We start from the raw sequence: 57,671 nt of genomic DNA, 5'->3' as shown, positions 1-57,671 counted from the left end.
GATGGACCTGGCGTCCCAGTCGCAGCACGCCGAGCCCGACCCGGGCACGTCCGCCGAGGTCACGGCGTATGAGGGCGTGCTGTTCCAGCGTGGCGAGCAACCGGTACACGACGGTCCGGTTCACGCCCAGCCGGAGGGAGAGTTCGGTCACGGTCAGCCCGTGGTCCGTGTCGGCGAGCAGCTTGAGGACACGCAGTCCCCGGTCGAGCGTCTGGGAGGTCTCCGCGGTCACGACGCCCACTCCTTAGTGGTGAGGTCGGCGGCTCCCCGGTCGGCGAATGCGTCACCGAGTCCCGTGGGTGACGCGCTTCAGAGGCCGCCGATCGGTCGGCGGCCCGGCCTGTCCGGGCCGCGTCGCTTCACGGCTGCGCTCCGCGGCGGCGCTGCCACGGGGCGTGTGCGTAGCCGGACAGTAGCGAAGCAGGTTCGCTGAGCGGAAGTCTCCGTCCAGAATCCGGGCACGACCCGGGGCGTACTGCTTCCGTTTGCGGCGGTATGCACGCCCCCCAGGTTGTGGAGCCCCCGGCACGTCACTTCATGCGCGTGGCCCACTCCCGCACCTTGGCGATCCGCTGCCGCAACTGCCCCGCAGTCGCCTCCGCCGCCGGAGGCCCCCCGCACACGCGCCGCAGCTCCGTGTGGATCACCCCGTGCGGCTTGCCGCTCTGGTGGACGTACGCGCCGACCATCGTGTTGAGCTGGCGCCGCAGCTCCATCATCTCCTTGTGGGAGACCACGGGCCGCCGCTCGGCGGGCACCTCGAGCAGGTCGGCCTCCGCGTCCGGCTTCCTGCGGCTGTGCGAGATCTGTTTGGCCTGCCGCTTCTGGAGCAGCAGCTGCACCTGGTCGGGCTCCAGCAGGCCCGGGATGCCGAGGTAGTCCTGCTCCTCCTCGCTGCCCGGGTGGGCCTGCATGCCGAACTCGGCGCCGTTGTACATGACCCGGTCGAAGACGGCCTCGGACTCCAGCGCCTCGAAGGAGAACTGCTCCTGCTCGCCGGTGTCCTCGTCCTGCTCCCGGTTCGCCTCGTCCATCTCCTTCTCGGACTCGGCGTACGGGTCCTCCTCGCCCTCCTTCTTGGGCTTGTCGAGGACGTGGTCGCGCTCGCGCTCCATCTCGTTGGCGAAGGAGAGCAGGTCGGGCACGGTCGGCAGGAACACGGAGGCGGTCTCGCCGCGCCGCCGGGACCGTACGAAACGCCCGACGGCCTGGGCGAAGAACAGCGGTGTCGAGATGGTGGTGGCGTACACCCCGACCGCGAGCCGCGGTACGTCGACGCCCTCGGACACCATCCGCACCGCGACCATCCACCGGTCGTTGTTCGCGCTGAACTCGTCGATCCGCTCGGAGGCACCGGAGTCGTCGGACAGGACGAGGGTCGCACCGGTGCCGGTGATCTCGCGGATGAGCTTGGCGTACGCGCGCGCCGAGTCCTGGTCGGAGGCGATGACGAGCGCGCCCGCGTCCGGGATGGCCTTCCTGACCTCGGTCAGCCGCTGGTCCGCGGCGCGCAGCACCGACGGCATCCACTCACCGCGCGGGTCGAGGGCGGTCCGCCAGGCCTGGCTGATGGCGTCCTTGGTCATGGGCTCGCCCAGCCGGGCGGCGATCTCGTCGCCGGCCTTGGTGCGCCAGCGCATGTTGCCGCTGTAGGAGAGGAAGATGACGGGCCGCACGACGTTGTCCGCGAGGGCGTTGCCGTAGCCGTAGGTGTAGTCGGCTGCGGAGCGCCGGATCCCGTCGTCGCCCTCCGCGTACGTCACGAAGGGGATGGGGTTGGTGTCGGACCGGAAGGGCGTACCGGTCAGGGCGAGTCGTCGCGTCGCGGGCTCGAAGGCCTCGAGGCAGGCCTCGCCCCAGGACTTGCTGTCACCGGCGTGGTGGATCTCGTCGAGGATGACGAGCGTCTTGCGCTGCTCCACGCGGTTGCGGTGGAGCATGGGCCGGACACCGACGCCGGCGTACGTCACGGCGACGCCGTGGTACTCCCGGCCGAGCGGCCCGGCGCTGTACTCCGGGTCGAGTTTGATACCGATGCGGGCCGCGGCCTCCGCCCACTGCTTCTTCAGGTGCTCGGTCGGGGCGACCACGGTCACCTGCTGCACCACGTGGTGGTGCAGCATCCAGGAGGCCAGCGTCAGCGCGAAGGTCGTCTTGCCGGCGCCGGGGGTGGCGACCGCCAGGAAGTCCCGCGGCTGCTCCTGGATGTACTTGTCCATCGCGCCCTGCTGCCAGGCGCGCAGCTTGCTGGCGGTACCCCAGGGGGCGCGCCCGGGGAACGCCGGGGACAGGTGGTGCGAGGCGGAACTGGTGCCGGCGGTGGTAGTCACGGTCTCCGTTGGGGGTCGGGCGGCTCGTGCGAGGGAGCCTGACGGCTCGGCTACGTATGACAACCGGGCCACCCTACCGGCGGCCCGGGCCGGTCAACGCGCGGACCGGGCCGGGTCACCTTCGGGTGGGACCGACGTCACAGCCGCCGCAGCCGTCCCGCGATCCTCCCGACCTCCGCTTCCGCCCCGGAGGCGACGTCGACGACCAGCGCGTAGGCCACGTCCTGGTCCACCGCGGCCAGGTCGACGCCGTTGAGGGCGAGGAAGGTGGCGGTGGCCAGCCAGGCGGTGCGCTTGTTCCCGTCGACGGGTGGTTGGCGGCGAGGGCGTGGAGCAGGGCGGCCGCCTGCTCGTACAAATCCTCGTAGGCGGTCGTACCGAACATGCGGGCGCGGGGGCGGTGCACGGCGGAGGCGAGCAGTCCGGGAGCGCGCGCCTCGGGCGGCCGCCCGCCGAAGGCGATCTCGGCAATGCCGGTGACCTCGTCGACGGTCAGGTACCGGGTCATTCGCCGAGCCTCCTCAGCAGGTCGGCGTGCTGCCGCGCGAGCCCCTCCCCGACGGCCCGCACGCGTCCGCCCTCCTGGCGCAGGTGTTCGCGAACGGCCAGCAGGGCCATCTCTTCGGGCGCGAGGCCCTGCGCGTCCGCGAGGTCGTCCAGGTCCGTCCGCAGGGCGGGGTCGAGGGGCAGCACGAGGTGGGACATGCGCAGAGGCTACGGCCGGGGGGTGGAGAGGGCGACCGTTTTACGGCCACCTCTACGGCCGTCGTTCCCGCAGCCGCGTCGACACCCAGGCCCCGGCCAGCGCCACCCCCGCCATCGGCAGGAACACCGCGGTGAAGGCGGCCGGGTGGGAGCCGGAGGCCAGGGTGGTCGTGTGGGAGAGCGCGCCGCCCCCGAGCGCGGCGAAGGCGGCGCCGCCGGCGGACAGCAGGACGACGTTGGAGAGGCCGTCGGAGATCTGCAGAGCGGCGGAGTTGGTGCCGGCCTCCTCGGGGGCGGAGAGCTTGAGCAGGAGGACGCTCGTGGAGGAGATCACCAGCCCCATCCCGAAGCACCCGAAGGCCCAGGCGACGGCGACGGTCCAGACGGGCACGGCATCGATCAGCACGCTCGGTGCCGTGGCGATGGCCGCCGCCACCAGCAGCATCCCGACGGTGGTCAGCCGCTCCCGGTACGGCTCCACCCGCGAGCGCGACTGCACCCATGAGCCCAGCGCCCACGTCCCGCCGCCCGCGGCGAGCGAGAACCCGGCCAGCGTCGGACTGAGTCCGCGCTGCGTCACCAGCATCAGCGGCACGAACGACTCGGCGGCGATGAAGGATCCGGCGGCGACTCCGCGCAACAGCACGACCGACGGCAGCCCGCGCACGGCCCGGTAGGTGCCGCGCGGGAGCAGCCCTAGCACGGCCGGCACGAGCAGCGCCACGCCCACGGCACCGGGCAGGAGCGAGAGCGGCCGCAGGTCCTGGGCGGCGTACTGGAGCAGTCCGGCGCCCAGGGAGATGGCCAGGGCGAGCCGGATGCGTCGGCGGTCGAAGGAGGCCGGCGCCTCCGCCCCGTCGGAAGTCCCCGCCGCGGCGGGCCGTGCGGCGGTGCGTTCAGCCGGGCCGGACGCCCGGCGCCGTATCTGCGGCAGCGCGAGCGCGAGCGGGAAGACGACGAGCACGGGTATCCCCACGAACACCCACCGCCACCCCAGTTGCTCGGTCACCGTGCCGGCGGCGAGCGGGCCGACGATCGACGGCAGTACCCAGCTCGCGGCGAACGCGGCCATGATGGCGGGCCGCAGCCGCTCCGGGTAGGCCCGCCCGACGACGACGTACAGCCCGACGATCACCAACCCGCCGCCGAGTCCCTGTACGGCCCGCCCCAGGATGAACACCCACATGGTCCCGGCGGTCCCGGACAGCAGCAGTCCGGCACCGAAGGAGGCGATGCCCGCCGTCAACGGTCCCAGCGGGCCGCGCCGGTCCGACCACTGACCGGAGAGCACCATCCCGAACAGACTGGTCGTGAAGTACCCGGAGAACGCGAAGGCGTACAGGGACACCCCGTCCAGTTCCCGGGCCGCGACAGGCATCGCCGTCCCGACAGCGGTCGCCTCGAAGGCGATGAGCAGCACGACGGAGACGATCCCGACACTCAACGCCCGGTATCCCGGCCCCAGCACACCCTCATCTCGGTGGCCGAGGGAGGACGGGACGGCAGCACCCACGACATCGGTGGCACGCGGCTCGGAGTCAGGCATGCCCGCCAGCGTAAGGCCCACGCGGGCTTTTGACCCCTGTCGCCAGTCGGGGCTCCTCTGGGACGTTGGTCGTACGCCCCACTTCTCGGCCGGCCGCCGTTCATGAACGGCGTATGGCAGTCACGTTGCATCCCGAGCGATGCCCTTGAGCCTCCCTCCCACCCCGGCCTACGGTCATTGCACACAGTACGAACACGGCCGTGTGCCCGAGTGGTTCAGGGACTCGCCTGCAAAGCGAGTTACGCGGGTTCGAATCCCGCCGCGGCTTCTGTCTGTCTGACAAGGCAGAGCGAAGGGCGGCACCCCGCGAGGTGCCGCCCTTTCGGTTGTCCGCCTTGGTGCCCCATCACATGCTTCGCGGCGTCAGCCGGCGTCCGGAAGTGCCGCCGGGTCGGTGTCCCCGTCGGCCTTCCGCCGTGCCCTGCGGGCGTTCTCCTCGCGTACGGCGTCCAGCCATCGCCAGATGCCCGCCTCCTCCGGGCTCAGACCGGGGCAGGCGATGCGATGCGGGACGCGGCACACCGCGCCGGGGGCGGGCTCGTCCTCGCGGCTGTTCCATGCCGTGGCGTTGGAGTCCACGTACCAGCGGTGCCATGCGGGCACCATGTGCGCGGGCACCGGCATGCCCGGTTCGAGGAGGACATGTGTGCCGTAGTACGTGATGTGCCGCTCACCGGTCAGCCCGCAGTGGGGGCACTCGTGTGGGGCGGGTGGCTCGGGGCCGGTGGCGCCTTCCGTCGCGGCCTGTGCCCGGTCGGTGTTCTCCCACGGGCGCGGCGCGTCAGGGGGCCGCTGCCGGTGTCCGTCGGGGTCGGGCAACGGGATGATGCTCGACGCTTCTGTGTCCCCCATGACCCGAGCATGTGCGGGAGTTCCGGCGCGGAGAAGGGCGCGTTCAGGGCGCAACGGGGCAATCCGGCGGGCGCCTCGGGTCGTTGTGACGTTCACCGCACGGCGCGCGGAGAGTCCCGCACAACCCCGAGTGCCTCTCAGGTGTCCAGGACATGACCGGTAGTCAATGCTCCGGTCCGTCCGTCCCCTGTTTCGACGAGGAGAAACACCGTGCACCTTCGCCCCTCGGCAGCCGGCCTGGCCGCCGTCGTGCTCGCCGTCGCCGGCCCCGCTGTCGCCGCACCCCTGGCGCACGCGGAGGGGGGCGAGCCCGAGCTGGTCGTGTCGGCCCTGCCGTCCGCGACTCCCAAGCCGGGTGAGGTCTACGACAAGTCCGTCACCCTCACCAACCAGGGCACGGCCGCCGTGGACGGGGTCACCTTCCGGGTGCGTCTGACCCGTGGGCTGGACTTCCCCGAGCAGGTGAAGGGCTGCACCTACTCGACCGTCAAGGACCAGGTCAGGCAGGCGGTTTGTGAACTCGACACGGTCATCGAGCCCGGTGCCTCCGTCACCACGCCCGTGCGGTTCAAGGCACGGGACAACGCCCTGATGGAGTCCGTCGAGTACGGCACGAGCGCGAGCGGCGACGCCCCGGGCGAGGGGTTCGGCGACAGCTACCGGCGGCTCACCCTGACCGCGGACAACTCCGCCGATCTGGTCGCGGTCGGTGAGGAGATGGAGGCCCTGGCAGGCGGGGAGCAGTCGGTCACGGCGACCCTGCGCAACGACGGCCCGGGCTGGGTGCAGAACCAGGAGAGCGACGACCTTCCGGGTCTGCTCGTACAGATCCCGCCGGGCACGGTCGCCGTGAAGGTGCCGAAGGACTGCGCGCCGTTCGGGATCGACGGACCGAGCGCACCGCAGGGCACCACCGGCAAGCCGAAGTACGTGTGCTGGCCGCAGGACGGGACCCTCGACGTCGGCCAGTCCCTGATGTACACCTTCACCTTGAAGATCAAGAAGTCCGCGCAGGACACCGAGGGCGAGATCAAGGCGTCGTCCGTCTACGACATCGTCCCCGCGTACGACAAGAACCGCGCCAACAACGTCGCCTCGATCGGCATCGACCTGCCGAGCGACTACGAGCCCGAGCCGAGTCCCTCGGACGGCGCCGACGGCGGTGCGGGCAACGGCGGGAACGGCAACGCCCCCGAGGGCCAGGCCGCCGGCGGCACGGGTGCCACGGCCTCCCCCTCGGCGTCCGCGACGGCTTCGCAGGGCACGACGACCGGCGGCTCCACCGGCACCACGACCGGCGGCGCCACCGGCGGCAACCTCGCCGCGACCGGCTCCGACGGCACCCCGCTCCTCGCCGGTGCAGCGGCTGCCGCCGCGGTGCTCGGCGGTGGCCTGGTCCTCGCTGTCCGCCGCCGCAACGCCGTCAAGTCCGTCTGACGCGGACGGATTCAGGCCCGCTCGACCCTTATTGCATCGGCCAGTCCAAAACAGCTAGGGTGCCGTCATGGCCCGACCGAGGATGTTCGACGAGGAGCGGGCCCTGGACGCGGCGATGCACACGTTCTGGAAGAAGGGCTACGAGGCCACTTCCACACAGGATCTGTGCGAGGCCACGGGACTGGGGCGCAGCAGCGTCTACAACACGTTCAAGAGCAAGCACGACCTCTTCGAGCGCGCGCTGAGCCGCTACATCGACACCATGACGACCGCACAGCTGGCCGTCCTGGAGGATTCGCGGCTCAACGGCGCCGACCGCATCCGCACGCTCTTCACCATGGTCATCGACGGCGACGCGGAACACCGGGCGGAGGGCCGCAGTATCGGTTGCCTGACCGTGAACACCACGGTCGAGCTGGCCGCACGCGACACCGGCGCGGCGCGCATGCTGGAGCGTGATACGGCCCGCCGGCTGACGGCCCTACGGGCGGTCGTCGAGGAGGGCCGGCGGGACGGCAGTATCACCTCCACCCGGGACACCGGCGCGCTGGCCCGGTTCCTCAACGCGGCGATCGCCGGCATGCGCATCTCGGGCCAGGGCGGCGCAGACCGTGCCGCGATGGAGTCGATCGCCGAGGTCGCCCTGGACGCCCTGACCCCCTGACCCCCATCAACCCTCCCCTCCCTCCCCCTTCCCCGACCACCGGCCCCCTGCCTCTCACCGCGCCCCCGGGCGCTCCTACGCATGCCCAAGTTTTGAACTGATCGATACATAACACCGGTCCACGTGATTGGCCCGGATCCCCGACTCCCCGAAGGAGACCGAAACCGTGCCACGTGCCGTATACGTCCTGGCGCTCGGCATCTTCGCCCTGGTGACCAGCGAGTTCGTGGTCGCCGGGCTGATGCCCCAGATGGCCGATGGGCTGGACGCGACCATTCCGCAGATCGGATACCTCATCACCGCGTTCGCGGTGGCCATGGCGGCAGGCGGGCCGTTCCTCACCGTGGCGCTCATGAAACTCCCGGCACGCACGGCACTGATGGTGCTGTTCGCGATCTTCCTGACGGGCAACGTGCTCGCCGCCACCGCGAACGGCTACGCCACGATGATGACCGCCCGGATCATCAGCGGCGTCGCCTCCCAGGCCTTCTTCGGCGTGGGAATCTCGCTGTGCGCCCGCATCACCCGCCCGGAGGTCCGCGGCCGCGCCATCGCGGTCGCGATGAACGGCCTCATGCTCGGCACCCTGCTCGGGCTGCCGTTGTCGACCCTGGTCGGGGAACGATTCGGCTGGCGTGCGGCGTTCTGGGTCATCACCCTGATCACGGTGATCGCCGCCCTGGCCACCCTCCTCGGCGTACCCCGCGTCGAGCGCACCGAGGGCGGCAGCGGACTGCGTGCGGAGCTCGGCGTCTTCAGGAATCCGCGGCTGTGGCTGGCGCTGTCCACCAGCACGCTCATCATCGGCGCCACCTTCTCGGCCTTCAGCTACCTCAACCCGATCCTCACCGACGTCACCGGCTTCTCCGCCGGCACCGTCCCCGGGCTGCTGATCGCCTACGGTGCCGCCACCGTCGTCGGCAACACCGTCGTCGGGCGCCTCGCCGACCGTCACACCGTGCCGGTGCTCGCCGTCGGCCTTGTCCTGAACGCTGTCTTCCTCGCCGGCTTCGCGCTCCTCGCCGGTCTGCCCGTGCCGGCCGTCATCTGCATGATGGGCGTCGGACTCGTCGGCGTCACCATGAACCCGGCGATGGTGACCCGCGTTCAGCGCACCGGCAATGCGGGGCCGCTGGTCAACACCGTGCACACATCGTTCATCACGCTCGGCGTCATCATCGGCTCCTCCATGGGCGCCGTCTTCATCGACAACTGGGGCCTGCGCGCCCCGCTCTGGCTGGGTGCGGTCATGGCGCTGGCGGGCCTGGCCACCGTCGTGCCCGACCTCGCCCGCCGCTCCACCGCTGTGAGCGACCCGGCGGGTGCCCGGGCCGCCGAGCGGGAACAGCCGCAGCGGGTCTGAGCAGGGCCCGAGGCCGTGTCCTCAGAGCACCCCGCCGGCCTCGTCCCGGAACGCGTCCGTCCAGTAGTGGCGTTCCGTTGTGCCAGCGGTGACGCCCGTGGGGTCCACCGTCGACAGGACCTGGAGCATCGTCATGGCCAGCTGGTCGTAGGTGTCGGTCGTCAGCTCGTGGGCCGACTGGGCGTCTATCGCGCGCTCGCGGTGCAGGAGCCAGAGGGTGAAGGCGAGGGTCGACACGTCCGTGTTGAGCGGGTACAGCGTCGCCTCGGGTTCGCTCCAGTTCAGGACGGCGCCCGTCGCGCCGTCGACGACCAGGCTGTTGTCCTCGACCAGGTGGCCGAGGCGGATCAGGCGGTGGGCCCCGGCGGGGAGTTCGGCCGGGGTGCCGGTGTCGGCGTAGTACTCGGCGAGGGTCGCCAGGGGGACGTCCGTGTCCAGGGAGAACACGTGGGCGTCCTCCGGCAGGCCCACCTCGCGCAGGAAGCGGCGGGTCGGCTCGTGCGTGAGGGTCGCGGGGAAGTCGACGTCCTCGAAGCGCGCCACCTTGCGGGGGCCGAACTCCTGGTCCAGGAGACGGTGCGGCAGATCCAGGGAGAGGCCGGACGCCCCGCCGCGGCCCGCCACCAGGGACAGGGGGCGGATCAGAGCAGCCATCTTCCAGAACGGGGCCGGTTCGCCGTCCGCGCCGTCCCGGAACACCGCGAGCAGGTGCTGCGAGGCCTCCGCCACCGCCTTGGGGCCGTAGCGGCCCGCGTAGGAGGCGAACTGGCCGCGCAGACCGGCCAGTTCGTCCGTGGCCTCAGCGAAGCGGACCAGCGTCCGCAGCGAGGGGGCCAGGGGGCGGCGGTCCATCAGGTCGGGGCGGTCGTGCAGGACGTACGTCGTCGAGATCTCGCCCGTCGCACCGTCCAGCAGGACCGATTCCCTCTCCAGTCCGACAGGGCCCAGCAGTCCGCCAATCACCAGCTGCTCACGCAGCTCGGCCGGGAGGCGGTCGTCCGGGTCGCCGGTCGAGTCGGCGACCGTGCGCAGGCCCTCGCGGCTCAGCTCCGCGAAGCTCAGCACGCCGCTGCCGACGGGGAGTCCGGGGCCGGTCAGCCAGTGCCGCGTGGACGCGTGCGTCACCCACGGGTCCAGCTCGGACTCGGTCAGGGTGATCACCGCGGAACCGGCGTCGGTCATACTCATGGGCTCCCCCGCATGTGCTTGCTCACCGTCCCCTGGCGGAGCACGGCAGACCGCCCGGACCAGCCCGGCAGCCGTTCCCCACTGCCCAGAACGGTACGCCCCACCACTGACAACGCCCCGGAACAGCGACGCGCGCCCAACAACCCCACGCGTCCACCTCACAAGACGCTCAGAGCACCCCCGCGCGTTCCCTCTCCGCAGAAATCGCTTCCTGTCTCCGGCGCGCGCGACGTCAGTTCCGAAGTGCCTCGGCCGAGACCCGGCGACCGGGTTCCGATGCCCCGGGCACGGCCGCCCCGGCCGGCGGCACGGACAGGCTCAGGCCCGTTCCGTGACCACCGCTGCCTGAGGGCGGATCGGGAGGCGGTTCACAGGGCGGCCCGTCGCGGCCCGGACGGCGGACGCGATGGCCGCCGGGGACGCCACCACCGGCACGGCGCTGACCGCCTTGGCGCCGAAGGGGGCGACCACGTCGCGTTCCTCGACCAGCCGGACGATGCGGATGTCGGGCGCGTCGAGGGCGGTCGGGAGGGCGTAGCCGGTCAGGTCGGGGTGGCGGACGATGCCGCGCGGCGTGCGGAGGTTCTCGGTGAGCGCGATGCCCACGCCCTGGGTCACGCCCGCCTCGATCCGGGCGGCGAGCTGGGCCGGGTTCAGGACGCGGCCCACGTCCTGGGCGACGGCGAGTTCCACGACCCGCACGGAGCCGATCTCGATGTCGACGTCCACCACCGCGCGGATCGCGCAGAAGGCCATGCCCACGAAGGCGTCGCCCTGGCCGGTCTCGTTCAGCGGCTCGGTCGGGTGCGGGCGGCACTGGGCGGTGGCCCACAGCTCCTTGCCGTCCAGCGCCTCGGTGACGGTCGTGGAGAGAACGCCGTCGTACGACGTGATCTTGCCGTCGGTGATCTGGAGCAGCTCGGTCGACATGCCGAACTTGTGGGCGAGCGGTTGGAGGAGCTGCGTGCGGACCATCTTCGCCGCGCGCTCGACCGCCCCGCCCGAGACCCAGGTGTGGCGGCCGCGGCAACCCGCGCCCGCGGGAGGCTGGTCGGTGTCGACCGGCGCCACGTGCACCTCGTCGATGCCGAGCGTCTCCTGGACGATCTGCCGGGCCAGCGTCGTGAAGCCCTGGCCGGTCTCGACGGCCGCGCACAGCACCGTCGCGACCCCGTCGTGGACCTTCACCGTGGCCGTGGAGACCTCGTCCGCGCCCTCCGCGCCGAGCATGTGCACCATGCCGATGCCGTAGCCCACGCCCCGGCGCACCGCGCCCGGCTCCCCCGCGCCCTCGGGTCCGCCGGGCAGCAGCCACTCGTCCTCGGGCGTGTCCTTGGGCAGCGGCGGCAGCTCGAAGTCCCGTACGGCCTGGAGGAGTTCGGCGACCGGGGCGGGGCAGGTCACGGTCTGGCCGGTCGGCAGCACGTCGCCGGTCGCCAGCACGTTGCGCAGCCGCACTTCCGCCGGATCGAGGCCGAGCTTCTTGGCGATCTTGTCCATCTGCGCCTCGTAGGCGGCGCACACCTGCATGGCGCCTTCGCCGCGTACATGGCCGGACGGGGGGTTGTTGGTGCGTACGGCCCAGCCCTCGATGAAGGCGTTCGGGATGACGTACGGGCCGCAGGCGAAGGCGACGGCGGCGGCCAGGGCCTCGGAGGAGGTGTCGGCGTAGGCGCCCGCGTCGAGCAGGATCTGCGCCTCGACCTTGACGAGTCTGCCCTCGGCGTCGGCGTGGTGGCGGTAGCGCAGCAGGGTGGGGTGGCGGTGGACGTGGCCGAGGAAGGACTCCTCGCGCGTGGCGGTGAGCTTCACCGGGCAGCCGGTGCGCAGCGCCAGCAGGCCGAGCGGCAGCTGGAAGCCCTGGTCCTCGCGGTCGGCCGTGGCGCCCGGGACGCCGGTGACGACGATCTTGACGCGCTCGGGTTCCAGTCCGAAGGCGGCGGCGGCCGCGTCGCGGTCGGCGTGCGGGTCGGTGGAGGCGAGGTACAGCTCCACCCCGCCGTCCGGACGCGGCACGGCCAGGCCCGCCTCGGCGCCGATGGGCGCGGGGTCCTGGCGGCCGATGCGGTACAGGCCCTCTACGACGATCTCGCCGGCCGCGTCCGGGTCGCCGTGGCTCAGCGGGATGTGCCGGATCAGGTTGCCGTCGGGGTGCAGCGGCTCGGCCTCGAAGGCCTGCTCCGGGTCGGTCACCGGGTCGAGCACCTCGTACTCGACGATGACGGCGGCCGCCGCCATGCGCGCGGTGTCCGGGTGGTCGGCGGCGACGGCGGCGATGGGCTCGCCGTGGTGGCGCACGACCTCGGAGGCGAAGACCGGGCGGTCGGCCGTGCCGCGGCCGTGGAACGGGCTGCCGGGGATGTCCTCGTGGGTGACGACGGCGCGGACGCCGGGCATCTCCCGCGCGTGGGTGGTGTCGATGGACAGGATGCGCGCGTGCGGGTGCGGTGAGCGCAGCACGGCCGCCCACAGCAGGCCCTCGGCCCACAGGTCGGCGGCGTAGGGGAAGGTGCCCTCCGTCTTGGCGCGGGCGTCGGCGGGCGGGAGCGAGGCGCCGATGCCGTGCGGGAGCGGTTCCGGGGCCGGGGCGGCCTCCGCGGCCTGTGCGGCCTGGGCGGTGGCTGCTTCGTTGCTCACGCGGGGCCTCCGTCCTGGCCGTAGGGCTGGTCGTGCGCTTCTGGGGAGTGCGGTCCGGGGGCGTGCGGTTCCGGGGGCGCCCCGAAGGCCGACGCGTTCACGCCACCGGCGCCCGGGCCCGCCTGGCGCGGGATGCGGGCCTCTCCGGTGTCACCGTCGCCGGGCGCGGAGTGGGCCTCGCGTTCGGCGACGACTTCCTTGACGGCGTCCACCACGCCCCGGTAGCCCGAGCAGCGGCACAGGTTGCCGCACAGCGCCTGGCGGGTCTCCAGCTCGGTGGGCGCCGGGTTGCCCTCCAGCAGGTCGTGCACGGTCATCGCCATGCCGGGGACGCAGAAGCCGCACTGCACGGCGCCGCAGCGCGCGAGCGCCCGCTGCACGTCCGACGGCTGTCCGTCCTCGGCCAGGCCTTCGACGGTACGGACCTCGCTGCCGGCGGCGGTCACGGCGGGGACCAGGCAGGACGCCACGAGCCGCCCGTCGACCTGGACGTTGCACGCGCCGCACTCGCCCTGTGAGCAGCCGTCCTTGGCGCCCGCGAGTCCGAGCCGCTCACGCAGCACGTACAGCAGGGACTCGCCGATCCACGCGTCGGCGACGGGGCGTTCGGTGCCGTTGACGCGCAGGACGTACGAGGCGAGGGGGTGTTCCTCCTGGGGAGCGGTGCCGGAGGGGGCGTCGGCCGGGTGGGTGTCCGGGTCCTCGTCCGGGGCGGGATCGTCCTGGGACCCGCCGTCGGCGGTCTCCTGGCCGGTGCCGGCGTCGGCGTCCGCCTCGGCCGGCAGGGGCTCCGCAGCGGGCTCGGAGGGGCTGTCGGCGGCCTCTGGAGCCCCTGGGGCGTCCTGCGCGTCGTCGGCGTGCTCACCGGCTCCGGGAGCGGCCTGTGAGGCTTCGTAGGCGTCCTGCGGGAGCGAGGCGGCTTCCGGGCGCGCCTCGGGCAGGGGTTCGCCGGGGAACTCGCCCCGGAAGTCGCCGAATGCCTCCGCGTACGGGGGCTCGGGCGGGTGGGCGGCAGGCATCGGGTGACCGGCGGAGCCGGACGACTCGGGCCCGGGCCGGGGGACGTCGGCGGACTCCGGCCCGTGGTCGGCGTACTCGACGGACTCCGGCCCGTGGTCGGCGTACTCGGCCTGCTCGGGTCCGTGGTCGGCGTACTCGACGGACTCCCGCCCGTGGTCGGCGTACTCGGCCTGCTCGGGTCCGTGGTCGGCGTACTCGACGGACTCCCGCCCGTGGTCGGCGTACTCGGCCTGCTCCGGCCCCTGCTCGGCGAACCGGGACGGGTCCGTCGGGTGGCCGGCCTCCTCGGGCCCCACCGGTGCGTAGTCCGAGGGCTGAGGCGCGTGAGGGGCGCCGGGCGTATCCGGTGCGTGGCCGGTGCTCCCGGACGCCTCCGGCGCATGGCCGAACTCCCCGTCCGGGCCCGCCTGCTGCTCCGGGGCGTATCCGGAGGCCGGTCCGGCGTCGGCCCGCTGCCCGTGCTGCTGGTCGTGCGCGTGGCCCTGGTCGGGCCCGTGCTCGTGGGGATGGCCCGGCTGGGCCGCCTCCTGCCCCGCAGGGTCCTGCGGGTCCTGCTGCCCCCACGGCCGGCCCGGGGCCTGCGTCGCCCAGGGCGCGGGCGCGCCGCCGGGCAGCGTGGCCGGCGGGGTGCCGCCCCACTGCTCGACCAGCGAGGACGTGGTGAATTCGCCCGACTCGTCCGGAAGGTCGCCCCCGGCGACGGGGATGGACCACTGCCCGGTCACGTCATGGCCGGGCGCGGCCTCGGCCGCCGCCGCGGCCTCCTCGAAGTTCCACTGGCCGGTCGCCGGGGGGTCGTACGTGAACCGGTCGTCCCCGCCGTACTGCGGCGCCGTCGCGCCGGAGCCATAGGGGGTCCCGGGGTCGTACGGCGTGTCGGAGCCGTAGGGCTGCTCGGGCACGTCGTGGCCCTGCTGCCGGTGCGCGCCGCGCTCGTGGCCGTGCTGCTGGTGCGCGGCGTTCGGGTCGTGCCACTGCGCCCCGTCGACCGGCGCGCCGGGCACCGGCCACGCGCCCGTGGCCGCCGGGTCGGTGCCGGCCGTCGTCGCGGGATTGACCGTTATCTGCGGCGGTACGTAGCCGTGGCCGGGCGCGGCCAGCGGACTGTCGGCGGCCAGCAGGGCGTCGACGCCCCCCTCGGGCAGTTCGACGAAGGCCGTGGCGCCGTCGTCGTACTCGCCCTGGGGCAGCGGGTCCCAGCGGCTGCCGCCCCGGGGCGTGCCCTCTCCGTGCCGGTCGTCGCTCACGACAGCGCCCTCCCCAGTGCTCGTCGGGCCAGCGCGGCGACGGTGCGCCGCAGGTGCAGTACGGCGGGCGGAAGCGGTGCGACCGAGCCGTCCTCGGCCGGCGCCGCGTCGGGGATGCAGGCCGCGGCGACGTACTCGCCGAAGGCGTTCAGCGCCTCCGGGACGAGCGCGCGGTTGTTGTCCCAGTCGATGAGGCCGGCCACCCACTGCTCCGCCTCCAGGGGCCGCAGCGCCATCGGCGCTATGGCTCCCACCGCGCAGCGCACACCCCGGCGCGCGGGGTCCAGGACCAGGGCCACGGACGCCACCGCGCGCCCCGGGCCGGTCCGGCCGGTGGCCTTCAGGAAGACCTGCGGGGCGTGCAGCAGCGGTACGCGCACGAAGCCGATGAGTTCACCGGCGCGCAGCATGTCCATCCCGGCCAGCAGGTGCGAGACGGGGATCTCCCGGCGGGCTCCGCCCGGTCCCGCGATGATCAGGGTCGCCTCCAGGGCGGCCAGCACCGGCAGCGCGTCGCCGGTGGGGGCGGCCGAGGCGATGTTGCCGCCGAGGGTGCCCGCGTTGCGGATGTGCGGCGGGCCCGCGGCGCGCGCGGCGGCGGCGAGCGCCGGGATCAGGGCCGCGAAGTCGGGACGGCCCATGCGGGCGTGCGTGAGGCCCGCGCCGAGCAGCGCGTGACCGTCCAGGTACTGCCAGCCGCGGATCTCGCTGATCCGGCCGAGGCCCACCAGGGCGGCGGGCCTGAGCTGCCCCGAGTTGACGGCGGCCATCAGGTCGGTGCCGCCCGCGACGGGCACGGCGGCGGGCACGGCGGTGAGCGCCGCGACGGCCTCGTCCAGCGTCGTGGGCAGCGTGACGGCCTGCGCCGCCTGCGGTGCGTGCGTGGTCAAACCGGCTGCCCCTTCCCGCTGCCCCACCTGGTCCCACCTGTGCTGCCGTACGGTACGTGCTGACAGGGCGGACGTGGCAACTCTGGCACATCTTGGCGAGAGCCGAGGACACGGGTCCGCTAGGAGGCATTCGCCCACCTCACCGGCGAGATGGTCCGTTTTCGCACAGGTTCGCCAATGCATGCCGATTGGCACTTTCGGTGACCCTTGTGCGCTTTTTCCGTGGCCTGTTCGAGCTGTTCGGTCGCGGTGGCCGGCGCTACCGGCCGGGCGGCGGGCCGTCGAGCGGGCGGCCCAGCACGCCGGGGCGCCGCTGCCAGGGCAGCGGGCCGGACGGGGGCCGGTAGGCGACGCCCAGGGCGTCCAGGCGCCGGTAGTGGGCGGTCATACGGCGCTGGAACCCGGCGAAATCCCGTTCCGCCGGGGCGGGCAGGGCGCTCCAGGCGACTTCGGCGAAGGCCGCGAGGCGGGGAAAGGCCTGGTAGTCGACGCGTGCGTGGTCCTCCATCACCTCGGTCCACAGGTTGGCCTGCGTGCCCAGCACGTGCCGCGCCTCCTCGGGCGTCAACTCCGGCGGAACGGGCTCGAACCGGTAGACGTCCTCCAGGGTGCGCACCCACCCGATCGGTACCGGTTCCTCGGGGCCCGGGTCCTGACGGTGGTCCAGGTACACCTGCTGCTCGGGGCACATGACGACGTCGTGACCGGCCCGGGCGGCGGCGATGCCCCCGGCGTAACCGCGCCAGGACGACACGGCCGCGCCCTTCGCCAGACCGCCCTCCAGGATCTCGTCCCAGCCGATCAGCCGCCGTCCGCGCGCGGTGAGCCAGGTGTCGAAGTGCCCGATGAACCAGGACTGGAGCTCGTCCTCGTCGGCGAGCCCGAGTTCTCCGATGCGCGCCTGGGCCGTCTCGGACCGCCGCCACTGGTCCTTGGGGCATTCGTCGCCGCCGATGTGCACGAACTCCGAGGGGAACAGCCGGAGCACTTCCTCGAAGACGCCCTCGTAGAAGCGCAGGGTGTTGTCGGTGGGGGCGAGTACGTTCGGGTTGATTCCCCAGGTGTCCCAGACGGAGAGGGCGGTCGTGTCGATGACGTCGGTGTTGCCGAGTTCCGGGTATGCGGCGATGGCGGCCTGCGAGTGTCCCGGTACGTCGATTTCGGGGACGACGGTGATATGCCGCTCGGCGGCGTAGGCGACGATCTCCCGGATGTCGTCCTGGGTGTAGTAGCCGCCGTGCGGCTTGTCCTCCCACAACGGCGAGGCCCGGTGGCCGGTTTTCGTACGGGCGCGCCAGGAGCCGATCCCGGTCAGCCGCGGATGCCGCTCGATCTCGATGCGCCAGCCCTGGTCGTCCGTCAGATGGAAGTGGAAGACGTTGAGTTTGTGCGCCGCCATCAGGTCGAGGTAGCGCAGCACGCCTTCCTTGGGTGTGAAGTGCCGGGCGACGTCGAGCATCAGGCCGCGCCAGCGGAATCGGGGGGCGTCCTCGATCCTGAGATACGGCACGCTCCAGACGCGGTCACGGTCGAGCGGGGCCCTGCGGTACGCGTCGGGGCCGAGGAGTTGCCGCAGGGTCTGGGCGCCCCAGAAGACACCGGCCGCGTCGCCGCCCTCGACGAGGACGCCGCCGGGGTCGCTGACGAGGCGGTACTCCTCGGGGGCGAGCCCGGGGTCGAGTCGCAGCCCGATGCAGCCGCCGGTGTCGTCGGGCTGTCGCCCTTCGCGCAGCGGCAGGCCGGTGGCCTGCCGCAGGGCGGCGCTCAGCCAGTGGCCGACGCCTTCCGTCGCGGTGTCGGCACAGAGCCGGGAGTGCCGTGTCAGCCGCACCTCGCCGGAACCTGCGACGGAACCGCGGGGCGCGGGAATCAGGTCGGTCACGTCAGTCCTTCACCGCTCCGCCCAGTCCGGAGACCAGGCGCCGCTGTACGAGTACGAAGAAGACCAGCACCGGGATCGTCATGACCGTGGAGGCGGCCATGACCCCGCCCCAGTCCGGGTCGTCGGGCTTGTAGAAGACGAGCAGGGCCATCGGCAGCGTCGACTGCGAGGTGTCGCTGATGATGAACGACTTGGCGAACAGGAAGTCGTTCCAGGCGGAGATGAACGAAAACACGCTGGTGGCCACGAGACCCGGCAGGACGAGCGGGAAAAGGATCTGCCAGAGGAATCGCGCCCTGCTCGCCCCGTCGATGTACGCGGCCTCCTCCAGTGCCTCCGGAACGGCTTTCACGAACCCCCGCAGCATCCAGATCGCGAAGGGCAGTGAGAAGGCGATGTGGGGCAGGACCAGCGCGCCCAGCGTGTTCAGCTGACCGGCGTCCCGCATGAGGAAGAAGAGGGGGATGGTGAGTGCTTCCACGGGCACCGTCTGGGCCACCAGAAACATGATCAGAAGGGTGGTCCGGAGACGGAAGCGGAATCGCGCGACGGCGGTCGCGGCGAGAAACGCGATCAGCCCGGAGGCGATCACGACACAGCCCGCCACGACAAGGCTGTTGAGGAAGTAGCGGCCGAATTCCTGCTGCCCGAAGACCCGCCGGAAGGAATCCAGGGAGGGCGCGAGCGTCCACGGCCGGGGTTCGCTCGACTCGATCTCCCCGGCCGGCTTGAAGGCGCTGAGCAGCATCCAGTACAGGGGAAAGGCGACGACGACCGCGATCAGCAGGGCGGAGGCCTCGGCGGCCAGCCGGCCCGGGCGGCGCACACGGGCGCGGAGCGGATTCACCATTCCTCCCCCTGCCGGCGCAGCAGCCGCAGGTACACCAGCGTGACGGCGAGCAGGATCAGCAGCATCACGACGCCGATCGCCGAGCCGAGGCCGTACTGCGAGGACGCGAAGGCCTGCTGGTAGGCGTAGACGTTCAGGACCAGGTTCTGGCCGGCGATGCCGCCGCCGTTCGTCATGACGTAGATCTGGGTGAAGACCTTGAAGTCCCAGATGACCGACTGGATGGTGACGACGACCAGGATCGGCCTGAGCATCGGGGCCAATACGGAGCGCCAGACGCGCCACTGCGAGGCGCCGTCCAGGGAGGCGGCCTCCAGCACTTCGGCGGGTACGGCGCGGATCCCCGCGTAGACGGTCACCATCACGAACGGGAAGGAGCACCACACCACTTCGAGCAGCACCAGGAAGAAGGCGCTGAGGCGGCCGTAGGTCCATGAGTGGTCGCCGAGGCCCAGCATCCGGTTGACCGGGCCGAAGTCCGGGTCGAAGAGGAACAGCCACACCGTGGAGCCGGTCACGGCCGGGGTCGCCCACGCGCCCAGGGCGGCCAGCATCAACGCGAGCCGCGGTACGGCCCGGACGCGCGTGAGGAGCACGGCCAGGGCGCAGCCGACGGCGAGCGTGGAGACGACACAGGCCGCCGCGAACAGCACGGTGGCGAGCAGCACCTGCCAGAACTGCGGATCCCCGAACAGCTCGGCGTAGTTCCCGAACCCCTCGAAGGTGGCCGGCTCCCCACCGCTGACCTGCGCCTGGGTGTACTCGAAGAAGGAGATCAGCCCGAGTTGCCAGATCGGGTAGACGAGCAGTCCCCCGAGCACGAGGAGCGCCGGCGCGAGATACAGCCAGGGGGTCCAGCCGCCGGTACCGCGGGCGGCCCGGCGGGGGGTGCGGCCGCCCCGGTCCTCGGGGGTCTCGCGCGGGGACCGGGGGGACGGCACGGTCGGTGCCGCGTCGGCCGCAGGGGCCTTCACGGAACCGCGGTCGTTCACCGGGCTCACCCCGCGGAACCGAACGCGTCGTTCATCTTCTTCGCGGCGTCCTCGGAGGCTGTCGTGACGTCCTTCTTGCCGCTGACGACCTCCTGGAACATCGTCGGCAGGACGAGGGAGGAGTCGATCCGGGCCCAGGCGGGAGACGCCGGGACGAACCTGGTGCCTCCGGAGAGGGTCCGCACGAAGGGCTTCACGAACGGCTCCTTCGCGGCGGCCCGCGTCCGGACGTCCGTGAAGGTCGGCAGGAAGCCCATCGCGTCGAAGAGTTCGCTCTGCGTCTCCTTCGAGGCGAGCTGCTCCATCAGCCGCACGGCGAGCGTGCGGTGAGAGGTGCTCTTCAGGACGCCGATGTTGTTGCCGCCCGCGAAGGCGGGAGCGATCGAGCCGGACTTCACCCCGGGCAGCGGGACGACGGCGTACTTGCCCTTGACCTTCCCGGCCTCGACGGCGGTGTGGCTGAAGTCGCCGCCGATCGCCATGCCCGCCTTGCCGGCGGCGAAGGCGCTGACCGTGTCGTTGCCCCCCATGCCCGCGCACTTGGCGGCCGGGCAGTTGTCGTCGCCGAAGAGGGACGTGTACGCCTTGATGCCCTTGCGGGCCTCCGGGCTGTCGATGCCGGACGCGTACGAGCCGCCCTTGCCGCTCGCGAGTTCGCCGCCGTTGGCCCATACGAACGGCATCGCACCGTAGGTGTAGGCGCCGCCGACGACCAGCCCGTACAGCTCGGGTTTCGCGGCGCGGATCTTCCGGGCGGTGGAGGCGAGTTCGTCCATGGTCCTCGGGACGGACAGGCCGAGCTCCTCGAACACGTCCGTGCGGTAGTAGAGGGCGCGGACGCCGACGTAGAACGGGGCGCCGTAGAGCCTGCCGTCCACCGTCACGGACTGCTTCGCCGTCGGGTCGGTGTCCTTCGCCTCGCTCCAGTCGCCGAACTCCTCGGTGACGTCGAGGAGTCCGCCGTCCTTCACGTAGCCGGCCGTGTCGGTGTTGCCGTACTCCATCACGTCGGGCGCGGAGCCGGGGTCGTTGAAGGCGGCCTTGACGCGCTGGGCGCGGGTCTCGACCGGGATGTACTCGACCTCGACCTTCGTGCCCTTGTGGGCCTTCTCGAAGCCGGCGACGACGGAGTCGACGACCTTCTCCTTGGGGGCGTTGCCGACCTCCTGGAAGAGCCACACGCGCAGGGTGCCGGTCTTCTCGTCCTTGCCGGAGGAGGAGTTCGAGGAGGTCTGGGGCGCGCAGGCGGTGGCCAGGAGAGCGGCCAGGGCGGTGAGCCCGGCACAACGGACGGACAGCTTCATGAAGTGTTCCTCCGAGAGAGTGTTGCAACATGCGCAATGAAGATTTCGCCGTGCACAACTCAACGGAGGCTAGGGACCGCATGAACACGCCGACAAGAGGTCTCAACCACTCTGTGACCGGCGGACGCACCCTGCGCAACGCCCGGACAGCACAAAAGCCCCCAGGGCGCGCGAAACGCACCCAGGGGGCCTCACATCCCGCAGGCCGGGACTACTGGTCGCCCTTGCCCTCGTCCCCGGAGCTCATGGACTCGTAGATCTCCTTGCACATGGGACACACGGGGTACTTCTTCGGGTCGCGGCCCGGCACCCAGACCTTGCCGCACAGCGCCACGACGGGGGTGCCGTCGAGGGCGCTCGCCATGATCTTGTCCTTCTGGACGTAATGGGCGAAGCGCTCGTGGTCACCGTCACCGTGCGAGGTCTGCGGCGTCGGCTCAACGAGGGTCCCCGTACCAGTCCCGCGCTCGGGCTCGAGAGTGCTCATAGGGCCAAGGGTACTGAAGCCCGCACGCATCAGTTGAGCGACGGGTCGTCCGGGTACGTCGCCACCATCGCCAGCTCACTGCGCTGGCGGCGCAGCACCTCGCGCCAGAGCCGCTCGGGAGACGGGGACGAGACGTCACCGGGCTCCGACTCGACGACGTACCAGGCGCCCTCCGCCAGCTCGTCCTCCAGCTGGCCCGGCCCCCAGCCGGCGTACCCGGCGAAGATGCGCAGGGAGCCGAGGGCGGAGGCCAGCAGCTCCGGCGGGGCCTCCAGATCGACCAGGCCGATCGCGCCGTGCACCCGGCGCCAGCCCAGCGGGGCGGCCTCGCCGGTCGCGCCCCCGGGGACGACCGCGACCCCGAGGGCCGAGTCCAGCGACACCGGGCCGCCCTGGAACACGACACCCGGTTCCACGGCGAGATCCCCCCAGCCCTCCAGGATGTCCCCCACGCCCACCGGGGTGGGGCGGTTGAGGACGACGCCGAGCGAGCCCTCCTCGTCGTGGTCGAGGAGCAGCACCACCGCACGGTCGAAGTTCGGGTCCGCCAGGGCGGGGGTGGCCACGAGCAACCGCCCTGTGAGCGAGGACACCTCGGTCATGGCAGACATGATCCCGCATTCTCCCCGCGCGTGGGGAGCCAATGCGGCACGGGGAGGGGGCCGCAGCTCAGGGCGCACCGAAGCGTCCCACGCGCACGAGACAGGCCGTGACCCCATGTGCCCGGCAGGGAACGGTTCGTGTTGTGACAGAGCGGTGACGTGGCTGGGTCTCCCTCAGGCTTACAGAAGGGGGGTGGTGGGCGATTACCCTTTCCCTTCTGGCCCCTGCCCGACTCCATGGAACGCGAGATTCATGACCGTCAACGACGATGTCCTGCTTGTCCACGGCGGAACCCCGCTGGAGGGCGAGATCCGTGTCCGCGGTGCGAAGAACCTCGTACCGAAGGCCATGGTCGCAGCGCTGCTGGGCAGCGCTCCGAGCCGGCTGCGCAACGTTCCTGACATCCGCGACGTCCGGGTCGTGCGGGGTCTGCTGCAGCTGCACGGTGTGACGGTCCGTCCGGGTGACGAGCCCGGCGAACTGGTGATGGATCCGACGCGCGTGGAGAGCGCGAACGTCGCCGACATCGATGCCCACGCCGGTTCGAGCCGGATTCCGATCCTGTTCTGCGGCCCCCTTCTGCACCGCCTCGGCCACGCGTTCATCCCCGGCCTCGGCGGCTGCGACATCGGCGGCCGGCCCATCGACTTCCACTTCGAGGTGCTGCGGCAGTTCGGCGCGAAGATCGAGAAGCGGGACGACGGCCAGTACCTGGAGGCGCCCCGGCGGCTGCGCGGCACGAAGATCGCCCTGCCGTACCCGTCCGTCGGCGCGACCGAGCAGGTGCTGCTGACGGCCGTCCTCGCGGAGGGCGTCACGGAGCTGTCCAACGCGGCCGTCGAGCCGGAGATCGAGGACCTCATCTGCGTGCTGCAGAAGATGGGCGCGATCATCGCGATGGACACCGACCGGACGATCCGCATCACGGGTGTGGACCAGCTCGGCGGCTACAACCACCGCGCCCTCCCGGACCGCCTGGAGGCCGCGTCCTGGGCGTCGGCGGCGCTGGCGACCGAGGGCAACATCTACGTCCGCGGCGCGCAGCAGCGCTCGATGATGACGTTCCTGAACACCTACCGGAAGGTGGGCGGTGCCTTCGAGATCGACGACGAGGGCATCCGCTTCTGGCACCCCGGCGGCCAGCTGAAGTCCATCGCGCTGGAGACGGACGTCCACCCGGGCTTCCAGACCGACTGGCAGCAGCCGCTGGTGGTCGCCCTCACGCAGGCCACGGGCCTGTCCATCATCCACGAGACGGTCTACGAGTCCCGCCTCGGCTTCACGTCCGCCCTGAATCAGATGGGCGCGCACATCCAGCTCTACCGCGAGTGCCTGGGCGGCTCGAACTGCCGCTTCGGCCAGCGCAACTTCCTGCACTCGGCCGTCGTCTCCGGCCCGACCAAGCTGCAGGGCGCGGACCTGGTCATCCCCGACCTCCGCGGCGGCTTCTCGTACCTGATCGCGGCCCTGGCGGCCCAGGGCACGTCCCGGGTCCACGGCATCGGCCTGATTAACCGCGGCTACGAGAACTTCATGGAGAAGCTCGTGGAGCTCGGCGCGAAGGTGGAGCTGCCGGGCAAGGCGCTCGGGTAGTCCCGCACCGCACACGCCGAGGGGCGGCCACCTGGATCAGGTGGCCGCCCCTCGGCGTTTCATGCGGTACTGCGTGGCGCGCCCCGAAGGAGCGCGGGGAACTGCGCGACCGGCCAGAGGCGGCCCGCAGTTGCCCACGGCGCACGCGACGGGCCGCTTACTTACCCTTGGCCGCTTCCTTGAGCTTCGAGCCCGCGGAGACCTTCACGCTGTAGCCGGCGGGGATCTGGATGGGCTCGCCGGTCTGCGGGTTGCGGGCGGTGCGAGCGGCACGGTGGGTGCGCTCGAAGGTCAGGAAGCCGGGGATGGTGACCTTCTCGTCGCCCTTGGAGACGATGTCGCCGACGACGTCGGCGAACGCGGCCAGCACGGCGTCGGCGTCCTTGCGAGTCACCTCGGCGCGGTCGGCCAGCGCGGCCACCAGCTCACTGCGGTTCATGTTCTTACTCCCGTGTTCATCTTGCCGTTGAGGCGTCAGATCGAAGCCGATGCTGCCAGGGTCCTCGATGAGTCCCCGGACCCGGGTCCGTCGTCAGACCCTCGCGCCCAGGGACGCATCCTGCCCCTACCTGCGGCGGGAAAGCCAATCCGGCACCCGCAGGAGTCGTGAGAACACCCTTGGGGAGTCACACGAAAAGAGGGCCTGAGCCTGGCGCCACGATAGCTCCGCTGCTGACAGGGTTCTTGCGACGCGCCGGGTTCCAGGCTGCCGTGGGGTTACTCACAGTCCGGGGGCCGGGCCCGTGGGGGCCCGGTCCGGCCTCGGCCTCAGACGCCGGCCGGGCTGCCCACCGTCGCACCGACCGCCTTGGCGGCCTCCCGCACGGCGCCGGCGACCGCGCCCGCGACCTTGTCGTTGAAAACGCTCGGAATGATGTAGTTCGGGTTCAGCTCGTCCTCGGTCACCACGTCGGCGAGGGCCTTCGCGGCGGCCAGCATCATCTCGGTGTTGACCGTACGGGACTGCGCGTCCAGCAGACCGCGGAAGACACCCGGGAAGACCAGCACGTTGTTGATCTGGTTCGGGAAGTCCGAGCGGCCGGTGGCGACAACGGCCGCGGTCTGACGGGCGATTGCCGGGTCGACCTCGGGATCCGGGTTCGCAAGCGCGAACACGATGGCGCCCTCGGCCATGGCGGCCACGTCGTTGCCGTCGAGGACGTTCGGGGCCGAGACTCCGATGAACACGTCGGCGCCGCGCACGGCCTCCTTGAGGGTGCCGGTGAGGCCCTCGGGGTTGGTGTTGTCGGCGATCCAGCGCAGCGCCGAGTCGGGGGCGGCGTCCACCAGGTCCTCACGGCCCGCGTGCACGACACCGTGGATGTCGGCGACGACGGCGTTCTTGACGCCCGCGGCGAGCAGCAGCTTCAGGATGGCCGTACCGGCGGCGCCGGCGCCGGACATGACGACGCGGATGTTCTCCATGGCCTTGCCGGCGACGCGCAGCGCGTTCGTCAGGGCGGCGAGGACGACGATCGCGGTGCCGTGCTGGTCGTCGTGGAAGACGGGGATGTCGAGGGCCTCACGCAGCCGGGCCTCGATCTCGAAGCAGCGCGGGGCGGAGATGTCCTCCAGGTTGATGCCCGCGAAGCCCGGGGCGATCGCCTGGACGATCTCGACGATCGCGTCGGTGTCCTGGGTGTCGAGGCAGATCGGCCAGGCGTCGATGCCGGCGAACCGCTTGAACAGGGCGGCCTTGCCCTCCATGACGGGCAGCGCGGCCTTGGGGCCGATGTTGCCCAGGCCCAGCACGGCCGAGCCGTCCGTCACGACCGCAACGGAGTTGCGCTTGATGGTGAGGCGGCGGGCGTCCTCGGGGTTCTCGGCGATCGCCATGCACACCCGGGCCACGCCCGGGGTGTAGACCATGGACAGGTCGTCACGGTTGCGGATGGGGTGCTTCGACGCCATCTCGATCTTGCCGCCGAGGTGCATGAGGAAGGTCCGGTCCGAGACCTTGCCCAGGGTGACGCCCTCGATGCCGCGGAGTTCCTCCACGATCTCGTCCGCGTGCGCGGTCGACGTGGCCGCGATGGTGACGTCGATGCGGAGCTTCTCGTGACCGGACGCGGTGACGTCGAGGCCGGTCACCGAGCCTCCGGAGGACTCCACGGCGGTGGTGAGCTGCGAGACGGCGGTTCCGCTCGCGGGCACCTCCAGCCGGACCGTCATCGAGTAGGAGACGCTGGGCGCCGTTGCCATGGCCGACTTCCTCTGCTTTCACCTGAGCTTGAGTTGTGCCGTCCGATCGTCGCACCTACCGCTGAGTAGCAGGTAGCCGCCCTCGATTGCGAACGTTTTGTTCGCGGAAAGGGCCAGGAGGGGGCCAGCAAAAGAGACCCACGTCACGTGGACGTGGGTCTCTTCGAAGTAAGTGGCACCGACCCGCCATGCTCGCCTCGCGGCAAGTGGTCGCTCGTAGCGACGAAGGTTGGGCCCGGGGGCTTGGATCGAGCCGGTGCCACAACCAGGCTAACAAACAGATCCCGTAAGGCCATTCCCGTATCGGTAGTTCATTTCGCCTGCAAGTGGGTATCGGGCCTCAGTCCCCGAACACGACCGGGCCTCAGTCCCTGAGCAGATCCGGAACTCCCCCCGCGTCCGGCTCGTCCCGGTCGGCGGAGACGACCGTGAGCTGCTGGGTGGCCCGGGTCAGCGCGACGTAGAGGACGCGCAGTCCGGCCGGGGACTCGTCGGCGATCTCCGCCGGGGAGACCACGACCGTCGCGTCGTACTCCAGGCCCTTGGCCTCCAGGCTGCCGAGGGCCACCACCCGGTCGCCGAGACCGGCGAGCCAGCGGCGGGCCTCCTCGCGTCGCTGCATGGCGACGACCACGCCGACCGTGCCGTCGACGCGCTCCAGCAGCCGGGCGGCCTCGTCGCGGACGGTGGCGCCCAGCGTGTCCGCCACGACGGTGAAGCGGGGTTCGACGCCGGTGGAGCGGACCGCCTTCGGCGACAGGGAGCCGGGCATGGCGAGCGCGAGGACCTTGGAGGCCAGCTCGGCGATCTCGGCCGGGTTGCGGTAGTTCACCGTGAGTTCGAAGCGGCGGCGGGGTCGGGTGCCGAGGGCCTCGTCGCGGGCCTCGGCGGCCTCGTCCGGGTCGGACCAGGAGGACTGCGCCGGGTCGCCGACGACCGTCCAGGTGGCGTGCCGGCCGCGGCGGCCGACCATGCGCCACTGCATCGGAGTGAGGTCCTGGGCCTCGTCGACGATGACGTGGGCGTACTCGACGCGTTCCTGGGCGAGGCGTTCGGCGCGCTCGCGCTGCGACTCCTCGCGCACCGGCATCAGCTCCTCCAGGCCGGTGAGCTGGTCGAGCGGGTCGAGTTCGCGCTTCCTGCGGGGGCGGGCCGGGGCGCCCAGGACGGCCTGGAGCTCGTCGAGCAGGGCGATGTCGTGCACGGTGCGGCCCTCGCGCTTGAGCGAGCGGGCGACCTTGCGGACCTCGCCGGGGTTGAGGATGCGCCGGGCCCAGCGGCCGAGGCGGCGTTCGTCGGCCATGGCGACCAGGACGGCCGCCGGGGTCAGCTCCGGCCACCAGGCGTCGAGGAAGGCGATGAAGGCGTCCTCGGAGGTGATGTCCTCGTCGAAGGAGGAGCGCAGCTCGGCCGCGAGTTCGGGGTCGGAGTGCCGGCCGGCCGCGCCGGACCGCTCCCACAGGGCGTCCAGGAGGAGCTTGCGGGCGCGCGGGCGCAACAGGTTCACCGGGGCGGTGCCGCCGAGGGCCGCGCGGCGGATGCCGTCGAGCTGCCCGGCTTCCAGCTCCAGGCGGCGGCCGAAGGCGACCACGCGCAGCCGGGCCGGTGGGTCGTTCAGCTCCAGGGCGCCGCGCGCGGCCTTGCGCAGCACCTTGAGCATGCGGGAGGAGCCCTTGGCGCGGGCCACGGACGGGGAATCGTAGAGCGTGGCCTCGCTGCCCTCGACCAGGGAGCCGATGGCGCGGATGGCCACCTGGCCCTCCTCGCCGAGGGAGGGCAGCACGCCCTCGGTGTAGGCGACGAGCAGCGGGGTCGGCGAGACGATCAGGATGCCGCCCGCGTAGCGGCGCCGGTCCTGGTAGAGGAGGTAGGCGGCGCGGTGCAGGGCGACGGCGGTCTTGCCGGTGCCCGGGCCGCCCTCGACGTAGGTCACGGAGGCGGCCGGGGCGCGGATGACCAGGTCCTGCTCGGCCTGGATGGAGGCGACGATGTCGCGCATGGTGTGGCTGCGGGCCTGCCCGAGCGCGGCCATCAGGGCGCCGTCGCCGATGACGGGCAGCTCGTCGCCGTCGAGGTACGCCGTCAGCTCGGGGCGCATCAGGTCGTCCTCGACACCCAGGACCCGGCGGCCCTTGGAGCGGATGACGCGGCGGCGGACGACCCGGCCGGGGTCGACCGGTGTGGAGCGGTAGAAGGGGGCGGCGGCCGGGGCCCGCCAGTCGATGACCAGCGGCGCGTAGTCCCGGTCGAGGACCCCGATGCGGCCGATGTGCAGGGTCTCGGCGATCTCGGCGGTGTTGTCGGGGCGTACGGCGCCCTCCGCCGGCTCGATGGCGGTGTACGCCCCGTCGGGGCCCTTCTTGCCGTCCTTGCCGGTCAGCAGGTCGATGCGGCCGAAGAGGAAGTCCTCGAACTCGTTGTTCAGCCGGCTGAGGTGGATGCCCGCGCGGAAGACCTGCGCGTCCCGTTCGGCGAGTGCGCCGGGCGTGCCGACCTGGCCGCGCCGGGCCGCGTCCTGCATGAGGAACTCCGCCTCGTGGATCTTCTCCTCGAGACGCTGGTACACCCGGTCCAGGTGTTCCTGTTCGACGTGGATCTCCCGGTCACGAACCGAGTCGTGCACCGAGTCGTGCACCGAACCGACCGCGCCTTGTCTGTGAGCCTGAGCGGCCACCGGGCCCCCTTCTGACGTGCTGGGCAGCCGTCAACCGTACGCGAAGGGGACCCCTGGAAGCTACGGGCCGGCGGGCAGGCGCGGGACCTGTTGGCCCCAATGGCGCCTGCCGTACGGCCGAACAGTCCTACGCGTCGACCTCGACCAGCCGCTTGCCGTCGAAGGTGACGACCTCGAAGTGGTCGATCTCGTTCGGCTCGAAGGCGGCACCGCCCTGGACGTACAGGGGCTCCTTGGCCTTGGCGGACTTGGCGTCCGGGAGGCCGTAGCCCCACTCCGGGACGGACCAGGAGGACAGCGTCTCGCGCTCGCCGTTCTTGCCGACCGCGACGAGGGCGCACTTGAGCGGGCCCTTGACGTTCTTCAGCTCCAGGACCATGCCCGTGCCCCAGTCCTTCTTCTGGAGGGCGACGGTGGCGGAGACCTTGGTGTTCGGGTCGGTGGCGGTGATCTTGTCGGAGATGCCCTCGAAGGCGGCCTTCGCGGGGCTCGCCGCGAGCGGGCGGTTCTCCGCACCGCCGCTGCCGCCGTCGCCGCCGTTCGTCGCGACCGCGACGAACGGGCCGCCGATGATCAGCGCACCGGCCGCGGCCACCATGTAGAAGCTGCGGCGGCGCTTCTGGGCGCGGCGGTCGGCGACCTCGTCGACCAGCTTCTCCACCAGGCGCGGCCGGGGCTTCGCGGACAGGGACTCGCCGATCGCGGGTGTGCTGCCGGAGCCGGGCAGATCGGCGAGGGCGGCGAGCATCGGCTCCATGCCGGCCAGTTCGTCGAGCTGCTGGGCGCACCATTCGCAGGTGGCGAGGTGGGCCTCGAACGCGGTCGCTTCGGCGTCGTCGAGGATGCCGAGGGCGTAGGCGCCGACGGTCTCGTGCTCGTTCGGCACCGGAGATTCCTGCATGGGACCAGACATACCCATGCCTCCCGTACCGAACCCTTGGTTACCCCCGTAAACACTCATCACGCCGTCACCCCCCGCTCCTCCAGTGCCAGCTTCATCGAACGCAGGGCGTAGAACACCCTGGAGCGGACGGTGCCGCTGGGTATGCCCAGGGTCTCGGCCGCCTCATTGACGGTACGCCCCTTGAAATACGTCTCGACGAGCACCTCCCGGTGGGCGGGCGTCAGGTCGTCGAGTGCGTCCGAGAGAGTCATCAGCCACAGCGCCTTGTCGATCTCGTCCTCCGCGGGGATGACCTCCAGCGGCGACGGGTCGACCTCCTGCGGCCGGGCCTGCCGGCTGCGGTGGCCGTCGATGACGATGCGCCGGGCGACCGTCACCAGCCAGGGGCGTACCGATCCGGTCGCTCTGTTGAGCTGGCCGGCGTTCTTCCAGGCACGGATGAGCGTCTCCTGCACGACGTCCTCGGCGCGCTGCCGGTCTCCGGCGACCAGGCGCAGGACGTATGCCAGCAGGGGTCCGGCGTGTTCGCGATAGAGCGCACGCATCAGCTCCTCATCGGGTTCCGAGGGCTGGGACATGCGATGTCGGGCCCTCGGTGCTCGTTCATTGGCCACGACGGAATCCTTGCGCACGCCCACCTCCGATGTCCGGGGGTTCCCCCAGTCGGTCGCTCCACATGCCGTACGGACGCGAGCGGTTGGGCGTTCAAAGAGACCCGACAGATTTCTTCGAGATGACGTGACGAGCGGGACATGGAGTCACATTCCCACCCCGCGTTCTTTACATTTCCGCCACATCGACCAGATCAAGCCAGGCCTTCCCTACGGTGGCGTAGGTAAACGGCATGTAATCGAAATCACTTCGACGTCGCGGTCGCAGAAGTAGCATTTAGGACAGGGGAATTGAGTGCACGGACCACTCAATTCCGTTTCACGCGCGGGAGAGTGCCGCGCGGCGGCGATGCCGGGCGACGCGTTCGCGGTTCCCGCACACCTCACTGGAGCACCAGCGCCTCCTGCGTCCGCGGGAGGTGTCGAGGTACACGATGGGGCAGTTGTCCCCTTCGCACTGGCGCAGGGCCGCGCGGGCGACGGGGTCGGTCAGCAGGTCCACGGCGTCCCGGGCGACGGCCGCGAGCAGCGCGGCGCAGCCGGGCGGGCCGTCCAGCCGTCGCAGCAGCCGGCCGTCCTCGCCGCGGACCGCGCGGGGTGCCGGGGGCGCGGTGCGGGCCAGGTCGTTCACGCGGGCGAGGGCGAGGTCGTACGTCGCGACTTGGGGTCTCGGCCGACGACGCACCAACCGGTCGACCTGGGCGCGCAGTTCGCGGAAGGCGAGCAGCCAGCCGGTGTCGGCGTGGGCCAGAACGGTGTCCGCCGGGACGAGCCCCGAGCCGGTGATCCAGGCGCGCAGCACGTCCACGGAGTCGAGCCGCTCCTCGGGGTGCGTGGTGGTCAGCAGGTCCAGGCAGATCCGCCCGGTGTCGAAGCGCAGCTCGTTGGAGGCCGTGGCCGTGCTCAGTGCCATGTGCCTGTCACCGCCTAGGGTTCACCCCGGTCGCGAGGGCTCCGGTGAGACGCGTGAGACGCCGGACGAGAGGGCCGGTGGACCGCTCCCCCCTACAGTGCCTGCCCGCCACGACGCCGGAAACCCCTCGCGCACGCCTTGCCGCGGCAGACGGCCGAAACGGCACAGGCGTTCAGGCCGAGCGGGGCGGCCCACCGGCCGGGACGGCCCGCCGGCCTCGCGTACCAGCGGCTGAACCGAGGGGCGGTGATTGTCGTGATCCGGCTCAACTCCCGGGCGCGTTCAGGCGTCCGCGTACTTCGTTTCCACACTCGGGTCCAGGGCCAGGCGGTAGCCCCGCTTGACCACCGTCTGGATCAGCTTGGGAGTGCCGAGGGCCGTGCGCAGACGGGCCATGGCGGTCTCCACCGCGTGTTCGTCGCGGCCGGAGCCGGGAAGGGCGCGCAGCAGGTCCGCGCGGGCGACGACCCAGCCGGGGCGGCGGGAAAGGGCGCGCAGGAGGGCCATGCCCGCGGGCGGGACGGGCTTGAGGTCACCGTCGACCACGACGGCGTGGCCGCGGATCTCCATCCGGTGACCGGCGACGGGCAGCGAGCGGGCCCGCGCGGGCAGTTCCTGGCAGAGGAGCTGGACCAGGGGGCCGAGCCGGAAGCGTTCGGGCTGGATCGTGTCGATGCCGTGGGACTGCAGGGGCACCGCGGTGACCGGGCCCACGCAGGCCGGCAGGACGTCGTGGCTCAGAGCCGCCAGCACCTCGTCGAGCAGCCCGCGGTCCTTCGCCCGGGAGAGGAGGGAGGCCGCGGCCGGGGCACTGGTGAAGGTGACCGCGTCCAGGGCGCGGGCGACCGTCGCGTCGAGCATACGGTCGACCGGGGTGATGTCCTCCGGCGGCATCCAGCGGTAGACGGGCACCCCGACCACCTCGGCCCCGCCCTCCCGCAGCGCCTCCACGAACCCGGGCAGCGGCTCACCGTGCAGCTGGATCGCGATCCGCAGCCCCTCGACCCCTTCCTCCAGGAGCCGGTCCAGCACCTCCGCCATGGACTCCGACGACGGCGACCACTCCTCGGTCAGCCCGGCCGCCCTGACCGCGCCCTTGACCTTCGGCCCGCGCGCCAGGATCCGTACGCCGCCCAGCCGCGACAGCAACTCCTCCCCCAGCCCCCAGCCGTCGGCGGCCTCGACCCAGCCCCGGAAGCCGATCGCGGTCGTGGCCACGACGATGTCCGGCACCTGCTCGATGATGTCCTTCGTCGCCGCCAGCAGCTCGCTGTCGTCGGCGAGCGGCACGATCCGCAGAGCAGGGGCGTGCAGGACGGCGGCACCGCGTCGCTGCAGCAGCACCCCGAGCTCGTCGGCCCGGCGCGCTGCCGTCACACCGACGGTGAAACCCGCCAGGGGCCCGTGGTCCGGTCGCTGTTCTTCGTACATGGCTCTCGTCCCGCACTCGAGTCGTCGTACTTCGTGGGTACGGCGTACCTACATGCCGATCGAGCCTGTCAACGGCTCGTGACAGGCTCGGATCGGCGTGATGTCGCTGGTGTTACGTCACACGTCCGCGTAGCTGAGCTGCGGCTTCGCCTCCGAGGCCGTCGTGCTGACGGGTACCCGGGGAGCCGTACGGCGAAGGTATACGGCCCAGGTGACCACGAAGCACACCGCGTAGAAGGCGAGGAAGGCGACGAACGCCCCGGTGCCCGAACCGTAGGAGAGGAAGGACTGGCGGAAGGCGAGGTTGATGCCGACACCGCCGAGCGCGCCCACCGCGCCGATCAGACCCATGGAGGCCCCGGACAGCCGCCGCCCGTACGCCGCGGCCTCCTCGCCCTCCAAACCCTTGGCCAGGGCCTTGTTCTGGAAGATGCCCGGGATCATCTTGAACGTCGAGCCGTTGCCGAGGCCACTGAGCACGAACAGCACCACGAACGCCCCGGTGAACAGTGCCAGCGACTTCTCCATGGAGGCGCCGATCAGGACCGCCGTGGCGGCGCCCATGGCGACGTAGTTCCACAGGCTGATCTTCGCCCCGCCGTACTTGTCGGCCATCCAGCCGCCCAGGGGCCGGATCAGCGAGCCGAGGAGCGGGCCGATGAAGGTGACGTACGCCGCCTCCAGCGGGGTGCGTCCGAACTGGTTCTGGAGGACCTGGCCGAAGGCGAAGCTGTAGCCGATGAACGAACCGAACGTGCCGATGTAGAGGAAGGACATGATCCACGTGTGGGCGTCCCGCGCGGCGTCCTTGGCGGCACCGGTGTCGTTCTTCACGTGCTCGAGGTTGTCCATGAAGAGCGCGGCCATGACGGCGGCGACGAGGATCAGCGGGATGTAGATCCCGAGCAGCACACGCGGCCCGCCGCCGGCGCCGATGATCGCGAGAGCGGCCAGCTGGATCACCGGCACGCCGATGTTGCCGCCGCCCGCGTTCAGGCCGAGGGCCCAGCCCTTCTTCCGCAGCGGGAAGAAGGCGTTGATGTTGGTCATGGAGGAGGCGAAGTTGCCGCCGCCGACACCGGCGAGCAGGCCGACGAGCAGGAACGTGGAGAAGGAGGTTCCCGGCTCCATCACGGCGAACGCGGCGCAGGTCGGGATCAGCAGCAGGGCCGCGGAGATGATCGTCCAGTTCCGTCCGCCGAAGATCGCCACGGCGAAGGTGTAGGGGACGCGGACGACGGCGCCGACCAGCGTGACCATCGAGGTCAGCATGAACTTGTCGGCGGGGGTGAGCCCGTACTCCGGGCCCATGAACAGCACCAGCACGGACCACAGGGTCCAGATCGAGAAACCGATGTGCTCGGACAGTACGGAGAAGAAGAGGTTCCGGCGGGCGACCTTCTCCCCGGTCTCCTTCCAGAACGTCTCGTTCTCCGGGTCCCAGTGCCGGATCCAGCGTCCGCCCTTGCTCGGGGGTGCGGGTGCTGTGCCAGGACCTGTCATGACGCCTCCACTGTGCTCCGGGCTCGGTCGTACTTCGACTGACTGACCCCGAAGGTAGGGAGGGCGCGTTTCCTGCCTGTGGCACCCGGTGACCGCGAGGGAACTTTGCTCTCACCCCGGGCTCGGGCGGGATGAGAGGTTCCGGAAGGTTCCGTCTCAGTGCTGCGGGGGCTGCCCGTGGGGGTTCTGCTGCGGGTGGGGCTGGTGGTACGGCTGGGCGTACGGGCCGGGAGGCTGCGCACCGTAGGGGCCGGGCGCGGGCTGGGCCGGGTACGGGGCCTGCGCGGGCTGACCCGGGTACGGGGCCTGCGCGGGCTGACCCGGGTACGGGGCCTGCGCGGGCTGACCGGGGTACGGGGCTTGCCCGGGCTGGCCGCCGTAGGGAGCCTGAGCGGGCTGACCGCCGTAAGCGGCCTGAGCGGGCTGGCCGGGGTACGGGGCTTGCCCGGGCTGGGCGTACGGCCCGGGCGCCGGCTGGGCGTACGGTCCGGGCGTCTGCTGCCCGTAGGCCGCCGGCGCCCCCACCGCCGGACCCGACTGGCCCGGCACGGCCCCGTACGGACCGCTCGCGAACGGGTTGCCGTGCCCGGGCTGCTGCGCCCCCGGCGGCAGATACCGCAGCCGCCCGTTCTCGTCGTGCACCGGCGTGAAGCCCGCCGCCTGCAGCCGGGCCGCGAACTTGGCGTTGCGCTTGCGCGTCACCAGGAAACCGATGCCGAAGACCGCCATGAGCAGCAGCCACACCACACCGGCCGCGACGAAGTCGTCCGACTGACCACCGAACCGGAAGGCGAGGATCACACAGCCGACGGTGACGCCCAGGGCCCCGTACCCCATGCGCTTCTCGGCGCTCTTGCCGGTGAGGTCGAAGTTGATGCGGGCCTTGAGGAGTTCGAACGCGTCCGGCACGAGGGGCGGCAGGGACACGCCGTCGGCCGCATTGGGGTACTGCGCCCAGTTCTGCCCGGCCCGGGCCCGGGCCTGCGGGCTCGGGTCGGGCACGAGCAGCATGATGAGCGCGCCGTTGCGGCCGCTGCTCTGGCGGACGTCGGCGTACTCGTAGCCGAACTGCTGGGCCACGAAGGCCAGCCGGGCGAGTTTCTTCACGGACGCCATCGGGCTGGTCAGCTCGACCGGTTCCCCGCTCGCCATCAGCCGCAGCATCTTCTGTGTCTGCCGCTTGCTCATTCCACCGCTCCCCCGGGCCACCCGTTCACAGACGCAACTCGGGCAGTTTTGCACATCGGCGAAGCCCCGGGGAACGGGCCCTCCCCGCGCCGGCCCGCCCCCTACCGCCGGCGCCTCCGGCTGTTGCCCCGCCCGTTCGGCCACCACCGAGGCGATCGCTTCGCCGCGATGTCCTCGACCCAGCCGAACATGAGGATCGCCGCGCCGATCAGCGGCCAGACCAGGGCGAACATCCAGAGGGTGTACGTGCTGTCCAGGGCGGACACCGCGCTGTCGCTCTGGAGGAACGGCAGCTCGTACAACAGGTCGAGGATCGGGACCGTGGCCATGATGAGGAGGTTGTGCCAGAGGTAGATCGTGACGGCGCGGTTGTTGGAGAGGGTAACGAGCTTGTCCCACCTGGCCAGGCGGCCCGGGAGTTCGTTCCACGACGGGGAGTACTGGAGGAGGACGACCACGAAGCCGAAGGACCAGGCCGCCTGAGCCAGGGGGATGTCGTTGAGGTCCCAGCCGTCGGGGCCCAGATGACCCGAGGCCCACCACAGGCCGAAGGCCATGAGCAGGGCCGCGCAGGAGATCGCCAGGTAGCGGGGGATCCGCTTGAGCAGGCCCTCGTGGTGGGCGAAGCCCAGGACCCAGCAGCCGCCGTAGACCGCGAAGTCGGTCACCGCGTTGCCCGTCTCGCCGGGGATCTTCACCAGGCCCGTGCCGACGACCGCCGTGAGGCCCAGGGGTGCCAGCAGCGTCGGCCAGGGTGCCCGGCGGAACGCCCACAACAACAGCGGGGAGGCGATGACAAACCAGAGGTAAGCCCGCAGGTACCACAGCGGGCCGGCCGCCTGCACCGCCCAGGTCTCCTCCAGCAGGCCGGACTTGGCTCCGAGGTGCCAGGGGAAGGGCGGGGCGCCGACGGGGAAGAAGTAGTTGGCCAGATCGACGAGGCCCCAGGCACCGCCGTGGTCCGGGTCCTTCAGCGGATTCCAGCCGGCCGCGAACATCATCGCCAGCACCACCACGCCGAACACCCAGAGCGGGGGCAGGAGCCGGCGGATCCGGCCCCGGATCACACCGAGGGCCGGGCGGTCCAGCGAGCGCGCCATCAGGGAGCCCGCCAGCGCGAACATCACGCCCATCGACGGGAACAGCACCGTCAGCCACGCCCAGCCGAACAGGTGATAGACGACGACACGGACCAGGGCGATCGAGCGCAGCAGGTCGAGGTAGCGGTCACGGCCGCCGCCCTTGCGCGCCGACGCGGCGGGGGCGGTCGCGGTGGCGGTTCCGCCCGCCGGTGCGGGGTCCGTCGTGCGCTGCTGTGGCATGCCGTAGGACGCCCCCGGCATGCCGGACGCCGCCGACGACGTGTGAATCGGGTTTCCGTGGGTCATGCCACCGGCCTCCGCTCGGAACTGCTCTGGGACCGCTGGCGCTGCACGGGGCCGCCGCCGGGCGTGTCGACCACACCGGTGCGCCGCAGCTTCTGCCAGCGCAGCCGGCCGCCGGTGAGGGCGGTGATCCAGGACTGGAGCAGTACGACGTACATCAGCTGGCGGTACAGGATCTGCTGCAGAGGCAGCGAGACGAGGTGGGTCATGCGCTCGCGGTCGAGCCGGAAGGCGTAGGCCGCGCAGACCGCCTGGATCGCCAGGACGCCGAGCCACGCCATGATCGTCTTCTGGGTGGGGCCGAACACGAGGCCGTAGATGAGGAACACGTCGATCAGCGGGGCCAGCAGGGGCGCCAGGACCATGAAGAGGGACACCAGCGGCAGGCCGACGCGCCCGAAGCGGCCCGAAGGGCCCTTGTCCACCAGGGCCCGGCGGTGTTTCCAGATGGCCTGCATCGTGCCGTAGGACCAGCGGTAGCGCTGGGACCACAGCTGCTGGACCGTCTCCGGCGCCTCGGTCCAGGCACGGGCGTTCTCCGCGTAGACCACACGCCAGCCGTCGCGGTGCAGGGCCATGGTGATGTCGGTGTCCTCGGCGAGCGTGTCGTCACTCATGCCGCCGACCCGTTCCAGCGCGCTGCGGCGGAAGGCTCCGACCGCGCCGGGGATCGTCGGCATGCAGCGCAGTACGTCGTACATCCGGCGGTCGAGGTTGAAGCCCATCACGTATTCGATGTGCTGCCAGGCGCCGATGAGGGTGTCCTTGTTGCCGACCTTGGCGTTGCCCGCCACCGCGCCCACGCGCGGGTCGCCGAAGGGCTGCACCAGTTCGCGCACGGTGGACGGTTCGAAGACCGTGTCGCCGTCCATCATCACGATCAGGTCGTACCGGGCGTTGGCCACACCGCGGTTGAGCGCGGCCGGCTTGCCCGCGTTGAGCTGGCGAACGACCCGGACGTTCGGCAGGCCCATGGCCTCCACGATCCGTGACGTGCCGTCGGAGGAGCCGTCGTCGATGACGAGGACCTCGATGGGGTGGTCACTTTCGGCGAGGGAACGGACCGTGTTCTCGATGCATTTGGCCTCGTTGTACGCCGGGACGAGAACCGACACCGGTTCGGTCACCGGCGCTCCCCAGCGGAAACCGCGGCGGCGCACCCGGCGTGCGTGCACCCCGGACAGCAGCAGCATCAGCACGAAACGGCCGATGACGAGGGTGCCGACGACCGAGAGTCCGACGACCAGCCCGTCGGTGAGGTGCTCCGAGGCCTGGACCAGGAAGATCCACGCCGCGCCCTTCCACCGGTCGAGGCCGGTGACCCGGGAGTGCGCGCTCGGGGCGTCGAGGGCCTCGGTGAGGTTGTTGAACTCGTAGCCCCGCTCGCGCAGGTCGGGCAGCATGCGGTCCAGTGCCTCGACGGTCTGGTGGCGGTCGCCGCCGGAGTCGTGCATCAGGACGATCGCGCCCTTGCCGCCCTTGGGCGTGGCACGTCGGACGATCTCGGCGACGCCGGGCTTGCGCCAGTCCTCACTGTCGGTGTTGTTGACGACCGTGATGTAGCCGCGGGCGCCGATGTACTCGGTCACCGGCCAGGACCTGTTGTCCATGGCGTCGGAGAAGGAGGAGTACGGCGGCCGGAAGAGGGAGGTACGGATGCCCGCCGCGCCCGAGAGGGCGAGCTGGTTCTGGGACAGTTCCCAGTCGATGCGCTTCTTGGACTGGTAGGACAGGTCGGGGTGGTTGAAGGTGTGCAGACCGACCTCATGGCCTTCCTCGACCATACGCCGGACCAGGTCGGGGTAGCGCGAGGCCATGGTGCCGGTGACGAAGAAGACCGCGTGTGCGTCGTGCTTCTTCAGGACGTCCAGGACTTTCGGCGTCCAGATCGGGTCGGGGCCGTCGTCGAAGGTGAGCACCAGGTGGTGGTCGGGCACACGCAGGGTCTCGGTGCGGCCGCTGCGGGCATCGATGACGGGCCCGCCGCTCATGATCTTCTCCGGCACCCGATCGGTGGCGGCGGGCGGCCTGACCCGGTGGTCGGCGAGGATCTCGCTGTGCACGTATCCGCGCAGCATGAGCATCGCCCCCAGCGCGACGAGCACGAGCAGGGGCAGCAACAGACGCATGGGCAGGCGCCGGCGCCTGGAGCCGCCAGGGGCTCGGGACGCGGGCCCGGAACGGCGAGTACGGGATGCCATGAGTGGTGGTACTCCGGGTGGTGCGGGATGGGATGGCACGGGGACGGGGCGGGCGGACGGTGTGGCGGGAAGGGCCCGGCCGGGCGGGCGGTGCCGTCGCGGCTGCGCGAGGTCCTCGGGGGCCCGCCGCGTGAGCGGGGCGGGACCGACGGAACGGCTGATCGCGAGGTGGCCCCGGCCCGGAGGACTCGGGTTCCTCCGGGGCCGGCGGGATCCGATGGGAGAGGTGCGCCCGGCCGGAAGCGGTGGTGCGGCGCCCGGAGCGGCGGGCGCCGCACGTGCGACGCGGCCCGGGCGGCGACGCGGTTCAGGCGACGACGCGACCCGGGCGGCGACGCGGTCTAGGCGGCGGGCGTCTCGGCGGCGGGCTGCGGTTCGGCCGGGGCCTCCGCGACGGGCTGCGGCTCGGCCGGCCCTTCCGCGACGGTGCCACCGTCGCCGCCGGTGCCCGTGGTCTCGGTCGGCTGAGGGGTGGGCTCGCCCGTGGGTGTCGGGTCGGTGACCGGTGTGCTCGGCGGGTCCGCCGGTTCGGTCGGAGCCGGGTCGGTGGCCTTGGTGCCCGGTTTCGGGGTGGTCCGGGTCGCGGTCGGCGAGGGCTTGGCGGACGCGCCGGGGCGCGTGCCGGGGTCGGCGGTGGCAGCCGGCGCGGCGGCGCTGCGGCCGGGCGCGGGTGCGGTGGCGTCACCGGTCGCCGGGGTGCTGTTGGGCGCGGTGACGCCGGTGTCGGCGGTGTCTTCGGGCGGTGCCGACTCCGCGGTCAGCGGCGGGCTGTCGACCTGCCCGGCCGGCGGGTTGTCCTCCCTGGTCGGCACGGGCAGCCAGGGGGCGTTGGAGTTGCCCGACAGCAGCGTGGCGACGATGACGACGGCGTAGACCCCGCAGGCCAGGGCGACGGCCATGCCGATCCGGCGGTAGCGGCGGCTGCGGCGGCCGGACTCGTCGACGAAGACGGGCCGGTCCGCGGGGGCCTCGGCGCCCATGCCTTCCTTGACCTGGCGCAGGAAGCCGTCCCCGAGCTGCACGGCGTCGAGCTGAATGGTGACCTCGTGCGGATCGTGGCTCTGCCCGTCCGTGTCGCCGGCGTGTTCCGGCGGACCGGCCTCCTCCCGCTCCTGCCAGGGGTCGCGGACCGAGGTCCGCTTCCCCGGGGCAAACGAAACGGCCTCGCCGTCGCTCTGGCGGGGAATGCCGGCCAGTACCTCCGTCCCCGCGGGCAGCCGGTGGCCGGCCGTCCGGACGTCGTGACCGGGGAGGACCTGCGTGGCTCTCCGGTCCCGGACTCTTCCGTCAGACGGGAGTTCCCCGGTAGTTGTAGTGGCCTCGGGCCACTCGGGTTGGGCGTCTTCTCGCCACTCTTTCACGCGCACGCACTTCCCCCCACGGGATGGTTCAGGTGCGCTTGACGACCTGAGCACCCGCCGTCGGACCGGGCCCCCACCCGTTCGAACGCACCCCTATTACCACACCGTGCTCAGGCATTGAATGTAGCGCACGGGGAGGTTGTGTGTGAGCGCGGGCGTCGAATCGTGTCAGTCGTGAGACGCCATGAGGACATCTTCACCGGCCGGAATCCACCCTCCGGCGGGCCGCCGCAGCCACCCCTCCTCGGCGGCGAGCCGGGCCGCCGCCCGGCGCAGCGCGTCGAACGCGGGGTGGGTCAGGCCCTTGCGCCACACCAGGGAGACGGGGGACAGCGGGACCGGGTCGACCAGGGGCCTCACCACCATCGACGGCAGGGCCGGGAAGTCCACGACGGCCAGGATCGGGTTGCGTGTTCTGGCCATGATCCGCTGGAACTCCTCGTCTCCGACGGCCAGCGGCGCGGGTGGCGCGATATCGATGCCCCGGCCCTCGAACAGCAGGCGCGCGAGGCCGGTCCACTCGGGCGTGCGCGGATTGCCGGCACCCGCGTAGACGCTCTCACCGGCCAGCTCGGCCAGTGGCACGGACTCCAGGGCGGCGAGCCGGTGGTCCTCGGGCAGTACGACCGCCATCGGCTCGAACCGCACGGGCTGGTGGTCGAGTCCGGCCCGCAGTGCCGGGTCCAGTCCGGCGAACCGTCCGAACGACGCGTCCAGCCGGCCGGCGAGCAGTTCACCGGCGGCTCCGGTCAGGCCGCTCTCGTAACGGGCCATCAGCTCGTACCGGGGAGCGAGTTCACGCGCCTCGTGCAGGACGCGGCGCGGCGTGACCAGGCCCGGGGAGTTGAGGTCGACCAGCAGCGGCCTGGCCTGGCCGAAGGCGGCGAGCAGCTCGTCCTGCGCCTGGAGCACCCGGCGGGCGTACGGCAGCAGCCGCTCCCCGTCGGGGGTGAGCGTCACCTGCCGGGTGGTCCGCACGAACAACTCGGCCCCCACCTCCCGCTCCAGCCGCCGCACGTCCCGGCTGAGCGCCTGCTGAGCCACGTGCAACCGCACCGCGGCCCGGGTGAAGTGCAACTCCTCGGCCACGGTGACGAAGCCACGCAGCAGGCGAGGGTCGAGGTGTGCCGACATGCGGCGAACCTACAGCGACCCCGGGGTCGGGCAGACGGGGGCCCGGGGCTGCGGGAAGGCCGACGGCATGCGGGAGTCCGGGGCTGCGGGAAGGCCGACGGCATGCGGGGGTCCGGGGCTGCGGGAAGGCCGGCGGCATGCGGGAGTCCGGGGCTGCGGGAAGACCAGCGGCAGACGGGGGTCCGGGCCTACGGGAAGAGGCGGGGGTCCTGGGGATGCGGAAAAACCAGCGGCAGGCGGGGGGACGGGGGCTGCGCGAAGACCGGCGCAGGCGGGGGTCCTGGGCTGCCGGAAAACCGGCAGGCGGGGGTCCAGGGGCTGCGGGAAGCCGGCGGCAGGCGGGGGTGCGGGGCTGCGGGAAAACCGGCGGCAGGCCGGGGGTGCGGGGCCGACGGGGCGTCGGCCCGCTCAGGTGCCGGTGTTCCTTGCGGGGGTGCCGCCCTGGCTCCTCCCGGGGTCCGCACCCGCCGGGGCTTCCGGCCCCGGCCGGCCCTCCGCGGCCGCCGCGGGCGGAGCCTGGCGCAGCCTGTGGCGCGGCACCGACCGCATCGGTGGCCTGGTCAGGGTGATCTGGCGGACCACCTGCTGGAAGCACGCCAGGGCCGCGAGACCGGGCAGGGCCGCCGCCGCGATGCCGAGGATGGTCCGGGGCGCCTGGACGACGCATAGCAGCACGGCGATGCAGGAGAAGACCAGGACCACGCACCAGGAGTGCACGGCACGGCGCTGGTGCAGCGCGGCCCGCAGGACGGACAGGGAGCCCACCAGCCAGGGCCCGTACACCAGCAGGGGCCACCAGGTGCGCAGCCCCCGCGCCGCGGGGGACACGGCGACCAGGCGCAACGGATCGTAGGCGACGACACCGCTCAGGAGGCTCACCGCGGAGGCGATGACGGCGGCCAGGGCCGCGACGAGGAGGCTCGTGGTGCGGAGCACGCCCGCGGCCTTGCGGGCCCGCACCTTGCGGTGCCGTCTCGGGACCTCCCGCACGGGCGGCAGTTCCTCGGTGATGTCCTGGAGGCGCCGCATATGGGTCACCGGTGCGGGGGACCGGGCCGGCTCCGCGGCGGGGGGCAGGTCCTCGTCACGGGGGGCGGGAATCCTCGCCTGCTCCCCGAGTGCTTCCTCGAGGATGAACGCGAGTTCCTCCGCGGGGTCCCAGGTCGGGTCCGGTGGGGTCAGGGGTGTGATGAAATCCCGGGCCGGAGCCCGATGCCGGCCGGTGCCCTCAACTTTGTCGTACACGGCGCGCCCCCGCTTATTCCGCGAGAGCGAACGCGGGCCAATCCGTCGCACTGATCCACCGTCGGGCAAGATCCTTTTCCAGCGTGCTCATGGCGTCGATGAAGTCGCGCAGCACCGCCTCGGTCACCTGCAGCGTGACCGGGCAACCGCCTTTGGTGAGCGTCCCGTTGACTGTCGCCGACGAGTGTGCTGGAGCGGGAATGTAGGTGTACGGGCCGAGCGTTACCGCCCAGCCGTCTTTCCTGGTCGCCTCGGTCATGTACCGACTAACCGTCGGCCCACTACGGCGGATGCGCGGCAAACGAGTGAAGGAATTTCCCGAATGAGCATCTTTTCCATGCGCTATGAGGAGCATCACTAATCTCCATATCCCTGTATGAAAAACAGGGAGCGAACGCTTCCCGCCATGGTCTTTTCGGCCTCGTGCCGGGGATCCACAACCCAGGTGCGTGAGTGCGCACCGAACAGGTGTTGGACCTCCTGATCGCTCCCGGGCGACGGTGGGCGCATGTCCCGACTCTCCCCGTACCGCCGCCTGTTCCACCTGCCGGGCGCCCGCGCGTTCACCGCCGGGAACCTCATCGCCCGCCTGCCGATGGGCATGTTCAGTGTCAGCGCGGTCGTGATGATCGCCGGAACCCGGGGCTCGTACGCCCTTGCCGGTGCCGTCACCGCGACGGGACTCGCGGCGACCGCGCTGGCCGCGCCGTGGATCGCGCGGCTCGTCGACCGGTACGGCCAGGCCCGGGTGGCCCTGCCCGCCACGGTGATCGCCGTCCTCGGCTCCCTCTCCCTGCTGCTGTGCGTGCGCCACGGCGCCCCCGACTGGACCTTGTTCGCCTCCTACGCCGCCACTGCCACGACCCCCAACACCGGCGGCATGTCCCGGGCCCGCTGGGCGCATCTGCTGGCCGGCGACCCGAAGGCGCTGCACACCGCCAACTCCTTCGAGCAGGCGGCGGACGAGCTGTGCTTCATGCTGGGCCCGGTGCTCGCGGCCTTCCTGTGCGGGACGTTCTTCCCCGAGGCCGGCACATTGGCCGGCGCGGTCCTGCTGCTGACCGGCATGGTCCTGTTCACGAGCCGACGCGCGACGGAGCCCCCGGTCCACGCGCACATACCCGGCAAGGCGCCCCTGCGCGCCCCCGGAATCCCTCCGCTGCTCGCGGTCTGCCTGGCGATGGGCGGCGTCTTCGGCGCGACGGAGGTCGTCACGCTGGCCTTCGCCGACGCGCAGGGGCGGCAGCCGGCGGCCGGTGCCGTGCTCGCGCTGCAGGCCGCGGGGTCCTGCGCGGCGGGTCTGCTGTACGGGGCCGTGAAGCCCACCGGACCGGCCGCGGCCCGGCTGCCCCGGTGGGTGGCCGCGATGGCCGCGCTGCTGACCCTGCCCCTGCTGGCCGCGGCGCTCACCGGTTCGCTCCTGCTGCTGGCGGCCGCGCTGCTGGTCGCCGGGATGGCCACGGCCCCGACGATGGTGACCACCATGACGCTGGTCCAGGAGCGCACTCCCGAGGGCCGGCTGAACGAGGGCATGACCCTGGCGGTGACCGGCCTGCTCGGCGGCATCGCCTGCGGCAGCGCGATCGGCGGCTGGACGGTGGAGCACCTGTCGCCGACGGCGGGCTACGCGGTCCCGGTGACGGCGGCGGCCGTGGCACTGACCCTGTCCTTGGCCCTGTCCGCGCGCGCTGCTTCGAATCGCTTCACCAAGATTCTGACGCACCATTGACGCCCTTACGCGTCCGGCATACGTTCGATCGTCGAAGCGCTTCGACACCATGCGCCGGGAGTAAGGACCCCACATGAAGTTCACCGACGGCTACTGGCTCCTGCGCGAGGGCGTGACCGCGTCGCACCCGGCCCAGGTCCTCGACGTCACCGCATCGGACGGCGCACTGGAGATCCACGCGCCGACCCGGCCCATCCGCTCCCGCGGCGACCTGATGACCGGCCCGGTGTTCACCGTCAGGGTGCACTCCCCCATGCCCGGTGTCATCGGGATGACCCTGACGCACTTCACCGGCGGGGAGCCCCGCGGCCCCGAGTTCGAGCTCACGGCGTCGGACGCCGCCGCGGAGATCTCGTACGACGACGAGCACGCGACCCTGACCTCCGGCGACCTGTCGGTCCGGCTGGCCCGCGGCGGCCCCTGGGACGTCGAGTTCCTCGCGCACGGCCGTACCCTCACCCGCAGCGGCCACAAGAACGCCGGCATCATGCGGGACGCCTCCGGCGCGCACCACCTGCGCGAGCAGCTGGTCCTGACGGTCGGCACGTCCGTCTACGGCCTCGGTGAGCGCTTCGGCCCGCTGGTGAAGAACGGGCAGGTCGTCGACATCTGGCAGGCCGACGGCGGCACGTGCAGCGAACAGGCCTACAAGAACGTGCCGTTCTACCTCACGGACGCCGGCTACGGCGTCTTCGTCGACCACCCGGGCCAGGTGTCCTTCGAGGTCGCCTCGGAGGTGGTCTCCCGGGTGCAGTTCAGCGCGCGGACCCAGGAGCTGACGTACTACGTCATCCACGGCCCCACGCCGAAGGACATCCTGCGCAGGTACACGGCCCTGACCGGCCGCCCGGCCCTGCCGCCCGCCTGGTCGTTCGGCCTGTGGCTGTCGACGTCCTTCACCACCTCGTACGACGAGGAGACGGTGACGTCCTTCATCGAGGGCATGCGGGAGCGCGAACTGCCGCTGTCGGTGTTCCACTTCGACTGCTTCTGGATGCGGGAGTTCCACTGGTGCGACTTCCGGTGGGACCCGCGGGTCTTCCCCGACCCGGAGGGCATGCTGGCCCGGCTGAAAGCCCGTGACCTGCGCGTCTCCGTCTGGATCAACCCCTACATCGCCCAGCGCTCCCCGCTGTTCGACGAGGGCAAGGCCCTCGGGCACCTGCTGAGGCGACCGGACGGCAGCGTCTGGCAGTGGGACATGTGGCAGCCCGGCATGGCTCTGGTCGACTTCACCTCACCGGCCGCCCGCGACTGGTACGCCGCCAAGCTGGAGGCGCTGCTCGCCCAGGGCGTCGACTGCTTCAAGACCGACTTCGGCGAGCGGGTGCCCCTCGACGTGGTCTGGTCCGACGGCTCGGACCCGGAGCGGATGCACAACTACTACACGTACCTGTACAACCGCACGGTCTTCGAGGTGCTGCGCAAGCACCGCGGTGAGCGGGACGCCGTGGTCTTCGCCCGCTCGGCGACGGCGGGCAGCCAGCAGTTCCCCGTGCACTGGGGCGGCGACAACGAGGCGACGTACGAGTCGATGGCGGAGTCGCTGCGCGGCGGGCTGTCCCTCGGCCTGTCGGGCTTCGGCTTCTGGAGCCATGACATCGGCGGCTTCGAGGGCACCCCCACGCCGGCCCTGTTCAAGCGCTGGCTGGCCTTCGGACTGCTCTCCTCGCACAGCCGGCTGCACGGCAGCAGGTCCTACCGGGTCCCCTGGCAGTTCGACGAGGAGTCGGTCGACGTGGCCCGCCACTTCACCCGGCTGAAGCTCCGCCTCATGCCCTACCTGTACGAGACGGCCCGCACGGCCCACACCGAGGGTCTGCCCGTGATGCGGGCCATGGTGCTGGAGTTCCCGGACGACCCGGGGTGCGCCCACCTGGAGCGGCAGTACATGCTCGGTCCGGACCTGCTGGTCGCCCCGGTGTTCAGCGACGAGGGCGACGTCACGTACTACGTCCCCGAGGGCACCTGGACGCACCTGCTGACCGGCGAGCCGGTGACCGGCCCGCGCTGGGTGCGCGAGCGGCACGGCTTCCTGAGCGCGCCGCTGCTGGTCCGGCCCGGCGCGGTGATCCCGCTCGGGTCACGGGACGACCGCCCGGACTACGACCACGCCGACGGGGTGACCCTGCGGGCGTACGGACTGCGGCCCGGCGACGAGGTGACCGTGCCGGTCGGGGACGTGACCTTCACGGTCGTCCGCGAGGGGAACACCCTGCGGGCGACCTGCGCCACCCCGGCAGCCGCCTGGAACCTGGCCACGGGCACCCGCGAGGCCCGGGCCGAGCCCGGCACGGGCTCCCTCACCCTGGAACTCGACCGGTGATCACGAGCTGGACGACCCCATGACAAAGGCCCCGCCGCTCTGGAGCGGCGGGGCCTTCGCCCACATGGGATGAGTGGAGATGGCGGGAATCGAACCCGCGTCCAACGGTGCAGAATCAGGGCTTCTCCGTGTGCAGTTCGCTGTGATTTTCTCGGCCCCGGCGATCACGCGAACAAGTCGCCGACGGGCCCAGTCACTGTTTGATTTCCCATCGAACCCCGTGACCGGGCTCGATGGTTTAGTTCCCTAGATTATGCCAGGATCCGGGCCGGGAACACTCCCGGGCTGACACCCTTTTAGGGTCCTTCAGTCACTGCTTATCAGGCAGCGAGGGCGAAGGACTGGGAATCGCGCTTGGTGTTGGCGATTATTTTTTGCGACATATGGTTTACGAGATCATTGCCGCTTCCTCGACACGCTTCCCCTGCTTCGACAGCCGCTGTCGAAACCGATCATCCCCATGTTGTGTTGACAATCCCCTCCGGAGAGGGGCGCGCACCCGCCATGGGGTGCAGTCACCATCGTACGTGACCAACGCAGGTCGGTGCCAGCGTATTCCCTACGCCCCGCGCTGCCTCCGCTTCACCGCCGCGATCGCGCGGTCGGTCTCCCGGCGGTCCTGCTTCTCCCGGAGCGCCTGACGCTTGTCGTACTCCTTCTTGCCCTTCGCCAGCGCGATCTCGACCTTGGCCCGGCCGTCCTTGAAGTACAGCGCGAGCGGCACGATGGTGTGACCCGTGTCCCCCGACTTCGACTCCAGCTTGTCGATCTCGGAGCGGTGCAGCAGCAGCTTGCGCTTGCGCCGCGCGCTGTGGTTGGTCCAGGTGCCCTGGCTGTACTCCGGCACGTGCACGTTGTGCAGCCACGCCTCACCGTCGGTCAGCTGCACGAAGCCGTCGACCAGCGACGCCCGTCCCTGGCGCAGGGACTTCACCTCGGTCCCGGTGAGGACCAGGCCGGCCTCGTAGGTGTCGATGACGAGGTAGTCGTGCCGCGCCTTCTTGTTCTGCGCGATCAGCTTGCGCCCTTTTTCCTTAGCCATAGTGCCGACCATTTTCGCACTACGGAGGGGCCCTGCGGAAAGTCGATTACGAGGAGCTCGCGAGGCCGCGCAGTACGGTCCCGGCCCGCTGGAGGGCGTCCTCGCCGGTCTCCAGGTCGGGCGTGATGCCCCGGCCGTCGACCCCGCGGCCGGAGGGGGTGCGGTAGTGCCCGACGGTCAGCTCCGCGACGGAGCCGTCGGGCAGCCGGCTCGGCATCTGGACCGAGCCCTTGCCGAAGGTGCGGGAGCCCACGACGAGGGCCCGTCCGCGGTCCTGTACGGCGCCGGTGAGCAGCTCGGCCGCGCTCATCGTCCCGCCGTCGACGAGCGCGACCAGCGGTCTCGTGGTGTCACCGCCGGACTCGGCGTGCAGGGCGCGCTGCTCGCCGTCGACGTCGTAGGTGGCGACCAGGCCGCCGTCGAGGAAGGCGGATGCGGCGGTGACGGCCTCGGTGACCAGGCCGCCGGAGTTGCCGCGCAGGTCGAGGACGATCCCGGCGCGGGGCGGGGTCCGGCGGACGGCTTCACGGACCTGGCGGCCGGAGCCCTTGGTGAAGGTGTCGACCTTGATGACGGTCACGCGGCGCGCGAGCTCCCGGACGGTGACCGAGTCCGTGGACAGCTGGGCCCGGCGCACGGTTTCGGTCCACGCGCGGCCGTCGCGCTCCAGGCCGAGACGGACGGTGGTGCCCGCGGGGGCGTCGGTGGCGTCGCCGCGCAGTAAGGAGACGACCTCGGTGACGGGCCGGCCGTCGGTCTTCTCTCCGTCGACGCTGCGCAGGAGGTCTCCACGGCGGATCCCGGCGGTGGCGGCGGGCGACCCGGCGCGCACCTTCGTCACCTCGATACGGCCGTCCCGTTCACTGCGGGCCCACAGGCCGACGCCGGTGTACTGGCCGTCGAGGGACTCCTCGAACTCCTCGTACTCGCCTCGGGAGTAGACGGCGCCCCAGCGGTCCCCGCTGCGGCTGACGGCGCGCTTCGCGGCCTGGACCGGGGACGTGCCGTCGGCCATGGCCTCCTCGGCGGCCCGGGTGACATCCGCGTGGCGTGCGGCCGAACCCGTCGAACGGACCTCGTCCGGCGCGGACTTCCCCTGGCCCTGGGGCAGCGCCCCGGTGGCCGCACCGGCGACGAGCACGCTCGTGAACACCAACGTCAGGGCGGCCCCGCGACGGATGCGACGGATACGACGGGGCTGACAGAACGGGTCACGACCTGACATGCCGGTGAGTCTAGGACAAGCGGAAGGGCCGTACGGCCGGTTGACCGTACGGCCCCTCGCGGCATGCGTCACACCTTCAAGTACTTGCGCAGCGCGAAGAACGCGGCCAACGCGGGCATCAGGAGACTCGTCGCGAGGATGAGCGGCAGGTACTTCAACACCGCGCCCCATCCGATGAAGTTGATCAGAGTCAGCTGGTCGGCCAGGGCGAGTCCGTGGTCGATGAGGAAGTACCGGGCGAGCACCAGGAAGCCGCACGCGAGGGTGCCGCCGATGAGTCCGGCGACCGCGGCCTCCATGATGAACGGCGCCTGGATGTAGAAGCCGGAGGCGCCGACCAGCCGCATGATGCCGGTCTCACGCCGGCGACTGAACGCCGAGACGCGCACGGTGTTGACGATCAGCATCAGCGCGACGACCAGCATCAGGGCCATCACCGCGCGGGCGGCCCAGTTCATGCCGTTCAGCAGCTTGAAGAGGTTGTCCAGAATGCCCTTTTGGTCCTGCACGGACTGCACACCGTCCCGGCCGTTGAAGGCGGTGGCGATGACCTGGTACTTCTCCGGGTCCTTCAGCTTGATGCGGTACGACTCCTGCATCTGGTCCGGCGTGAGGGAGCTGGCGAGCGGGGAGTCGCCGAACTGCTCCTTGTAGTGCTTGTACGCCTGGTCCTGCGACTCGTACGTGACCGCCTGGACGACGTCCATCTTGTCGAGGTCGGCCTTGATCTGCTTCTTCTGGTCGTCGGTCACCGCGCCCTTGGCGCAGTTCGGGTCCGACTCGGCGTCGCTCTTGTTGCAGAGGAAGATCGAGACGTTGACCTTGTCGTACCAGTAGCCCTTCATGGTGTTGACCTGGTCGCTCATCAGGAGCGACCCGCCGAACAGGGCGAGCGACAGGGCGACGGAGACGACGACGGCGAAGGTCATCGTCAGGTTGCGGCGGAGACCGACACCGATCTCCGACAGGACGAACTGGGCGCGCATGGCGACTGGTTATGCCTTTCCGTGGATCTCGGGTGCGGTATCAGTGCTGGTAGCCGTAGACACCGCGGGCCTGGTCGCGGACGAGGCGGCCCTTCTCCAGTTCGATGACGCGCTTGCGCATCTGGTCCACGATGTTCTGGTCGTGGGTGGCCATCACCACGGTCGTGCCCGTCCGGTTGATGCGGTCGAGCAGCTTCATGATGCCGACGGACGTCTGCGGGTCGAGGTTGCCGGTGGGCTCGTCGGCGATGAGCAGCTTGGGGCGGTTGACGAAGGCCCGCGCGATGGCGACGCGCTGCTGCTCACCACCGGACAGCTCGCCGGGCATCCGGTCCTCCTTGCCGCCGAGCCCGACGAGGTCGAGCACCTGCGGCACGGACTTGCGGATCTCGCCGCGCGACTTGCCGATGACCTCCTGCGCGAAGGCGACGTTCTCGCCGACCGTCTTGTTCGGCAGCAGGCGGAAGTCCTGGAACACCGTCCCCAGCTGGCGCCGCATCTGCGGGACCTTCCAGTTGGAGAGGCGGGCGAGGTCCTTGCCCAGAACGTGCACCTGACCGTGGCTGCACCGCTCCTCGCGGAGGATCAGCCGCAGGAAGGTGGACTTTCCGGAGCCGGAGGACCCCACGAGGAAGACGAACTCGCCTTTCTCGACCTCGAGGGACACATCCCTGAGGGCGGGGCGGGTCTGCTTGGGGTAGACCTTGGAGACGTTGTCGAATCGGATCACGGATGCACCACGGGTCGCCGGGGGTAGATGAGCGTGACCATACGCGAACCGGGTGGGGCACCGCAGTCACCGACCGTGATTGCGCCATGGATGTGCCGTTTTGTGCCGAGCACCGAGGGGCGCGGACGGACTGTGCGTACCACCACAGAAAACGCGCGGCCGCGCGACGGCCGACGGAACCTGGCAAAGTGGAGGGGGAACATTCCCACCGCCACGGACGTTGAACACGTGGAACCGGCGCAAGGAGGGCAAGCGCATGACGTACGACCGGCTGGTGTGCGCGAACTGCGCGTCCCCCGTGAACGAGGGCCGTTGCCCCGTGTGCCGCGCGAACCGCGAGCGGCTGCAACAGGAGAACTTCCTGGCGGGCCTGAATCCGATGGCCCTGATCGCCCTGCTGATGGTGCTGATCGCCGCGGTGGCCCTGCTGGCGCACCAGACCGCGTGACGGCGTAACCCCCAGGACACGGCCGAGGGCCCGGAGCGTTCGCTCCGGGCCCTCGGTGTTGCGCTGGGCGCGCGGTCCGTTCGGACGCGGCTGCCGTCAGGCGGCAGCGCCGCCGCGGCCGCTCACGAGGCGGGGCAGCAGACGGAAGCCGACACCGCCGGCGATCATCGTGGCGGCGCCGATCACCAGGAAGGTGGTCTGCGCGGCACCCGTCTCGGCGAGCTCCTGGCCGTTGCCCTGGGCCTGGGCCTGAGAGGCCGGGGTGGAGTCCGACCCGATGTCGGTGAGGGAGGAGGAGCCCTCCTCCTGCGGCGAGGTGCCGCCGTCGGGGTCGGCGTTGTTGCCGCCGCCGTTGCCGCCACCATTGCCGTTGCCGTTGCCGTTGCCGCCACCGGTGCCGTTCCCGTTGCCCGGGTCGCTCGGGGCGTCCGTCGGGTCCTCGGTCGGCTCCGTCGGCTCGTCGGTGGGCTCGGTCGGCTCGTCGGTGGGCTCCTCGGTCGTCGGCGGGTCCGTCGGGAGGTCCGTCGGCGGGTCCGTCGGGAGGTCCGTCGGCGGGTCCGTCGGGAGCTCGGTCGGCGGGTCGGTCGGGGCGTCGTCGCCGGTGCTCACGCCGACACCGACACTGGTGTCACCGAGGCCGACACTCACGCCCAGGTCGAGAGCGGATGCCGCACCGGCGGCGGTCAGCGAGGCACCGGCGGCGATCACGGCACCGGCGGCTATCCGCGCGACACGAATCCGCGTCTTCTTCGTCATGTGGTTGCTACCCCCAGTAGCTCATCGTCATTAGGCAGCGCTCGGGGCTGTGCTCGACGGGGACAACTGCGGGTAAAGACGCCCCGGTTCACATGCGCCCCAGAGACACGCATGCCGCGCTTTACCCTTCCCACTTTTCAAGAACACGTCAAGGCCGTTTACGGCTGCCATGTCCAACTACGGGGGCTATGCCGGAAGTCTGAGGGCGTGAGTGTGATGTAAAACCCGGACATGGGGTACGCAAAAGGCAACTGCCGCCCTGATGACGGCAGTTGCCTTGTCGACAAACTTACTTCTCCTGCTGCTTGCGCCAGCGAATTCCGGCCTCGATGAAGCCGTCGATCTCACCGTTGAAGACGGCCTCGGGGTTGCCGACCTCGAACTCGGTGCGCAGGTCCTTCACCATCTGGTACGGGTGCAGGACGTAGGAACGCATCTGGTTGCCCCAGGAACTGCCGCCGTCCTTGAGGGCGTCCATCTTGGCCCGCTCCTCCTGGCGCTGCCGCTCCAGCAGCTTCGCCTGGAGAACGTTCATGGCGGTCGCCTTGTTCTGGATCTGCGACCGCTCGTTCTGACAGGAGACGACGATGCCGGTGGGGAGGTGGGTCAGCCGCACCGCGGAGTCGGTGGTGTTGACGCCCTGCCCGCCGGGGCCCGAGGAGCGGTACACGTCCACGCGCAGTTCGGACTCGTCGATCTCGATGTGGTCGGTCTGCTCCACCACGGGCAGGATCTCCACGCCCGCGAAGGAGGTCTGCCGCCGGCCCTGGTTGTCGAACGGCGAGATCCGCACGAGCCGGTGGGTGCCCTGCTCGACGGAGAGCGTGCCGTAGGCGTAGGGCGCCTGGACGGCGAAGGTGGTCGACTTGATGCCGGCCTCCTCCGCGTACGACGTCTCGTAGATCTCGGTCTTGTAGCCGCGCTGCTCGGCCCAGCGCAGGTACATGCGCTGGAGCTTCTCGGCGAAGTCGGCGGCGTCGACGCCACCCGCCTCGGCGCGGATGTTCACCAGTGCCTCACGGGAGTCGTACTCACCGGAGAGGAGGGTGCGGACCTCCATCTCGTCCAGCGCCTTCTTCACGGCCGTGAGCTCGGACTCGGCCTCGGCGCGGGTGTCCGGGTCGTCCTCCTCCTCGGCCATCTCGAAGAGGACGCCCAGGTCGTCGATGCGACCGCGCAGGGCTTCGGCCTTGCGCACCTCGGCCTGGAGGTGGGACAGCTTGCTGGTGATCTTCTGCGCCTCATCGGGGTTGTCCCAGAGGGACGGCGCGGCCGCCTGCTCCTCGAGCACGGCGATGTCTGCCCTCATCTTGTCGAGGTCCAGAACGGCCTCGATCGACTCCATGGTCGAGGAGAGGGACTTGAGCTCTTCGGATACGTCGACGACTGCCACGCCCTCCAGCGTAACGGCTCCGCCCGGCGGCCATCGCCGGGCGGCCGGAGCAGGCGGCTCAGGGGGTCTGCGGGGCGGAGTTCTGCGTGTCCTGGGGAGGTGCGCTCCCGTCGTCGTCCGACGTGGTCAGCCAGGCTCCGACGCCGATCGCCGCCGCGAGGGCGACCGCGCCCGCTCCCAGGGCCACCCGGCGGCGCCGGGTGGCGGCGCGGTTGCGGGCCGAGCCGGGGCGGGGGGCGCCCGCGGTGCGGGGGGCCCGGGCCGTGCCGTGGGCACCGCCGGCCAGCTCGTCGGGGGCGGGGACGCGCATCGAGGTGTGGGTGTCCCGGTTGGAGTCGGCGGGCTTCGCGCCCGGCACCAGGGGAACCGCGCCCCGCCGCCTGACCCGCTCCCCGGTCGGCGCCGGTCCGGCGGGCCGGTCCTCGCGGTCGGAGTCCTCCGCGGACTCGTTGTCCGGCTCGTCGACCTCCAGCGGGGGCATGCCCGCCAGCATCGGCAGCAGCTCCCGCAGTCTGACCCCGAGCTCCGAGGCCCGCAGCCGCGAGGCCGGGGCCTTGGCCAGGCACTGCACCAGCAGCTGCCACAGCTCGTCCGGGATGCCGGGCAGCGGGACGACGGTCTCCGTGACGTGCCGGCGCAGGACCGCGCCCGGGTGTCCGCCGCCGAAGGGGGTGAAGCCCGCCAGCAGCTCGTAGAGGACCGTGGCGAGCGCGTAGATGTCGACGGACGCGCGCGGGGGCAGGCCCTCGACGATCTCCGGGGCGAGGTAGTCCGGGGTGCCGATGATCTTCGTGGCCTTGGTGCGGCGCGGGGTGTCGATGAGCTTGGCCACGCCGAAGTCGGTCAGCAGCGCGCGGTGCGAGCCACCGGGGCCCAGCGGGCCCTGCATGTCCAGGAGGACGTTCTCCGGCTTGACGTCCCGGTGCACCACGCCCGCGGCGTGCGCGGCCGCCAGTCCGTCGGCGATGTCGGCCGCGATGGCGACAGCCGCCTCGGGGGCCATGCGCCGGTCCCGGTCCAGGCGGGTGCGCAGGTCCGTGCCGCGGACGAGGTCCATGACGAGCGCCAGGTCGTTGCCGTCGACGACCAGGTCCCGCACCGACACCACGTGCGGGTGGTCCAGGCCGAGCAGGGCCGTGCGTTCCTGGACGAAGCGTCCGACGAGCTCCTGGTCGGACGCGAGGTCCTCACGCAGCAACTTGATGGCGACGGGTCCTTCGGGGCCCTCGCCCAGCCACACCGTGCCGGCGCTGCCCCGCCCGAGGATCTGGTGGGCGGTGTACCGGCTGCCGATCTTCCGTGCCAAGGCTGCTCCTACCGACGCGTGTTGTCGTTAAAACTACGCGCACGGGAGGCCAACCTTCACCGGGGAGGCGGAAATCACCCGCCGGGTGTCGACAAATCACCAACCCCGCAGGGCGGTTCCGGTCACTTCGTGCCGGAACCGCTCCCGAGCTTCTCGAACCAGCCGGTCACGGCGTTGAACCAGTCGGTGAGCTGGTCCCAGTAGCCCTTGCCCGTGCCGATCCACTCCTGCAGCGGGCTCAGTTCCCAGACCAGCCAGCCCGCGACGAACAGGATGACGATCGTGAAGAGGCAGCCCTTCAGACAGCCGAGACCCGGGATCCGCATCGGGTTGGCGCTGCGCTGCCGCGGCTGCCGGGGCTCGCGCTGGGGCCGCTGCGGCTGCTGGGGCTGGGCCGGGGGTGCGGGCGGGGCGTAGCGCTGCGGCGGCTGGGGCCGCTGCGGCTGCGGGGCGTACTGCTGGGGCTGCTGCTGTTGCGGGTGGCCGTAGCCGGGCCCGGGCGGGGGCGCCTGGCGGCGCGGGGGCTGCTGCGGCCGGGCCACCTGGCGCTGGGGGCGGCGGCGCAGCGGGTCCTCGTTCGGGTCGAGGTACTGGACCTGCGTCTGCTCGTTGCGGTCGCGGGCCGCCCGCAGCTGGTTCTGCCAGGGGTGCGGGTCCTCGGGGCCGCCCTGCTGGTTCTGCCCGCCGGGGTGGCCGGGCGAGCCCGGCGGGACCGGCGGCATGACGGCGGTCGGGTCGGCCGCCCCCCGGTGGGGCATGACGGCGGTGGGGTCGGCGGCGCCGGCCGGGCCGCCGGTGTGCGGCATGACGCTGGTCGCGGCGTTCGGGTCGTAGGCGCCGGCGCCCTGGGGGAGGACCTGGGTGGGGTCGGCCGCGCCGGACGCGTCCGGCACCGGCGCGGGGGCCGGGTCGGGCACGAGGAGCATGCCGACGCCCTCGGCGGCGGCGATCTGAGCGGAGTTCGCGTGCACCCCGATGCCCTCGGCGACGACGCGCAGGCCGCGGGCGAGGTTCTCGGCGCTGGGGCGCTCGTCCGGGTTCTTGCGCAGACAGCGCTCGATGACCGTCCACAGCGGGTCGGGGACCGTGGAGGGGCGGCGCGGCTCGGCGCTCAGGTGCTGGTGCAGCACTTCCAGGGCGGAGCCGCCCGCGAAGGGCGGGCGGCCGGTGACCAGCTCGTACAGCAGGATGCCGGCGCCGTAGATGTCGACGGCGGAGGTCTGCGGGCGGCCCTCGGCGGACTCGGGCGCGACGTACGCGGGCGTGCCGACGAACTCCTGGGTGCGGGTCAGACCCGGGGAGTCGGCCAGCCGGGCGATGCCGAAGTCGGTCAGCAGCGGGTGCATCCGCCCGTCGTACTGCTGGAGCAGGACGTTGGCCGGCTTGAGGTCGCGGTGGACGACGCCGTCGGCGTGGCTGGCGGCGAGGGCGTCGGCGATCTGGGCGGTGAGCAGGGCGGCGGCGACCGGGGTGAACGGCCCGTTCTCGCGCAGGTACCGATGCAGGTCGGGGCCCTCGACGAGGTCCATGACGAGCGCCAGCAGCTCGCCCTCGACGACCAGGTCACGGACCCGGACGATGTTCGGGTGGGTCAGCCGCAGCAGGACGGACCGCTCGCGCAGGAACCGCATGACGATGTCCGGGTCGCCGGCCAGCTCCTCCTTGAGGACCTTGATCGCGACGGTCTCGCCGGGCTGCCCCGGCACGGCCGCCTCGGCGCCCGCGGTCTCGCGCTGGCGGGCTCGCCAGACGGTGCCCGTGGCGCCGCGTCCGAGCGGCTCCTCGAGCAGGTACTTGCTGCCTACCGGCCGCACGTCATGCGCTCCCTGGTGCTTGCCTTGCCTGCTGGCCTGTCCGACCCACTGTAGTGCCGGGGGGCCGAGGACCGGAGTGTCGTCTTTCTGTGGGTCTTACGTAGCGGCCCTCACACTCGTTCGAAGGAGAGACGCTCACCTCGGTCTCGTGGTTGCCGGCGAGGAACGTGAGTGATCTCAAGCGGTCGCCTGTGGGTCATCTCTCAGGCACTTTTGCGGGCAGAGCCGACCATTCAAGATCACCTTTTCCGGAGCGAGGGGCGCACTGTCAGTGGCAGGTGCGAGGATGCTGCCAGTTACTGGCCGACGTGCCGGGGCGGGGTGGGGGACTCCGCGCCCGGGCAGAAGGGACCGCTGACGGCGATGCAGATCCGGCTGACCGTCGTAGATCCGCTGGGCCCGTCGGCGCCGGCGCGGGATCGCGCCCCGCGCACCGACGTGCTGGTCACGGCACCCGCCGGTACGGCGCTCGCCGCGGTGGCGTCGGCGCTCGCCCAGGCGGTCTCCGGCGGTGACGGCTCGGGCACGCCCGTGCTGTACGCCGGGGAGCAGCGGCTGGACGCCCAGCGCTGCACGCTCGGCGAGCCGCCGCTGACCGACGGTGCCGTGTTGTCCGTCGGCGCGCCGGGCGAGCCGGAGCCGCACCCGGAGCTGGCGGACGCCCCGGCCCAGCTGCAGGTCGTGGCCGGTCCGGACGCCGGTGGTGTGCACCTCCTGCACGGCGGCGAGATCCGCATCGGCCGCTCCGCGGACGCGGACGTACCGCTCGACGACCCGGACGTCTCCCGGCTGCACTGCGCGGTGACGGTGAGCGCGGACGGCCGCGTCGCGGTCGCCGACCTGGACTCCACGAACGGCACGACGGTGAGCGGCGCGCGGGTGGGCGGCCGCGCGGTCCCCTTCGTGCCGGGTGCGCTGCTGCGGATCGGCGAGTCGGCCCTGCGGCTGGCTCCCGCCGGGGGGCCGGGGGCCGGGGTGGAGACGACTCCCGACGGGGAGGGGCACGTGCGCGTGGCCGGGCCCGTGGAGCCATCCGCCCCTGGCGAGGCGACTCCGGGAACGGCCGGGCTCATGGGCTCCACGCACCACGCCCACGGCTCGGCGGCCTGGGGCACGCCGGCTGCTTCCGTGCGCGGCTCCGCGGATCCGGCCGTGGTGCCGGGGCAGGGCGGGGCGCCGCGGATCGAGGGCGGGGGTGCGGGCTCAGGACCGGAAGCGGTGCGGATAGAAGGCGGGGGCCCCGGGTCGGAAGCGCCGCAGGAGCGGAGTCACGGCCGCGGGGCCCGCGCTGCGGACAGCGGGGGCGAAGCGGGCTCGGGGGGCCATCGAAGCGAGGTGCCGCACCGGGGTGCCGACGACGAAGCACGGCCGGCACGCCGGAGCGAGATGCCGCCTCCCGGCTCCGCGGGCACCACTCACACCGGCGGACACCGCAACGAGGCCCCGCCCACGGGCGCCCACAGCGAAGCACGGCCGGGACGCCGGAGCGAGATGCCGCCTCCCGGCTCCGCGGGCACCACTCACACCGGCGGACACCGCAACGAGGCCCCGCCCACGGGCGCCCACAGCGAAGC

General features: G+C 71.7%; 46 protein-coding genes, 1 tRNA gene, 1 other RNA gene and 1 pseudogene (1 of these 49 cut by a window edge). 9 read left to right on the top strand and 40 right to left on the bottom strand.

The window, feature by feature from the left end; all coding sequences use genetic code 11:
• The 5 genes and pseudogenes from ABTX60_RS17665 to ABTX60_RS17645 form a co-directional block, all read right to left on the bottom strand.
• On the bottom strand, positions 1–232 hold the start of the coding sequence (locus ABTX60_RS17665) for an IclR family transcriptional regulator (protein ID WP_352097938.1). The gene continues 410 nt to the left of window position 1, outside the view; the window shows 232 of its 642 coding nt (coding positions 1–232); its start codon is at positions 230–232; the stop codon falls past the left edge of the window.
• Positions 233–530: 298 nt separating this feature from the next.
• A complete protein-coding gene (locus ABTX60_RS17660) occupies positions 531–2,330 on the bottom strand; it encodes a DEAD/DEAH box helicase (protein ID WP_352097937.1) in 1,800 nt (599 codons plus the stop codon).
• Between the two features lie 137 nt (positions 2,331–2,467).
• A pseudogene (locus tag ABTX60_RS17655) lies at positions 2,468–2,838 on the bottom strand (type II toxin-antitoxin system death-on-curing family toxin).
• The gene (locus ABTX60_RS17650; protein WP_352097936.1) at positions 2,835–3,035 is read right to left on the bottom strand and encodes a hypothetical protein; all 201 of its coding nucleotides are present in this window, start codon (positions 3,033–3,035) and stop codon (positions 2,835–2,837) included. Before ABTX60_RS17650 ends, ABTX60_RS17655 begins: the two are co-directional and overlap by 4 nt.
• Before the next feature lie 52 nt (positions 3,036–3,087).
• Positions 3,088–4,581, bottom strand: coding sequence for an MFS transporter (locus ABTX60_RS17645; protein ID WP_352097935.1), 1,494 nt, complete (start codon positions 4,579–4,581; stop codon positions 3,088–3,090).
• 196 nt (positions 4,582–4,777) lie between these two features.
• Here ABTX60_RS17645 and ABTX60_RS17640 point away from each other — a divergent pair.
• Positions 4,778–4,849: transfer RNA gene (locus ABTX60_RS17640), tRNA-Cys, on the top strand.
• Positions 4,850–4,944: 95 nt separating this feature from the next.
• On the opposite strand, the gene ABTX60_RS17635 is transcribed toward ABTX60_RS17640, so the two are convergent.
• Positions 4,945–5,433: a DUF6083 domain-containing protein gene (locus tag ABTX60_RS17635; protein WP_352097934.1), complete on the bottom strand. Its 489-nt coding sequence runs from the start codon at positions 5,431–5,433 to the stop codon at positions 4,945–4,947.
• A gap of 210 nt (positions 5,434–5,643) precedes the next feature.
• Here ABTX60_RS17635 and ABTX60_RS17630 point away from each other — a divergent pair, with 210 nt between their 5' ends.
• The 3 genes from ABTX60_RS17630 (at position 5,644) to ABTX60_RS17620 (ending at position 8,897) form a co-directional block, all read left to right on the top strand.
• Entirely contained in the window at positions 5,644–6,870 is a 1,227-nt protein-coding gene (locus tag ABTX60_RS17630) for an LPXTG cell wall anchor domain-containing protein (protein WP_352097933.1), read from the top strand.
• Positions 6,871–6,937: 67 nt separating this feature from the next.
• Entirely contained in the window at positions 6,938–7,534 is a 597-nt protein-coding gene (locus tag ABTX60_RS17625; RefSeq protein ID WP_352097932.1) for a TetR/AcrR family transcriptional regulator, read from the top strand.
• Between the two features lie 166 nt (positions 7,535–7,700).
• Complete coding sequence (locus ABTX60_RS17620) at positions 7,701–8,897, top strand: MFS transporter (RefSeq protein WP_352097931.1); 1,197 nt, start codon at positions 7,701–7,703, stop codon at positions 8,895–8,897.
• A gap of 21 nt (positions 8,898–8,918) precedes the next feature.
• Here the strand turns inward: ABTX60_RS17620 and ABTX60_RS17615 are convergent, their stop codons facing one another.
• The 10 genes from ABTX60_RS17615 to ABTX60_RS17570 all read right to left on the bottom strand — a co-directional run bounded on the left by ABTX60_RS17615 (position 8,919) and on the right by ABTX60_RS17570 (position 21,996).
• Positions 8,919–10,085: an SUKH-4 family immunity protein gene (locus ABTX60_RS17615; RefSeq protein ID WP_352097930.1), complete on the bottom strand. Its 1,167-nt coding sequence runs from the start codon at positions 10,083–10,085 to the stop codon at positions 8,919–8,921.
• A 318-nt stretch (positions 10,086–10,403) separates the two neighbouring features.
• Positions 10,404–12,722 carry a xanthine dehydrogenase family protein molybdopterin-binding subunit gene (locus tag ABTX60_RS17610; protein ID WP_352097929.1) on the bottom strand — a complete coding sequence of 773 codons (2,319 nt, stop codon included), beginning with the start codon at positions 12,720–12,722 and terminating at the stop codon, positions 10,404–10,406.
• Complete coding sequence (locus ABTX60_RS17605; protein WP_352097928.1) at positions 12,719–14,989, bottom strand: 2Fe-2S iron-sulfur cluster-binding protein; 2,271 nt, start codon at positions 14,987–14,989, stop codon at positions 12,719–12,721. The genes ABTX60_RS17610 and ABTX60_RS17605 overlap by 4 nt, the downstream gene beginning before the upstream one ends.
• Positions 14,986–15,879 carry an FAD binding domain-containing protein gene (locus tag ABTX60_RS17600; RefSeq protein ID WP_053669840.1) on the bottom strand — a complete coding sequence of 298 codons (894 nt, stop codon included), beginning with the start codon at positions 15,877–15,879 and terminating at the stop codon, positions 14,986–14,988. Before ABTX60_RS17600 ends, ABTX60_RS17605 begins: the two co-directional genes overlap by 4 nt.
• 259 nt (positions 15,880–16,138) lie before the next feature.
• Positions 16,139–17,761: a beta-N-acetylhexosaminidase gene (locus ABTX60_RS17595; protein ID WP_352097927.1), complete on the bottom strand. Its 1,623-nt coding sequence runs from the start codon at positions 17,759–17,761 to the stop codon at positions 16,139–16,141.
• A 1-nt stretch (position 17,762) separates the two neighbouring features.
• Positions 17,763–18,608, bottom strand: coding sequence for a carbohydrate ABC transporter permease (locus tag ABTX60_RS17590; RefSeq protein WP_352098096.1), 846 nt, complete (start codon positions 18,606–18,608; stop codon positions 17,763–17,765).
• Positions 18,605–19,552 carry a carbohydrate ABC transporter permease gene (locus ABTX60_RS17585; RefSeq protein WP_502992345.1) on the bottom strand — a complete coding sequence of 316 codons (948 nt, stop codon included), beginning with the start codon at positions 19,550–19,552 and terminating at the stop codon, positions 18,605–18,607. Before ABTX60_RS17585 ends, ABTX60_RS17590 begins: the two co-directional genes overlap by 4 nt.
• A 56-nt stretch (positions 19,553–19,608) precedes the next feature.
• Complete coding sequence (locus ABTX60_RS17580; RefSeq protein WP_352097926.1) at positions 19,609–20,907, bottom strand: extracellular solute-binding protein; 1,299 nt, start codon at positions 20,905–20,907, stop codon at positions 19,609–19,611.
• A gap of 211 nt (positions 20,908–21,118) precedes the next feature.
• Positions 21,119–21,394: a DUF3039 domain-containing protein gene (locus ABTX60_RS17575; protein WP_053669953.1), complete on the bottom strand. Its 276-nt coding sequence runs from the start codon at positions 21,392–21,394 to the stop codon at positions 21,119–21,121.
• A gap of 29 nt (positions 21,395–21,423) precedes the next feature.
• Entirely contained in the window at positions 21,424–21,996 is a 573-nt protein-coding gene (locus tag ABTX60_RS17570) for a YqgE/AlgH family protein (protein WP_352098094.1), read from the bottom strand.
• 253 nt (positions 21,997–22,249) lie between these two features.
• Between ABTX60_RS17570 and murA the strand changes: the two genes are divergently transcribed.
• Entirely contained in the window at positions 22,250–23,590 is a 1,341-nt protein-coding gene (murA, locus tag ABTX60_RS17565; protein WP_344454209.1) for a UDP-N-acetylglucosamine 1-carboxyvinyltransferase, read from the top strand.
• Between the two features lie 157 nt (positions 23,591–23,747).
• Here murA and ABTX60_RS17560 read toward each other — a convergent pair whose 3' ends face one another.
• The 15 genes from ABTX60_RS17560 to ABTX60_RS17490 all read right to left on the bottom strand — a co-directional run bounded on the left by ABTX60_RS17560 (position 23,748) and on the right by ABTX60_RS17490 (position 42,601).
• Positions 23,748–24,029, bottom strand: a complete 282-nt coding sequence (locus tag ABTX60_RS17560; protein WP_003990598.1) for an HU family DNA-binding protein — start codon at positions 24,027–24,029, stop codon at positions 23,748–23,750.
• Between the two features lie 329 nt (positions 24,030–24,358).
• Complete coding sequence (locus tag ABTX60_RS17555) at positions 24,359–25,792, bottom strand: NAD-dependent malic enzyme (RefSeq protein ID WP_352097925.1); 1,434 nt, start codon at positions 25,790–25,792, stop codon at positions 24,359–24,361.
• Positions 25,793–26,156: 364 nt separating this feature from the next.
• Complete coding sequence (locus tag ABTX60_RS17550) at positions 26,157–28,466, bottom strand: HelD family protein (protein ID WP_352097924.1); 2,310 nt, start codon at positions 28,464–28,466, stop codon at positions 26,157–26,159.
• 127 nt (positions 28,467–28,593) lie between these two features.
• Positions 28,594–29,427, bottom strand: a complete 834-nt coding sequence (locus ABTX60_RS17545; protein WP_352097923.1) for an anti-sigma factor family protein — start codon at positions 29,425–29,427, stop codon at positions 28,594–28,596.
• The gene (locus ABTX60_RS17540; protein ID WP_010039908.1) at positions 29,427–29,948 is read right to left on the bottom strand and encodes a sigma-70 family RNA polymerase sigma factor; all 522 of its coding nucleotides are present in this window, start codon (positions 29,946–29,948) and stop codon (positions 29,427–29,429) included. Before ABTX60_RS17540 ends, ABTX60_RS17545 begins: the two co-directional genes overlap by 1 nt.
• Before the next feature lie 352 nt (positions 29,949–30,300).
• On the bottom strand, positions 30,301–30,894 hold the full coding sequence (locus ABTX60_RS17535; protein ID WP_352097922.1) for a CGNR zinc finger domain-containing protein: 594 nt from the start codon (positions 30,892–30,894) through the stop codon (positions 30,301–30,303).
• Positions 30,895–31,176: 282 nt separating this feature from the next.
• Positions 31,177–32,325, bottom strand: a complete 1,149-nt coding sequence (locus ABTX60_RS17530; protein ID WP_352097921.1) for a uroporphyrinogen-III synthase — start codon at positions 32,323–32,325, stop codon at positions 31,177–31,179.
• Between the two features lie 117 nt (positions 32,326–32,442).
• Positions 32,443–33,828 carry a nitrate/nitrite transporter gene (locus ABTX60_RS17525; RefSeq protein WP_352097920.1) on the bottom strand — a complete coding sequence of 462 codons (1,386 nt, stop codon included), beginning with the start codon at positions 33,826–33,828 and terminating at the stop codon, positions 32,443–32,445.
• Positions 33,829–33,984: 156 nt separating this feature from the next.
• Entirely contained in the window at positions 33,985–35,016 is a 1,032-nt protein-coding gene (locus tag ABTX60_RS17520) for a hypothetical protein (RefSeq protein WP_352097919.1), read from the bottom strand.
• Positions 35,017–35,117: 101 nt separating this feature from the next.
• The gene (locus ABTX60_RS17515) at positions 35,118–36,404 is read right to left on the bottom strand and encodes an acyltransferase family protein (protein WP_352097918.1); all 1,287 of its coding nucleotides are present in this window, start codon (positions 36,402–36,404) and stop codon (positions 35,118–35,120) included.
• On the bottom strand, positions 36,401–38,602 hold the full coding sequence (locus ABTX60_RS17510; protein WP_352097917.1) for a bifunctional polysaccharide deacetylase/glycosyltransferase family 2 protein: 2,202 nt from the start codon (positions 38,600–38,602) through the stop codon (positions 36,401–36,403). Before ABTX60_RS17510 ends, ABTX60_RS17515 begins: the two co-directional genes overlap by 4 nt.
• Before the next feature lie 341 nt (positions 38,603–38,943).
• Positions 38,944–39,963 carry a hypothetical protein gene (locus ABTX60_RS17505; RefSeq protein WP_352097916.1) on the bottom strand — a complete coding sequence of 340 codons (1,020 nt, stop codon included), beginning with the start codon at positions 39,961–39,963 and terminating at the stop codon, positions 38,944–38,946.
• A 168-nt stretch (positions 39,964–40,131) separates the two neighbouring features.
• On the bottom strand, positions 40,132–41,097 hold the full coding sequence (locus ABTX60_RS17500) for a LysR family transcriptional regulator (protein WP_352097915.1): 966 nt from the start codon (positions 41,095–41,097) through the stop codon (positions 40,132–40,134).
• Positions 41,098–41,505: 408 nt separating this feature from the next.
• Positions 41,506–42,342, bottom strand: a complete 837-nt coding sequence (locus ABTX60_RS17495; protein WP_352097914.1) for a hypothetical protein — start codon at positions 42,340–42,342, stop codon at positions 41,506–41,508.
• Positions 42,343–42,355: 13 nt separating this feature from the next.
• Complete coding sequence (locus ABTX60_RS17490; RefSeq protein ID WP_053669824.1) at positions 42,356–42,601, bottom strand: hypothetical protein; 246 nt, start codon at positions 42,599–42,601, stop codon at positions 42,356–42,358.
• Between the two features lie 249 nt (positions 42,602–42,850).
• Between ABTX60_RS17490 and ABTX60_RS17485 the strand changes: the two genes are divergently transcribed.
• Both ABTX60_RS17485 and yicI read left to right on the top strand, forming a co-directional pair.
• Positions 42,851–44,071 carry an MFS transporter gene (locus tag ABTX60_RS17485; RefSeq protein WP_352097913.1) on the top strand — a complete coding sequence of 407 codons (1,221 nt, stop codon included), beginning with the start codon at positions 42,851–42,853 and terminating at the stop codon, positions 44,069–44,071.
• A gap of 73 nt (positions 44,072–44,144) precedes the next feature.
• Positions 44,145–46,397, top strand: a complete 2,253-nt coding sequence (gene yicI, locus ABTX60_RS17480) for an alpha-xylosidase (RefSeq protein WP_352097912.1) — start codon at positions 44,145–44,147, stop codon at positions 46,395–46,397.
• Positions 46,398–46,468: 71 nt separating this feature from the next.
• Here the strand turns inward: yicI and ssrA are convergent.
• The 5 genes from ssrA to ftsE form a co-directional block, all read right to left on the bottom strand.
• Positions 46,469–46,857: a transfer-messenger RNA gene (gene ssrA / locus ABTX60_RS17475) on the bottom strand.
• 99 nt (positions 46,858–46,956) lie between these two features.
• Complete coding sequence (gene smpB / locus ABTX60_RS17470) at positions 46,957–47,439, bottom strand: SsrA-binding protein SmpB (RefSeq protein ID WP_351644763.1); 483 nt, start codon at positions 47,437–47,439, stop codon at positions 46,957–46,959.
• 46 nt (positions 47,440–47,485) lie between these two features.
• A complete protein-coding gene (locus tag ABTX60_RS17465; protein WP_352097911.1) occupies positions 47,486–48,664 on the bottom strand; it encodes a S41 family peptidase in 1,179 nt (392 codons plus the stop codon).
• Positions 48,665–48,732: 68 nt separating this feature from the next.
• Entirely contained in the window at positions 48,733–49,650 is a 918-nt protein-coding gene (gene ftsX / locus ABTX60_RS17460) for a permease-like cell division protein FtsX (RefSeq protein WP_352097910.1), read from the bottom strand.
• Between the two features lie 40 nt (positions 49,651–49,690).
• Positions 49,691–50,380: a cell division ATP-binding protein FtsE gene (ftsE, locus tag ABTX60_RS17455; protein WP_003990615.1), complete on the bottom strand. Its 690-nt coding sequence runs from the start codon at positions 50,378–50,380 to the stop codon at positions 49,691–49,693.
• A 256-nt stretch (positions 50,381–50,636) separates the two neighbouring features.
• Between ftsE and ABTX60_RS17450 the strand changes: the two genes are divergently transcribed.
• Complete coding sequence (locus ABTX60_RS17450) at positions 50,637–50,828, top strand: hypothetical protein (RefSeq protein ID WP_352097909.1); 192 nt, start codon at positions 50,637–50,639, stop codon at positions 50,826–50,828.
• 96 nt (positions 50,829–50,924) lie between these two features.
• Here ABTX60_RS17450 and ABTX60_RS17445 read toward each other — a convergent pair whose 3' ends face one another.
• The 4 genes from ABTX60_RS17445 to ABTX60_RS17430 form a co-directional block, all read right to left on the bottom strand.
• The gene (locus ABTX60_RS17445; RefSeq protein WP_352097908.1) at positions 50,925–51,584 is read right to left on the bottom strand and encodes a hypothetical protein; all 660 of its coding nucleotides are present in this window, start codon (positions 51,582–51,584) and stop codon (positions 50,925–50,927) included.
• A gap of 289 nt (positions 51,585–51,873) precedes the next feature.
• Positions 51,874–52,977, bottom strand: a complete 1,104-nt coding sequence (gene prfB / locus ABTX60_RS17440; protein ID WP_031108357.1) for a peptide chain release factor 2 — start codon at positions 52,975–52,977, stop codon at positions 51,874–51,876.
• 58 nt (positions 52,978–53,035) lie between these two features.
• Positions 53,036–54,283 carry a serine/threonine-protein kinase gene (locus ABTX60_RS17435; RefSeq protein ID WP_352097907.1) on the bottom strand — a complete coding sequence of 416 codons (1,248 nt, stop codon included), beginning with the start codon at positions 54,281–54,283 and terminating at the stop codon, positions 53,036–53,038.
• 122 nt (positions 54,284–54,405) lie between these two features.
• The gene (locus ABTX60_RS17430) at positions 54,406–56,097 is read right to left on the bottom strand and encodes a serine/threonine-protein kinase (protein ID WP_352097906.1); all 1,692 of its coding nucleotides are present in this window, start codon (positions 56,095–56,097) and stop codon (positions 54,406–54,408) included.
• A gap of 363 nt (positions 56,098–56,460) precedes the next feature.
• Here ABTX60_RS17430 and ABTX60_RS17425 point away from each other — a divergent pair.
• The coding region (locus tag ABTX60_RS17425) for an FHA domain-containing protein (RefSeq protein WP_352097905.1) at positions 56,461–57,671 on the top strand (1,211 nt) is incomplete at its 3' end.

The organism is Streptomyces sp. NPDC126510 (assembly GCF_040302345.1).
Lineage (GTDB): Bacteria > Actinomycetota > Actinomycetes > Streptomycetales > Streptomycetaceae > Streptomyces.
Note: the sequence above shows the minus strand (reverse complement) of the source record. Positions and strands in the feature narration are given on the sequence as shown.

Bases quoted from the DNA above. Each gene is read 5' to 3' on its own strand.
- ABTX60_RS17650 (WP_352097936.1), bottom strand. From the start codon at position 3,035: ATGTCCCACCTCGTGCTGCCCCTCGACCCCGCCCTGCGGACGGACCTG.
- ABTX60_RS17645 (WP_352097935.1), bottom strand. From the start codon at position 4,581: ATGCCTGACTCCGAGCCGCGTGCCACCGATGTCGTGGGTGCTGCCGTC.
- ABTX60_RS17635 (WP_352097934.1), bottom strand. From the start codon at position 5,433: ATGGGGGACACAGAAGCGTCGAGCATCATCCCGTTGCCCGACCCCGAC.
- ABTX60_RS17625 (WP_352097932.1), top strand. From the start codon at position 6,938: ATGGCCCGACCGAGGATGTTCGACGAGGAGCGGGCCCTGGACGCGGCG.
- ABTX60_RS17615 (WP_352097930.1), bottom strand. From the start codon at position 10,085: ATGAGTATGACCGACGCCGGTTCCGCGGTGATCACCCTGACCGAGTCC.
- ABTX60_RS17580 (WP_352097926.1), bottom strand. From the start codon at position 20,907: ATGAAGCTGTCCGTCCGTTGTGCCGGGCTCACCGCCCTGGCCGCTCTC.
- ABTX60_RS17575 (WP_053669953.1), bottom strand. From the start codon at position 21,394: ATGAGCACTCTCGAGCCCGAGCGCGGGACTGGTACGGGGACCCTCGTT.
- ABTX60_RS17570 (WP_352098094.1), bottom strand. From the start codon at position 21,996: ATGACCGAGGTGTCCTCGCTCACAGGGCGGTTGCTCGTGGCCACCCCC.
- murA (WP_344454209.1), top strand. From the start codon at position 22,250: ATGACCGTCAACGACGATGTCCTGCTTGTCCACGGCGGAACCCCGCTG.
- ABTX60_RS17560 (WP_003990598.1), bottom strand. From the start codon at position 24,029: ATGAACCGCAGTGAGCTGGTGGCCGCGCTGGCCGACCGCGCCGAGGTG.
- ABTX60_RS17555 (WP_352097925.1), bottom strand. From the start codon at position 25,792: ATGGCAACGGCGCCCAGCGTCTCCTACTCGATGACGGTCCGGCTGGAG.
- ABTX60_RS17545 (WP_352097923.1), bottom strand. From the start codon at position 29,427: ATGAGTGTTTACGGGGGTAACCAAGGGTTCGGTACGGGAGGCATGGGT.
- ABTX60_RS17540 (WP_010039908.1), bottom strand. From the start codon at position 29,948: ATGTCCCAGCCCTCGGAACCCGATGAGGAGCTGATGCGTGCGCTCTAT.
- ABTX60_RS17535 (WP_352097922.1), bottom strand. From the start codon at position 30,894: ATGGCACTGAGCACGGCCACGGCCTCCAACGAGCTGCGCTTCGACACC.
- ABTX60_RS17530 (WP_352097921.1), bottom strand. From the start codon at position 32,325: ATGTACGAAGAACAGCGACCGGACCACGGGCCCCTGGCGGGTTTCACC.
- ABTX60_RS17525 (WP_352097920.1), bottom strand. From the start codon at position 33,828: ATGACAGGTCCTGGCACAGCACCCGCACCCCCGAGCAAGGGCGGACGC.
- ABTX60_RS17520 (WP_352097919.1), bottom strand. From the start codon at position 35,016: ATGAGCAAGCGGCAGACACAGAAGATGCTGCGGCTGATGGCGAGCGGG.
- ABTX60_RS17515 (WP_352097918.1), bottom strand. From the start codon at position 36,404: ATGACCCACGGAAACCCGATTCACACGTCGTCGGCGGCGTCCGGCATG.
- ABTX60_RS17510 (WP_352097917.1), bottom strand. From the start codon at position 38,602: ATGGCATCCCGTACTCGCCGTTCCGGGCCCGCGTCCCGAGCCCCTGGC.
- ABTX60_RS17500 (WP_352097915.1), bottom strand. From the start codon at position 41,097: ATGTCGGCACACCTCGACCCTCGCCTGCTGCGTGGCTTCGTCACCGTG.
- ABTX60_RS17490 (WP_053669824.1), bottom strand. From the start codon at position 42,601: ATGACCGAGGCGACCAGGAAAGACGGCTGGGCGGTAACGCTCGGCCCG.
- ABTX60_RS17485 (WP_352097913.1), top strand. From the start codon at position 42,851: ATGTCCCGACTCTCCCCGTACCGCCGCCTGTTCCACCTGCCGGGCGCC.
- yicI (WP_352097912.1), top strand. From the start codon at position 44,145: ATGAAGTTCACCGACGGCTACTGGCTCCTGCGCGAGGGCGTGACCGCG.
- smpB (WP_351644763.1), bottom strand. From the start codon at position 47,439: ATGGCTAAGGAAAAAGGGCGCAAGCTGATCGCGCAGAACAAGAAGGCG.
- ABTX60_RS17465 (WP_352097911.1), bottom strand. From the start codon at position 48,664: ATGTCAGGTCGTGACCCGTTCTGTCAGCCCCGTCGTATCCGTCGCATC.
- ftsX (WP_352097910.1), bottom strand. From the start codon at position 49,650: ATGCGCGCCCAGTTCGTCCTGTCGGAGATCGGTGTCGGTCTCCGCCGC.
- ABTX60_RS17450 (WP_352097909.1), top strand. From the start codon at position 50,637: ATGACGTACGACCGGCTGGTGTGCGCGAACTGCGCGTCCCCCGTGAAC.
- ABTX60_RS17445 (WP_352097908.1), bottom strand. From the start codon at position 51,584: ATGACGAAGAAGACGCGGATTCGTGTCGCGCGGATAGCCGCCGGTGCC.